Source organism: Nonomuraea sp. NPDC003707 (assembly GCF_053587055.1).
Genome location: NZ_JBSFNK010000026.1, coordinates 56128 through 110667, shown reverse-complemented (window position 1 = coordinate 110667; position 54540 = coordinate 56128). Strand labels below are relative to the sequence as shown.

Genomic DNA, 54540 nt, shown 5'->3' with positions numbered 1-54540 from the left:
CAGATCCGTACAGTTCCGTCGATGCCGCCGGTAACGGCCACCGGCCGCCCGTCCATCACCGTGGTCGCAATCGCCTTCACAAAGCCGGTGTCGCCACTGAACGGTTTGCCCATCTGCTGGCCTGAGCTCAGATCCCACAAGCGTAGAGTTCCGTCGTCCGCACCGCTGGAAATTGCCACCGGCTGCCCGTTCACCACTGTGGTCACAACCAGCTCGACGTAGTACGTGTGGCCCCTCAGCGGTTTGCCGATCCGCCGGCCCGACTTCAGATCCCATAAGCGTAAGGTGCGGTCGTGGCCGCCGGAGATGGCCACCGATCGTCCATCCATCACCGTGGTCGCAATCGCTGTGACCCAATTGGTGTGGCCTCTGAACGGCTCGCCGATCTGCTCGCCTGACCTCAGATCCCACATGCGTACAGTTTTGTCGTGGCCGCCGGAAACTCCCACCGACCGCCCGTCGATCATCGTGGTCGCAACCGCTTTGACCCAATCGGTGTGACCTCTGAACGGCTCGCCGACTTGCTGACCGGACATCAGATCACACACCCGTACGATTCCGGTGTTGCCACCGGCGAAGACCGCCACCGGCCGCCCATCCATCACCGTGGTCGCAAGCGACTCCACGTAGTCGTAGTCGCCGCGACCGGTGAACGGTTGAGCGATCTGCTGACCTGACGTCAGGTCCCACAGGCGTAGGGTCCGATCGCGACCCCCGGAGACCGCCACCGGCCGCCCGTCCACGACTGCGGTCGCAAGCGCCCACACCCGATCGGTGTGGGCGGTTCGTGGCACCCCGACCGGCTCGCCGAACGCCAGGTCACTCGCCGGCCGACTGGTCCACGCCAACGTCCACCGGGAATTCTTCGTGAGCGGAATGCGGGCCGCGCCCGATCGAGAAGAAGACATGGCGGGCATGCTAGCCGCCACCCCTGACAAAGATCAGCGGAGGAAGCGCACGCCTTTGATCGCCGTCGGTCAGGTGCGCGCCGAGTCACCGGGTCATAGGGACTGCTGCCTTTGGCCGAACGGCGCGGCATACCGGCTCTTCGAATTTAGGCGGGGTTGAGGTGTCCACGTCCGCGTCGGGGGGTGGCGCATCGGGTCCGTAGTCGCTGGCTTTCGGGGTTGCGGAAGCTGTGGGCGTCGCGGGCGGTGGTCTTGATGACGAGGTTGGTGCCCTCGGAGCCGGCGTTGGTGATGCCCGAGTGATCGCCGAGACGATTCGCCGACGCGACGGGGTGAACCTCATTGGCATCCCAGCCAGCACCTTGATCCTGATCGGCAGCCCGTAGAACTCGCTCACCGGGATCCGCTGGGCGTACGGCTGGAGGAGGTCGTGCCCGAGCCGGACCGGGTAGCCGACTGAATTCAGCACCTCATCGAGCCGACGCGGCCGTTCAGCCCGAAAGCCACACCGGCTTGTCCCGGTGCCGGCCGCGATGAGGTGATCGGGCGACAGCACGCCGCCGCCACCTGCTGCCACAGCGGACCCGCTGATCCGACGCTCATACGGGCGGACGAAGCTCCCGTTCCGGTAATGGCCACGCACATGTGTCCGTTGTCTACGCGGTGTTGGTCAGCGACCTCAGACGGTGCGAACGCAGGCGCACTGGCCTGCCGCGAGTGTGCCCTCCGCAGCCTCTGTGGCTTCCCGCGTGGCGACTTCGGTCCTGGCGAAAGCAACCGCCGCTCCGGACTCGGCCTTCCTGATGCGTGGCTGGACCGCCGCTGCCGTACGCCCTCCGGCCTCGACCTTCTCGTCGCGCGGCCAGACCGCCAGCGCCGTGACAGCTCCGATTGCCGCCAGGCCCGCCAGCACGGTCCAGGTGGTCGTGAAGCCCGCGTGTGTGGCGACCCATCCCGCGATGGGATAGGTGACCAACCAGGCCAGGTGGGACAGCGAGAACTGGGCGGCGAAGACCTCGGGAATTCCGGTGGGATCGACCGCCCGGCGAAGCACTCGCCCGGTCGGCGTGACGATCAGCGCCATCCCGCCGCCGACCACCGCCCAGATCGCCCCGGTCGGCAGTGATGCGGCGATGCTCACCGCGGACATCGTGACCGCCGCGCCCACCGCGAATAGCAGCACGGCGGCACCGATCAGCATCACGAACCGGTCCGCCACCCGATCCAGGACGCGCGGGAGGACGAGGGCCACGAGCAGCGTCCCCGTTCCGGACGCGGCGAGCACCCAGGCCACGTCGGATTGGGCTCCGCCGAGAACGTCGCGGACGTAGTTCACGGTGTTGACGACCACGATGGAGCCGACGGCGGCGACCACGAGGTTCAGTGCCATGACGCCGCGCAGACTCGGGGTGGCCGCGAAAGTGCGGATCCCCGCCACGGCCCGGTCCCAGGCCTTCGTGTGCGAACTGGGGCGCGCGTTGGGGATGCGTGTGGACAGGACCAGCAGCGCGGACACGGCGAACCCGATGGAGGTGCCGAGGAACAGCAGGTTGAACGACATGAAGGTGAGCGCCACAGCCGCGAGCACCGGGCTCAACAGGCTCTCCATGGTGTAGGCAACCTGCGATGCGGACAGGGCGCGGGTGTAGTCCGCCTCCTTGGTCACGATGTCGGGGATGACCGCCTGAAACGTCGGGGTGAATGCCGCTGACGCGGTCTGAAGAACCCCGATCAGGACGTAGATGTGCCACACCTCGGTGACGAACGGCAGCGCGATCACCACCAGAGCGCGCACCACATCGAGGATCGTGAGAAACCAACGTCTGGGCAGCCGATCGACGTACGCGGCCGCGAGCGGTGCGACAACCACGTACGCGACCATCTTGATCGTCAGCGCGGTGGCGAGAACCGCACCGGCACGCGGACCTGCGAGCTCGTACGCGAGCAGCCCCAGCGCGACGGTAGCCAAACCGGTACCGAACAACGCGATGACTTGAGCGCTGAACAGCCGCCGGTAGTCGCGAATCGCGAACAATCCCATGTCCGTCTCCTCCCGGGCAACCGCAGTCACCACCAAGCACCGAATCAGATACCCATTGGGGGTATTAGCCTCGGGAGCGTTCTATACCAGGTGGGGGTATATGTCAACGGAGGGCCAGGGGGCGGGACATCGCGCCACGGACGCGCTCGGCGAGTTCGTTGGCGCTGGCTCCGGTCTTTGCCTGCTCGGCCCGCAGCGCAACGTCGAGCAGGGCGCGAAACCCGGCCCGGAGCTCGATGGCCCTGATCGCGTTCGGAAATGCCTGTTCGGGGGGACGTCTGCCTACACGGATTCCGTCATCACCCATGGCCGTCCAGGATTGTTGTCAAGCATCCCCGTCAGCAAGATCCACCTGCTACAAGGCGGGAGAGAGCCTCGTCGATTCACCACGGCACGTATGCCACCGTGTCTCGACATCCGTCTGTTCCGGAGCGCAACTCCGAGATCGGGCGATTCATTGCCGGCTACGTCAATGTGGACTACCCCGGCGAACTGGTCTGGCAGGTCACGGTCATAGACGCTGACCCCTCCGCAGCCCTGGCCACGCTCACCGCTCAGGGGACAGTGACTTCAGCGGAAGTCGGAAATCCGCCTTCTTGAGCGCCGCTCGTGGGCACCCCGGGCGAGGTCGGCCACCGGCGATCGCGACCCCGTGCACCAGTTCGGGCGTCAACTGGAAGTGCGGCACGCCGCGCTTCGGACGTGGCTCGGTCCATCCACGCTGACCCGCGGTGATCCCGACGCGCAGGCAGGTCATCTCCACCTCCTGCCGCATGCAGGAAATCCTCACGTTGAGCACATCCCACGGCAGGGGAGACCGTGCCCATACGAGGGCGTCCGGGTCCACATCAGCGCCTGTACTGCGTTGCCAGCGCACCAGGTCGTAGGCCATCAGCCGCATCGCCTTGCCCGGGAATGACACATCCAGCAGATGAGGCGCCCCCATCGCCCCCAGGCATTCGAGCCATGACATCCGGGCGGTGTTGTACGCCTGCGCCAGGAGATTCCAGGTGGTGAAGTCGTCTTCACGCATGGTCGCCGACCACATCCCCAGCAATTGCCCCCGCTTGGTGTCGGTCAGCCCCGCCAGCACCTTGGCGGTCGTGTAGACCAACGAGATCACCTAGCGCGACTCGCGCTGGAACGGCTACAAGGTGCACCTCACCGAGACCTGCGACACCGACGCCCCGCATCTGATCACCTACGTGATCACCGCGCCGTCGCCCGGCAGCGACTACGTCGCGATCGTCAACCAGGGCGGTGCGGTGCAGGTCAACCGAAATCTTCCCAACGAGGCCGGGAAGGTGCTGCGGGCGATCGGCTATTCACGTCCATGCGGTCGACGTACCGTGTCAGGCCGGTGGTGCCAGGCGTTTTCACGCCCGCTCTGGGGCACGTCATACGCCCGCGGCGTCCTCGTCCTCCCAGCGCAGCAGGTCGCCCGGCTGGCACTGGAGCACCTCGCAGAGCGCGGCGAGCGTCGTGAAGCGCACCGCCTTTGCGCGGCCGTTCTTGAGTACCGCCAGGTTGGCGGGCGTGATCCCTACGCGGTCCGCGAGCTCGCCCACGGACATCTTCCGCCTGGCCAGCATCACGTCGATGTCGACGGTGATCGGCATCAGATCACCTCGTCCAACTCGGCCTGCATCTGCGTCGCTTCGACGTCGCGCGCGACGGCCTGGGCGAGCAGCATCCGCAGCACGAGCACGATGAGCGCGACCCCCAGGATGGCCACGCCAATCCCGCCCATGATGACGGTGACACCCGGGTCGTCCCGCTGGCCCGGCGCGTTGAGGGCCGTGACCGCGAACCACAGGAGGGCGGCCGCCACGATCGCGCCGATCACGGCATCAACGTACCGGAAGGCCGCGTGGGAGAACACGGTTCCGCGTCGCACCATAGTCACCAACCGCCACACGCTGACCAGGGCGACCTGGCCCGACACCATGCCCAGGATCGTGATGATGCGCATCGAGGTCAGCGGGAGCGACCCGTCCTCCGGGTCGCTCCCGCTGACCAACACCCACACCATCGATGCCTGCACGAGCACGGTGCCGGAAAGCACCACCACGAGCACGGCGCGCAGTGCACGCACTGCCAGCTTTCCCATATCCCATCCTTCCATCGAATTGCGATGAGAATCTATCGAATTTCGATAGCTTGGGCAAGAGCCGGAGTGGAGGGTGGGCGGCGGTTTCGCACCGTGACGGCCACGCGCTGTGGTCCTATTTCCGGCCCTTGTCCCCTGTCCGTGATCATCCCTTCCGATCACGGCAGTCGATCACCCAACCACCTGCGGCGAAGGCGTAGAGCTCGGGGGCGAGCCTCCGCGATGCTGAGGACGTAACAACTTTGGGCAAAGAATCTTCATCTAACGCGCCGTGGACGCACTGAGCGCGGGGGATCCGCAGCACATCGGGGATTACTGGCTGGCTGGACGCCTCGGCTCGGGCGGCCAGGGAGTCGTGTACGAGGCCTATGACCCCGAGGGACGCAGGGTCGCCATCAAGGTGCTGCACGCGTCGGACAACAACGGCAGCCGCGACCGCTTCGCCAAGGAGGCGACCGCGGCCGGCAGGGTGGCCTCGTTCTGCACGGCCCGGGTGCTCGCCGCCGACCTGGAGGGGAGCAAGCCGTACATCGTCTCGGAATACGTCGCGGGACCGAGCCTGCGCAAGGCCGTGATGGAGGGGCGCAAGTTCACCGAGGACGATCTCCACCGGCTGGCGACGGCGATCGCCACCGCGCTGACCGCGATCCACGACGCGGGCGTCATCCACCGCGACCTGAAGCCGGACAACGTGCTGCTCGGCCCGGACGGCCCGCGCGTGATCGACTTCGGCATCGCCCGCACCATGGACATGTCGCTGACGAAAACGGGCGAGGTCTCGGGCACGCCCAGCTACATGGCGCCCGAGGTGTTCATCGGGGAGCGCGCGGGGGCACCCGCCGACGTGTTCGCGTGGGGTGCCGTCATGGTGTTCGCCGCCACGGGGCAGGACCCGTTCAAGGCGGACACCCTGGGCGGCATGATGCACCAAGTGCTGTCCTCCGCACCGAATCTGCGGGGGTTGCCGCCGCGGCTGGCCCCGCTGGTGGCGGCCGCGATGGCGAAGGATCCCGCCGCCAGGCCCGCGGCACGCGACCTGCTGCTCGCGCTGGTCAGCGGCAACGCCGCCGACACCAGGGGCCTGCTGGCCGCGGGCAGCCGCTCGGCGCAGGGCGTGCACGGGCTCGACCAGGGTGATCCCGAGCTGGGGACGATCGCGGAGGACGCCTACACGGCGCTCACGCCGGAGGAGCGCGAGCTGGCCGCCGCGGTGTTCCTGCGGATGGTGACCGTGGGCGAGGACGGGTACGAGAGCGGGCGGTGGGCCTCGCGCGAGGAGCTGTACGGCGGGCGCCCAGAGCGCGAGGCGGCGGCGGTCGAGCGGATCCTGCGGGCGTTCTCGTACGTGGTGACCACGAAGGACACCTCGGTCGCGCTGTCCAGGCCCGCGCTGCTGAGGGCCTGGCCGCGGTTACGCATGTGGGTCGACGCCGACCGCGACGGCCTGGCCGTACTGGGCCAGATCTCCGCGGCGGCACGGCACTGGTCCGACAACGGCAGGCGGGACGGCGACCTGCTCCAGGGCAGCCGGCTGGAGCAGGTGCTCAGCTGGGCGGCGACCGGCCGCCGTCACGTGACGCTCACTCCCGCCGAGCGGGACTTCCTGCGGGCAGGCACCGAACTGACCAGGAAGCGGACCCGTCGCAGGACGCTGACCACGATCGCGCTGGCCGGGCTGCTGGTCGTGGCCATGGTCGCCGGAGGGCTGGCCGTCTATCAGCGGCAGCAGGCCACCGAACAGCGTGACATCCTCACCGCCAAGCAGGTGGCGACGGAGGCCGACCGGATGCGCACGACCGACCCGGTCAAGGCGATGCTGCTGAGTGTGGCCGCCTGGCAGGTCGCACCGCAGTTGGAGACCCGATCCAGTCTCATCGCCTCCCTGCAGCAGCAGGAGGCGGCGGTCTTCCGCGATCCCCTGGTCAAAGGCCTTGCCCATCGCGCCCTCAGTCATGACGGCCGCACACTCGTCAGCGTCAGCGAAGCCGGCGTGAACGTCTACGACGTCCGCACCGGCAAGCGCACCGGTGGCTGGGCCGGGCTGAGGCTGAAGGACGGGACTCCCCAGGAGCCGGCGCTCAACAAGAGCGGCCGCCTGCTCGCCCTGACCATCGGTTCAGAGCTCGGTGTCTGGGACCTCACCTCGGGCAAGCAACTGGTGCGGCGCTCCCTGTCGGAACGCGGCGGGTTCAGCGCGATCTGGGGTGAGCACGAGTCGATCCTCACCGTGATGAAGCAAGGCGAAATCGTCTACCTGTTGGACGTGGCGACCGGCCAGCAGTTCGGCAAGACTCCCTACACGGACGGCAGCATGGTCCCGTCGCAGCCCCCGCTCGTCGATCCGACAGGCAAACACCTGCTGATGACGGGTGGGCGCTTCGACGAGCTGGCGCTGCCGGGATGGACCCCGGAACGGCGCCTGGCGCCCTGCCGAACTCACTCGGACGTGGCGGCTTTCACCCCGGACGGCAAGACCATCGCCTGCGCGAACGCCACGATCGCGCTCGTCGACGCGACGACCGGTCGTGAGCACAAACTGGGCGATGAAGACTGGGCCTGCGACATCTGCACGAAGTCCGGGGCCAAGCTGCGCTTCAGCCGGGACGGCGACTACCTGGCTGCCTTCGCCGAACGCGAGCTGCGCGTGTGGAAGGTCGCCGATCGCAAGCAGATCCTCACCTACCGGGCCGAGGACGAGCTGACCGACCTTCGGTTCGACCCCGACGGCAGGACCCTGCGCTACCTCTACGACAACATGGTCATCAGCCTCGACCTGTCGCCGAGAGCCGGCGCCACCCATGTCCGGAAGGGAGTGGCGAAACTCAGTCCCGGAGGACGGTGGGTGGCGATGGAGGATCCCGATCAGAACCGCCTCGGGCTCTGGGACCTGCGCAGCCGCAAGGAGGTGGCGACGTTCCCGCTCGGCGAATTTGGGGCATGGGGATTCGACCGGACCGGCACACACGTGCTCATCGCCGACATCACGAGCGTGCGGCTGATCGACCTCGCGACACGCAAGAAGCTCTGGCAGATCTCCACACCGCACACGAACACGAACAACCCCGAGCGTGTCGACTTCAGCCAGGACGGCAAGACGATCGCGCTCACGCTCCAGCCATCCTCCCAGGAGGGCAGCTTCCGGCTACTCGTGCTGGACACCGCCAGTGGGCGCGTCCTGCGCACGTTCAGCTCGCAGATCGACGGCGGGCCGTACACGCCGGACGGACGCCTCGCCTCGACTTTCGGAAGGTTCATCGACCTCACCGCCGGCAGGCCGGTCGACGCGGCCTTCGATGTCGTACGCGGTGCCTCGGCAGTGGCCGTCAGCGACCAGGGGCGGCTGGCGTTCAGCGCCGGTCCGGCCGGCCGCATCGCGATGTGGACGGTCCAGGGGCCGGCCCAGATCACGCCGGTCCTACGCGGGACGACGGGTGAGATCGCGGAACTGGCGTTCTCCTCGAAGGGCGATCTGCTCGCCAGCGTGACCACGGACGGCATCCTCCAGGTCTGGGACGTCAACGCCATGCGGCGGCTCGGCGGCGCGTTCAACCTGCACGGCTCCCAGATCACCTCGCTCGCCTTCAGCCCGGACGACTCCACCCTCTACGCCGCCGACTGGGGTTCCGTCTACAAGATCCCGATCGGTGCCGAGCGGATCGTCCAGGACGTGTGCCGCCGTGCCGGGCAAACGCTCTCCCCGGCCGATTGGGCCTCCTTCCTCAAGGACGTGCCCTACCGCGACATCTGCCCGACCAGGCAGCCCTAGTGAGCTGGTGGCACTGGTGCACCTGCCTGGCGATGGAGCACGGTGAGTTCTGCTGCTCCTGCGACTCTCACGTGGGAGCCTTCCATGGCAGGGTCGGCGCGGAAGCCTCCTTCTCGACCGTCTCCCGTGCGGCGGACATGATGGCGGTGTTCCGCATCACCGACTTCCGCTGACCGGCCGGGCCCTGAGCGGCAAGCTGTCCCGAGTCCCGCGCCGCGCCTTGAGAGATCATGCCGCTGACCAGGCGCTGATGTGCGCCTACATGTCTCGTTCGGCCATCGTGAAGCCTCACCAGAGCCCTGGACGTCTCGCCGCAGCGCGCAAGACAGGGCTTGCGCGCCTGGGACGGCCCCCTCTGCCAGCCCTGACCCGAAAATAGTAGAGCGGAGGCACAGAATACCCCCGCCCGCCTTCAGCAAAGACTATTACCACTTGGGATCCGATCTGCACAGGATTGTTATAAGACATCCCTTATCTCGCCAACCCCACTCTCTTACTCTTTTCCCTGCTATATCCCCCAAGCAAGGACCCTGATGAAACTTTTCTTCGCAGGCCTCGTGGCAACGGCCGCGGCCGTGTGCGCGGTGGCCGTACCCGCTCAGGCGACATCCGTCGCATCCGTGCAGGCCGCTCCGGTGAACCCGGTGAAAGCCCTGAAGGCCCAACTGGTCCCGGGCAAAGGCGTAAAGATCACCGAATCAAGCGGCATCACTCTCGATTTCACCGCCGACGACCAGGCTATGCAGGTGCAGGTGAACACCAACACGGTCGGCACCCTGGCTTTCGGCAAAGGCAACGTAGCGGCTGCCGACCTCCGTGTCCGCATGTCCTCACGCCAGAAAAAGCCCAACCCTCCCTACCGGGTCATCGCTGAGGGCAGAAACGCCTACGTGACCAACGCCGGCATCGCCAAGGCGCTGCCTTCCGGTCTTTCCTGGATCCAGTCGAAGGCCAGTGGGCGCGACAACGCTCTCCTCAACGTGGGCGTCACTCCGGCAGAACTGCAGTTCATGCTGGACAACGCATCAGAAGTAGCAACCGGCCAATATCAAGGCACCGCCACGCTCGCTGAATTCCGGCACGACAAGTCCGCCGGGGAAGGCAACGTCGAGTTCCACCTGTACTTCGATGAACACAATCAGCTCACCCGCACGGTCGTCGATACGACCACCTACCCGGATGACGACACCACGGCCTATGACCAGATGGCCTTCCACACCGATACCAAGTATTCGGGCTGGGGCGCAGAGGTGAAGATCGCCGCACCGGTGGCCAGCAAGGTCATCAGCGAGAAGAAACTCACCGCCAAGACCCGCAAGGCCGTCATAAAGGCCGGCTATCCGGAGAGCGGCCCCTTCTAACCTGCACGTCGGCGGGCAACGCGTACATCTTTCCACCTGAGCGGCGTCCCCTTCAGAGGGGCAGGGGACCCAATCAGGAGGCCGTCCGTGGTTGAGCCGGCCAAGAGCACATTCCTGCAGATCTGGCGAAGGCCCGTGAAACGGCTCGGAGCCCCGAGGACCACGCCTCACGGCCCTCCTCTCCATGTGGCTCAACGCGGGCGTTCCGCCGAAGCAGACCCGAGAAGGCAGGGTTCCCACGAGAAACGCCTTATTGAGGCCAAGGCGAGATCGCCAAGCGGCGAATCAGCGAGGTCCTAGGCTCCGGAGTGTGGGGCCGCATTGGGGCCGATCAGCCGGCATCGCCCGACAACCGCCGGACACCGAAACATGATCTACAAGCGAAAAGCCCTGGTCATCGCTGAGATGGCCGGGGCAAGAATTGAAGCAGGGCGTTCGCCGGCACGTAGAAGCTGCGGCCGGCACGGCACTCGATCACATCGTTGAGCACATCACTGCGCGCAATCCGACCAAAATGGAGTGCGCCCTGCTCGACGTCAAGAGCTCGGCTGCACTGCTGACCGTCTACGCCGTCGCCCGCGACGCCACCGGCGAGCCCTCCACAGACACTTGCGACGTGGCAGGGGAACAAGGTCACCTGAGCCTTCGATCGCCCCCAACCACCTACGGCGACCAACCACCGCATGGCGATCGTAGGGAAACATCGGAAAATCTCAGCGACTCACCCGTTCAGGTCTTCCTGCGATGCCGGTGGCAGCCCCAACACCTCCTCAACCGCCTGAATGATGATCTCGGGTTGCTCGAGTGGAATCTGGTGACTGGCATGCTCGGCGACCATCACCTGCCCGTGCAGGGACTGGTCGGCGAGAGCGCGATGGTCGGCGTTCAGATGCTCCAGATGCGCTTTGGGCATCCGCGGCCGCCTGCCTGCCGTGATCACACGGATGGGCGCAGGTGGCAACCCGCTCTCCTGACGCGCCTGCGCGACCTCACGCATGGCGTCCTGCATCCCGGTCAGGGTGACGGCCAGTTCGCGCAGTGGCCGCGCGTGGGTGCCGCCGAACATCGCACGCAGGCGCAGCAGCCGTGGGGCTAGGAGGAACGACAGGTCGCGTACGAGCGCCGAGCCCGGCGGGGTTCCGCTGGCGGTCGGATCCACGAAGACCAGCCCCGCCACATCACCGGGATGGCGGGCGGCGTAAAGCTGGGTGACGAGCCCACCGTATGACCAGCCCACGAATACCGCTGGCAGTTCAAGGTGCAGGGCGCGAAGAAGCCGACGCAGGTCGTCGGCCATCTCGGTGACGGTACGGGCCTGCGATCCACCGGAACGGCCGACGCCGGCCCGATCGTAAGTCACCACAGTGACACGCTCGGCCAACGGGCGCTCCAATTCTTCCCCCCAGACGCCCACGCCCTGGCCTGAGCCGCCGCTGTCGAGAACCGCTGTGGGGCCTTTCCCGCGGACCTGTGCGCATAGCGCGTGATCACCTACGTCGACCATGATCGGCGTCGGTACATCGTCGTTTCCGGGTTTCTCATCCCATCCCATGGCGTCAACTTAGATTGACCAGCATATTGGCGTCAACTATTGTTGACGATTAAGTTCGGAGTGAGTGTCCTGGAGTCATGCGGTGGCGTGGCGGTGGTCGGCGCGCTTGTTGGGCTCCGGCGTGGCGGGCGTGCGGCAATGCCCCGCGCGGCGCCCGCGCCGTAACCGGCCCCTCGGCCGCAGCGCGGCGCGGGGACGCCGGCGCACGGGCTGATGTTCCCGACAGCCTTCGGCAACCCGTCTGACCCGGGCACCTTCTCGCACCTGTTCTCCCGCCTGGCCAAGAAGACGGGCCTCGGCCACTGGCACCCGCACGAACTCCGCCACTCCGGCGCATCGCTCATGCTCGCCCAGGGCACCCCGCTCCACGTCGTCTCCGAAGTCCTCGGCCACGCCAGCATCGCGATCACCAAGAACGTCTACGGACACCTGCTGGAGGGCAACCGCCGCGCCGCCACCGAAGCCACCTCCAGCGCTCTCCTGGGGGAACAGTCCCCGGTGGCTCCCAGGGCGGCTCCCAAAGACGCCGAAGACACCGGTTGAAGATCAGAAAACGAAAGGTCCCTGATGGCTTAATACCTGTTCAGGGACCTTTCAGTTGCAGAGCCGACGAGGGGAATCGAACCCCTGACCTTCTGTTTACAAGACAGATGCTCTGCCGATTGAGCTACGTCGGCGCGGCCTACCAGTGTAGACGCTAGAGGCGCCTGTGACGAGCGACTTCGTACAGCGCCACTCCGGCCGCCACTCCCGCGTTGAGCGACTCGGCGGCCGCCTGCATCGGGATCCGGGTCACCACGTCGCACTGTTCCCGGACCAGCCGCGAAAGGCCCTTGCCCTCCGAGCCCACGACCACCACCAGCGGCTCGGCGAGCAGGTCGACGTCGCCGATGTCGGTCTCGCCGGCGCCGTCGAGGCCGATGACGAACAGGCCCGCTTCGCGGTACTCCCGCAGCGCCGCCGTCAAGTTGGCCGCGCGGGCCACGCGCATGGTGGCGAGGGTGCCCGCGGAGGTCTTCCAGGCCCCGCCCGTGACCCCGGCCGAGCGGCGGGAGGGGATGAGGAGGCCGTGGGCGCCGAAGGCGGTGGCCGAGCGGGCGATGGCGCCGAGGTTGCGCGGGTCGGTGACCGAGTCGAGGGCCACGATCAACGGGACCTCGGCGGCGTCCTGCGCGAGCTCCACGAGGTCGGACGGGTGCGCGTAGTCGTACGCCGGGATCTGGAGCGCGATGCCCTGGTGGACGACGCCCTCCGACAGGCGGTCGAGCTTGTCGCGGGAGACTTCGAGCAGGGCGATCCCGCGCTCGGCCGCGATCCTGATGGAGTCGCGTACGCGATCGTCATTGTCCATGCGCTGAGCGACGTAGAGGGCGTTGGACGGGACGCCCGCCTGCAGGGCCTCGAGTACGGGGTTGCGGCCGCCGATGTACTCGGGCGCGTCCTCGGAGCGCCGCTGCCGCGCCGGAGCGGGACGTCGGGCGCCGCCGCGATCCTCGCGGGCGATGCGCTCTGTACGAGCCTTGTCCTTGTACCAATGCCGCATTTCGGCAGGCGGGGTCGCGCCCTTGCCCTCGAGCGACCGGCGGCCCTGCCCTCCTGCGCCTTTGGACGGGCCCTTCTTCTTCGCGGGCCTGCCCGAAGCCCTACCGCCTGCTGCCATGCCAATAAGGGTACTCGGGCCGCCGGGCGCCTTATCCCACACCGGGAACGGCGCGGTCCTCCGGGGCCGGGATGCGGAAGATTCCGTACAGAGCGCCCAGTGCCGCCGGGTCGCCGGACGCCTCGGCGCGACGCTCCTTGACCGCCTCCGCGAACGTCGTTCGCCCGGCCGCCATGTCCACCAGTACCTCGTCGTCGGTCTCGATGACGGCGTCCGGACGCTGCGCCGGACCGTGCTGGGTGTCGATCGTCCCGTCCTGGACCAGGGCATGGAAGACCTCGTCCCCCACCCGGAACTCGTACATCGCCCGCACGCCCCGCGCCGCCTCCGCGTCGAAGCAGGCCCTCAGCCCCAGAACCGCCCATCCGCCGTGGAACGCCTCGCCCTCCCGGCGTTCGCCCATGGCCCATTTCATGCCCCAGCGCGCCAGAGCGAGCACGGCGGGGGCGAGTTCGGCGCCGGCCTCCGTGAGCGTGTACGCGGGCGTGCGGGCGGGCGCCGGGAGCGTGACCTTCCGGACCAGTCCTTCACGTTCGAGATGCTTCAGGCGCGCGGCCAGCAGGCCCGTGCCGAGCCCGCGGAGGCTGTTCTGGAAGTCGGAGAAGCGCTTGGGGCCGGTCAGCAGGTCACGCACGATGAGCAGCGTCCAGCGCTCCCCTACGAGGTCGAGCGTCCGCGCTGTGGCGCAGAACTGGTTGTACGTCCGATCCACTTCATCAGCTTAATCTCGGGCTTCCCCTTTTCGAACCCTCGACTACGTCGACGAGTAGCTGGGTGAGTGGTTCCGGATGTTCGAGCATCACGTCGTGCGGGCCGTCGATCGCGAGCGTCCGGTAGCCGACCGACTTGGCGAACTGCTCGAATGGAAAGGTCTGGGGCTGGCAGAAGATGCCCGTCCCGGAGATCCGGTCGACGGCCCCGCTGAGGCGCGTCGTGTCCGTGAACGTACGCAGCGGGTGCGGGCGCAGCCTCTCTCGGAGCCAGGCCGCGTCGGCGGGGTCGGTGACGCCGAAGAGCTCCGGCGCGGGGGCGGGGATCAGCCCGCCGTCAGCGGAGGCGCGGATGGCCTGTACGAAGGTGTCGGGGGCGAGGGTGAACATGCCGGCGCCGTTCGGGCCTGCCCAGCCGTCCACGAGTACGACATGGTGTACGCGTTCCGGCCGGAGGTCGGCCGCCTGGCGTACCACCAGGCCCGCATAGCTGTGTCCGACGAGCACCGTACGGTCGTCGTCGGGTGCGGTGTCCAGGGCGGTGAGTACCTGTTCGACGTGGCCGTGCAGGCCGGTGTCAGGGGTGTGGGGCAGGTCCGGGGTGATCGTGCGGGCGCCGGATCGTTCCAGGAGAGGTACGACGCGGTCCCAGGCCCATGGCCCGTGCCAGGCGCCCGGTACCAGGACGAACGTGGTCATCTCTCCCCCATCCTGGGCATCACCTGCGCGGCGAACTCCTCCATGGCCGCCCGGTGATCGTCCACGGCCAGCCTGATCACCACATGCCGGGCACTTGCCTCGATGTAACCGTTCAGCCAGTTCGCGGCCTCTTCTGGGGTGCCGGCGAACATGGCCTGGATGCTCTCGACGAACTCGAGCGGCGCGTTGTAGTAGCGCTCGATGCTGGTGCGGAGGCGGTGACGGGCGCGTTCGGGGTTCTCGTCCAGGCAGATGGTGGCGTACAGGGCCGGGGTGAAGGGGTGGGCCGCCGAGGCTCTGGGGGATCCGGGCTCGCGTATGCCGTCCGTGGGCGGTACTTCGGGGAGGCCGGCTGTCGACGAGGCCCCGGAGGCTGCCCACGAGACTTCAGGGGTACTGGCTGCTGATGGGGCTGCGGGGGTGCCGGCTGTTGATGAGGCGTGGGGCGTGCCGACCGACGTCAGCGCGTTCAGGTCCTCCGTGTAAGCCTTCTGCGTCGGCGGGTACGGCAGCCAGCCGTCGGCCAGGCGGGCCGCCCGCCGCAGTGCCCGTTCACCGCTGCCCGGCAGCCATATCGGCGGCCCACCGGCCTGTACGGGTTTGGGGTCGAGCGTCACATCGTGGAACGTGAAATGCCCGCCCTGGTGAGAGATCGTTTCGCCGGTCCAAAGGCGTCGCATGATGTCGATCGACTCCTCCATGCGGCTGATCCGGCGCTTGAAGCCGATTCCAAGCGCCTCGAACTGGGCCTCGGTGTTCGGGTGGGCGAATCCTCCACCCATGCCGACGATCAGCCGTCCGTCCGCGATGCCGTCGAGTGTCGCCAGTTGGTGGGCGAGGAGGAGCGGGTGGCGGAGGGCGGGGAGCAGTACGGCGGTGCCGAGCGTGATCTGGTTCGTGGTGGCGGCGACTGCGGCAAGCATCATCAGCGCGTCGGCTCTGGGGCGCGTCACCGGGCTGTCCCCCGCCCACACCGAGTCGAACCCCAGTTCTTCGGCCAGTCTTGCCTGCTCGATGAGCGCGGACAGGTTGTGGTTGCCGAGCACCGTCCAGTCGCGTGTCGGGAGTAAGTAGCCGATTTTCGGTCTCATGGGATCGTCTCCGGGTCGTGGGTGGGGGTCGTGGATGGGGGTCGTGGATGGGGGTCGTGGTCGTCAGATGGTGGTCATTGGGATCTGGTGGGTGGTCGAGGTGCTTGGAATCGCAGGGGATCACGGGGGCAGGCGCCCGGACGAGGGCGGCGGAGGTCGCACTGACCCTGCTGCCATGGGGGATGGCCGCAGAGCCGGTTGTTGGGGACCGGATGCCGGAGATGTCGGCGGTTTGGCCGCACTGCCCCGAATCCGCGCACGCGACGGACGGGATGTGCTGGCTTGTGCGTCTGAGGGCGTGCGTGCGGATGTCACCTCGCTTTCCGCCATGTCATGGTCGCAATATTAACCATGAGCTTCCTGATTTTGAAGTGGCAAGTTCAATTTCGGGAAGCAACGAATGGGGAGGTTCTGACGAGCCGCTCCGCGCGGTGTAGGCACACGCGGCGAGAAGGCCATCGCACCGGCGCGGTGTACCAGCGACGGCGTTTCTGGACGCCGACGCGGGAGCCTCTCCTGAACGCCGGCGCGGGAGCGTCGCCTGGACACCGGCGCGGTAAAGGCGGGTCGCACGTAGAAGCTCTCTCAGAGGTGCTGAGCTTCGAGGGGAGCCGCGACCTTGATACCGACCAGACTGCGGGGGCGTCTCTAGCCTGGCCTGGGGTGCGGATGGAGGACAACGGATGGCATCGCCGGTCGGCGGACAGGTAGGCCTTGCAGCTCAGCTCAGCTCGCGAGTGGCCCAGAGTGGCCTCCTTCAGCCGCACTCTGCTCCGCAGTGGGAACTGCCGGCGCCCGCCCCGGTCCCCGCCTTCATCCGCCTTGTCGAGCCCGTCGACCTGAGAGATTTGCCCCTTTGATGCAGCGCCTTCCCTGGTCAACGGCCTCCCGCGACAGTGGCAGCCCGGCGCATACCGCACGAGACCACCGCTTATCGCGGCAGTCGCGGCCCCGGCGCATACCGCACGGAACCACCGCCTATCGCGACAGTGGCGGCCCTGTGCACACCGCACAAAGCCGCCACTGCCACCAGAGCGTCTGCCTAGCGGGTGAGCTCCCAGCGGGCCCCATGGAGGGTGTCCTCCACCGTGATCCCCGCCGCCGCCAACTGGTTCCTGATCGCGTCCGCCGCCGCGTAGTCCTTGCGCTCCCTGGCCGCCTTGCGCTGTTCGAGCGCGACCGCCACCAGCGCGTCCACCACCGGTGAGAGGTCCGAGCCCGCACCCCGCCACTGCGGCGAGCGGGGGTCGAGGCCGAGGACGTCCAGCATGTTCTGGGTCTCGGCGAGCAGCCGGGCCACGGCCTCCTTGTCGCCGCGCGACAGCGCCACGTTGCCCTCGCGCACCACCTCGTGCACGACCGCCAGCGCCTGCGGCGTGCCGAGGTCGTCGTCGAGGGCGTCCACGAACGCCTGCGGCAGCGGCGCGTCCGCGTCGACGTCGTGGATGACCTCGGCGGCGCGCGTGACGAAGCCCTCGATGCGCTGGTACGCGGCGGCCGCCTCCAGCAGGGCCTCCTCGGAGTAGTCGATCGAGGAGCGGTAGTGCGGCGCCGCCAGGTAGTAGCGCAGCTCCACCGGCCGGACCTTCTGCACCATCTCGGGGATCAGCAGCGAGTTTCCGAGCGACTTGCTCATCTTCTCCGCGCCGATCTTGAGCATGCCGTTGTGCATCCAGTAGCGCGCGAAGCCGTCGCCCGCCGCCTGGGACTGGGCGATCTCGTTCTCGTGGTGCGGGAAGATCAGGTCGATCCCGCCGCCGTGGATGTCGAAGGCCGGGCCGAGGTACTTCGTCGCCATGGCCGAGCACTCCAGGTGCCAGCCGGGGCGGCCGGGGCCCCAAGGGGTCGGCCAGGTCGGCTCGCCCGGCTTCTCCCCCTTCCACAGGGCGAAGTCGCGGGAGTCGCGCTTGCAGGACTCGTCGTCGGTGTCGGCCGCGGCCCGCATGTTGTCCAGCTTCTGGTTGGACAGCGCGCCGTAGCGATCGGCGTAGGACCGGACGTCGAAGTAGACGTCACCGCCGGAGGCGTACGCGTGGCCGCGGGCGATCAGCCGCTCCATCAGCGTGATCATCTCGGGCACGTGGCCCGTGGCGCGCGGCTCGACGGTCGGCGGGAGGCAGCCGAGCGTGTCGTACGCCCAGGTGAAGGCCCGCTGGTTGCGCTCGGCCACGACGAACCAGGGCACGCCCTCCTCGGCCGCCACCCTGATGATCTTGTCGTCGATGTCGGTGACGTTGCGGCAGAAAGCCACGTCATAGCCGGATCGTGTCAGCCAGCGCCGGAGCACGTCGAAGTTCACGCCCGAGCGGATATGCCCGATGTGCGGAGGAGCCTGCACGGTCGCCCCACACAGGTAAATCGACGCCCGGCCGGCTTCGACCGGAACGAATTCACGGATGGCGCGCGTGCTGGTGTCGTAGATGTGCAGGCTCACGAAGGCAAGGCTAACGCCTCAGAGGGCTGGTCACGCCGATAAATCCCGCCGTCACGCCGATAAATCAGCCTCGCAACGTCACCCTGTCCGGCGAGATCCGTACGATTACTCGCTCGACGCCCGGTTTGTCCTCCCATGGGAGCCCTCGGTACTTGTGCGAGAGCTCCTGAATGAGCGCCCCTTCCGGGTCGGACGTGATGGTCACGCGCCCGCGTACCTCCACATACCTGTACGGATTGTCCGGATCGATGACCAGCAGGCTCGCCCGCGGATCACGTTCGAAATTCCGCGGCTTCCTGCGCCCCAGCACAGTCGAGAACAGCACGTCGTCACCGTCCGTGCGTACCCACACGACCGTCGACTGCGGCCCGCCGTCAGGATTGAGGCTGGTCACCGTCGCATAATTCGGGGCATCCAAGAGTTTGCGCGCATCTTCCGACAGCTCGGCCATGTATCTCCCTTGATCGGTCCTGGTCCTCATTCTTCTGTAGGCTCGAACCGCCATGGACGTGACTCCCCCCTCTATGCTGCGCCGCCTGGGCATTGCCCTGGCCGGGCTCGCGGTCGCCGCCCTCGCCGGGGCCGCGTGCGCTCTCTCCTTCGACGACCTGCGCGCGCTGGCCATCACCGGCGAGGCGGGCCAGGATCTCGCCTTCCTCTATCCGGCGGCCTTCGACGCGCTCCTGGTGATCGCGCTGATCGACGTGCTGTTGCTGCGCTCCGCCCGGCTGCTGGTACGCGCGCAGGCAGCGTTCGTGCTGGTCGTGCTCATCGTGGCGGCAGCGGCGGCCAACGTGGCGACGGCGGTGCGGTTCGCGTTCGACGTGCGGGCGACGGCCGTGGGCGTGGCCCTGGCGCCCTGGGTCATGCTGGCCGTGGCCCTGTGGCTCTGGCTGCTGCTGATCAAGCACGTACAGGCACATCGAGCGGAGAGCGAGGAGACCGAGGCCGAGCAGGACATCGTCCCCTTCCATCCGGAGCCCGAGCGGCCGCCCGTCGAGATCTACTCGGAACGGCTCTCCGAGACGCCGCAGCCGGCGCCTGTCCAGGAAATCCCCAAGCCGGTCCAGGAAGTCCCCGATCCGGTCCAGGAGGCCCCCGAGCCGGTCCAGGAGGCCCCCGAGGCCCCTGCCCCGGTGGCGGCGCAGGTGGCGGAGTGGCCCGTGCAGCACGAAGAAGCACCGGAGGCCCCCACGCGCCCCGTCCGCTGGGGCGACCGGGTCAGGCCGACGGACGTCCTGGTCCACCCGCGTGTCGACGAGAAGGACGTGGACACCCAGCCGCACCCCGTGATCGAGGACGACGTACCGGATCCCGGACACGGCCCCGAGCTGGCCGACGACCTCGAGCGCCCGCGGGAGGACGAGTTAGAGGACACCGCCCCCCACCCGGTGATCCACGACGACGACGCCCCGGCCCCCGCCGAACGCCTCCGCAGCACCCCACGTCCCCCTGAAGACTGAGCCGTAAGACGTGAGAGGGCCCGTCCGGCACGATCCCGGGCGGGCCCAGCTATTTCCGTCTAGACGCTGGAGCCGCGCCGGAGCCCGGCGACCAGGCCCACGCCGACGATGGCCAGCACCACCTGCATCACCAGCTCGATCCAGTCGATGCCGTCGGTCGTCGCGACGCCGAGCACCTGAGCGATCAGCGTGCCTAGCAGGGCGGCCACGATGCCGACGACGATGGTGAGGATCCAGCCGATGGCCTGCCTGCCGGGGAGCAGGAGGCGACCGATTGCGCCAATCACGGCGCCGATCACGATGGCGCCAAGGATGGACTGGATAGTCATGGTACGAAACCTCCCCGTGAGAGTGAGCGGTTCGCTCCCACGGAGATGCTCGCTACCCGATCTACCGCTTTTATGCGCGGTCTTTACGAATGAGCAGGTCAGGATGGTGTTCCACGCGTACGCCCGGTGCGTCCCGCGGTGAAGCGCGTCACGAGGAGCACACCGATGACCGCCAGCACGAGCTGGAGTATGTGCTCGATCCAGTCGATCCCCCGCGTGTCGGCCACGCCGGCGGCCTGCGCGATCAGCGTTCCGATCAGGGCTGCCACGATGCCGACGATGAGGGTCAGGCCGATGGACATGTTCTGCCTGCCAGGAACGATCAGCCTGGCCAGGGCGCCGACGATGGCGCCGATGACGATCGCGGAAACTATCGCGCCGATCATGTGCTGCTCCCCCCGAAACGTTCACATGTCGTGGGGACACATACCCTCAGAGCAGGCAAAACAACCAAAAAGGGGAGACGGCGGTCCGTACCGCGCCAGTGACGAACCGCCGCCTCCTGATACAGCGGGCTTCGCGACGACCCGCCGGGACACCCTCACGCATCCACACGTAAGACGCCCGGCGTTCAGGAAAGGTTGACGACCAGGGCTGTCGCGACGGCCGCGACGCCCTCTCCCCGCCCGGTCAGCCCGAGCCCATCGGTGGTGGTGGCCGACACGCTCACAGGCGCGCCCACGGCGGCGCTGAGCGCCTTTTCGGCCTCGGTACGGCGCGGCGCCAGCTTGGGCCGGTTGCCGATCACCTGAATGGCCACGTTGCCGATCTCATAGCCCGCGGCACGCACCTGCCGCGCGGTCTCCTCCAGCAGCGCGACGCCCGAGGCACCCGCCCATCGCGGGTCCGCGGTCCCGAACAGCTGCCCGAGATCACCCATGCCGGCCGCGGACAGCAGCGCGTCACACGCGGCATGCGCGGCCGCGTCGCCGTCCGAATGGCCCTCGAGCCCGGTCTCGCCCGGCCAGTGCAGGCCGGCGAGGTTGAGCTCACGTCCCGAGGCTCCTGAAGCGAACGGGTGGACGTCGACTCCGACGCCCACCCGTGGAAGATTGGTGTTCAGGAGTTGAGAACCTCGTCGAGCAGGGCCTCAGCCTTGTCCTCGTTGGTCTTCTCCGCCAGGGCAAGCTCACTGACCAGAATCTGACGCGCCTTGGCGAGCATGCGCTTCTCGCCCGCGGACAGGCCGCGCTCGCGGTCTCTCCGCCACAGGTCCCGAACGACTTCGGCGACCTTGTTCACATCGCCGGAGGCGAGCTTCTCCAGATTGGCCTTGTAGCGACGAGACCAGTTGGTCGGCTCTTCCGTGTGCGGCATCCGCAGGACATCGAAAACCCGCTCAAGGCCTTCCTGGCCGACAACATCGCGCACACCGACGAGTTCTGCGTTTTCGGCTGGCACCTGGACGGTAAGGTCGCCCTTGTCGACCTTGAGCACCAGGTAGGTCTTTTCCTCACCCTTGATGGATCGCTTCGTGATTGCTTCGATCCGAGCAGCCCCATGGTGGGGGTAGACGACTGTGTCGCCGACCTGGAAAGTCATGTGACAAGTACCCCTTCCGCTGTACTCCAGGGTACCACGCATCCACAGCCTCCCGGAACAGTGAAATCCTCATAACTGCAGGTCAAGGCCGCATATTAGGGCTTGACAAGTGCTCAACTCTATGTCTGGCATTTCCGGACATAGCTAATGACCTGCAGGGGCGTGGATATGACCATGGATTCGGATGGATATGGTGGGCGCTGCACATCACGCATGCGCGCCACCTGCGCTTAGCGCATGCGCGAGCCCTCCGCAAGACCAAGGAGAACCCGCCCGTGACCAGCCGTCGCTGGATTGTCGTCGCCGCGTTCTTGGCAGCCCCCATGCTGGCGGGCTGCGGGGCTGGATTCGACGCCACCACCAACAAGCCGTACGCGCCCAACGAGGCGCTGGCATTGATCGAGAACGGTGCTTACGGCACGCGCGGCATTCAGATCCCGCAGGCGTTCATTCTCGGGCCCGACGCCGGTGCGCAGCTCGCCTGGCGCGGCTCCGCCCCGATCTACCTGAACATTCTCAACACCGCCGACACCCCCGACACCCTCGAGGCGGTCTCCGCGGGGAGCATGGGGACGGTCAAGGTCACGGCCCCGATCCAGCTCCCGAGCCGCCAGCTCGTGAACACCGGCAAGCCCACCCCTCAGCTCATGCTCGAGGCGATCCCCAAGAGCCTCAGGGGCGGCGAGAGCATCAAGCTGGACCTCCAGTTCGCCAACGCCGGGATCGTGTCCTTGAACGTCCCTGTGGTGACGCGCAGCCGTGAGTTCAAGGACTACCCGCCGGCGCCGAACGCCCCCGCGGCCCCCACGCCCACCCCGACGCCGTCCGCGTCGGCCTCCGAAGAAGCCCACTGACCCTTCCCCGGAAACGCCGAAACCCTTGTTCCGGTACGCGACTCGTACCGGAACAAGGGTTTTCTACTCTTCGGTGGCGTCGAACTTGTAACCCAGGCCGCGCACGGTGAGGATGCAGCGCGGGTTGGACGGGTCCGACTCGATCTTGGCGCGCAGGCGCTTGACATGGACGTCGAGGGTCTTGGTGTCACCGACGTAATCGGCGCCCCACACGCGGTCGATGAGCTGGCCACGGGTCAGTACACGCCCCGCGTTGCGCAGCAGCACCTCCAGCAGCTCGAACTCCTTCAGCGGCAGCTGCACCTGCTCACCGCGCACGGCGACGACGTGGCGGTCGACGTCCATGCGCACGGGACCGACGGCCAGCACCGCGGTTTCCAGCTCCTCCGTCACGTCGCCCTGGCGGCGCAGGACCGCGCGGATGCGGGCCACCAGCTCGCGCGACGAGAACGGCTTGGTGACGTAGTCGTCGGCGCCCAGTTCGAGGCCCACGACCTTGTCGATCTCGCTGTCCTTGGCCGTCAGCATGATCACCGGCACCTTGGAGCGCTGCCTGAGGGAGCGGCACACCTCCGTACCGGGCAGACCCGGAAGCATCAGGTCGAGCAGCACCAGATCTGCTCCGTTGCGGTCGAACGTGTCGAGAGCCTCGGGCCCGGTCGCCGCGACCGACACCTCGAAACCCTCTTTACGGAGCATGTAGGACAGGGCGTCGGAGAAGGACTCCTCATCTTCGACGACAAGTACGCGAGTCATTGGGCTGTCTCCAGGGGAATCGAGGGTGGTACTGCCACCGCCGTGCCGCCGAAGGCGGGCAGGCGGAGCGTGAAGGTGGAGCCGGACCCTTCCTTGCTCCAAACGGACACTTCGCCGGCGTGTGCGGCGGCGACGTGTTTGACGATGGCCAGGCCGAGCCCGGTGCCACCGGTCGCCCGCGACCTGGCCGCGTCGACGCGGAAGAACCGCTCGAAGATGCGTTCGAGCGCCTCCTCCGGGATGCCGATGCCCTGGTCGCTGACGCTGATCTCCACCGAGTCACCGGCGGGCCGCACGCTGACCACGACCCGGGTGTGCTCCGGACTGTACGCGACGGCGTTGTCGATCAGATTGCGCAACGCCGTCACGAGCAGTTCGTCGTCACCCCAGATGCGCAGGCCCTCGGTGCCGCCGGACACCAGCGTGATGTCCTTGGCGACGGCCTTGGTGTTGCAGTGGTCGATGGCGTCGTGGATGGACTCGTCGATCGAGACCTGTCCGGGGGTGGGGATGGGCTCGGCGCCCTGGATCCTGCTGAGTGTGATCAGGTCTTGGATGAGGTAGTTGAGCCGGGCGGCCTCGTGCTGCATGCGCCCGGCGAAGCGGCTGACCGCCTCGGGGTCGTCGGCGGCGTCCTGAATGGTCTCCGCCAGCAGGCTCATGGCGCCCACCGGGGTCTTCAGCTCGTGGCTGACGTTCGCGACGAAGTCACGGCGTACGGCCTCGACCCTGCGGCGCTCGGTCTGGTCCTCCGCGAGCACCAGGACCTGGCCGTGCGAGCCGAGCGGAGCCACGCGTACCGCGAAGTTCGTGGTCTCCTGGCCGAACTTGTGCCCCGCCACGTCGATCTCGCTCTCGCGGATCTCGCCGTCACGGCGTACCTGCCGGGCCAGCGCCAGCAACTCGGCGGCCATCAGCCGGTCACCCTTGACCAGCCCGAACGCCCGCGCGGCCGAGCTGGCGCGCAGCACCTTGTCATGCGCGTCGAGCACCACGGCGGAGGAAGGAAGCACGGCCAGCACGGACGCGACGCCCTGCGGCAGCGCGCTCCCGGTCTGTGTGCCATCCTCCACGGCAGCGCGTTTCGGAGCCTCGATCTGGTTTCGGTAGAACAGGACCGCCAGGGCGCCCACGACGAACCCGGCCAGGGCCGCGAAGCTCATGGCCATCTCACTCATGTCTTCGATGGTAGGTGGCCTTCTCCCAGGCGCAGACCCTCTCATCAGGGATGGAAGGCCCCTTTCCTGGAAAGTTCATCTGACGGTAGGGGTTCGTTCATCGAGGGGCACGTACGGTGACCACATGCGCGACGCGTACCACGAAGAACTTGATTCGCTGACCGACAAGCTGGTCGAGATGACCAGGCTTGTCCGCTCGGCCATTTCCCGTGCCACCACGGCCCTCCTCGACGCCGACCTTCAGCTCGCCGAGAGTGTCATTTCCCGGGACGAGGAAGTGAACGCGACGTTCGCCGAGGTCGAGGCCTCGATCTTCGACCTGATGGCCCGGCAGCAGCCGGTGGCCGTGGACCTGCGAATGGTCATCACGGCGCTGCGCATGGGCACCGACCTGGAGCGCATGGGCGACCTCGCCGTCCACGTCGCCAAGGTCGCCCGCCTGCGCCACCCCGAGTCGGCGATCCCGGCCGAGGTGCGCTCGACCATCGTGGAGATGGGCCAGATCGCGGAGAACCTCGTCACCAAGACCGGCAGCTGCATCGCCTCGCGGGACGTGGACTCGGCGCTGGAGCTGGAGCAGGACGACGACGCGATGGACCGGCTGCACCGGCGACTGTTCCGCAACATCCTGTCCAAGGACTGGGAGCACGGGGTGGAGCCGGCGATCGACATCACGTTGATCGGGCGCTACTACGAGCGGTACGCGGACCACGCGGTGCGGGTGGCGGCGGATGTCGTCTACCTGGTCACGGGGGCTCGGCCCAGCTGACAGCGAGGCCTTCCCAAAGGCGTGGTCTTCGCAGGAGAGTCGCGCTTCGCGCGAAAGGGCTCAGGCTGTGTTGTGTGGGGGCACGCCCCCACACCCCCGGCGAGGGGACTCCCGTCCCCTCGCGCTCCCCTTGCCTGGGCCCCCTCGGTATCGATGTTGGCTTGGAGCATTCCGCCTGGTCTCGGTTCACAGAGTCGACAGGGCCGAGTCCGTCCTTGCGTGACCCTTCACTGCAACAGGTAGCGTGCTGGCAGGAAGGGGTTGGCAGGCATGAGCGAACATCGCGAGACGACCGGTCGGTGCTATGCGTGCAAGCGCACATTCAGCTTCGACCCGAAAGAAGTCGTAACTTTCCTGATCGATCCCGAGACCCACATGCCGCCAGGGATCACGGTCCTCGGCTCTCTTCGGCCGGCCAAACCGGAAGCCGTGGCCAGGTCCGTCGACGAGCCCATCTGCCCTGATTGTGTGACCAAGGCGAAGCAGTACAGCGAGGAGAGCGGATCGGGTCGCTCCTGGGGAAGCTGGCCGTCGAGCAGCAATTGAGCTCTCGTGCCCCGAGATCAAGGTCAAAAGCGGCGAGGCGAGTCCCGAGCGCAGCCTCGGGCGAGGGATGCAGCGATCTTGTGGCACAGCAAAGCCCCGCCCCCCGGCCTTGAGCCCGCAAAGCGGAAGACGCAGTGAGGGCTTCGACAAGGCAGACAATGCCCGTCAATAGGGAGATCTGAGCCGTCCGGTCAGGTTTCACTGCGTTGTCCGGACACCTGGTGGAGCCATTTCCTGAGGACCGCCGGATTCTGCGCCACGTTCCAGCGCTCCAGGAATGAGCGGCCCGGCACCTCGATGTCCGCTATGACCAGGCCTGGCTCCTCCGCTCGCGCTGCGGCGGCTACCCGGCCGTCCGGGGCGATGATCCGGGTCGCCCCTCCTCCCGCACGCCCACCCGCCGTGCCGGCGACATCGGCCGCGATCACCCAGCAGTCGTTCTCCACCGCCCGGGCGACGAGCGTGGACCGAGTCCTGACCGCCCACCCGCGCGTGACGTCCACGGGCAGGTCGTTGTTGAGCGGGCACGCCAGGACGCGCGCCCCGGCCAGGGCCAGGAGGCGGGACGGCTCGACGAAGTTGGCGTCGTTGCAGATCACGACGCCGAAGGCGTAGTCGTCCTGGCGATACAGGGGCAGGTCCTCGCCCGGGCTGAAGGCGGGTTCGCGGGGGAAGAGCTTGCGGGTGACCTCTCCGGCCAGCCGCCCGGCGCGGACGACCGCCGCTGAGCTGTGCAACCGCCCGTCGGCTGAACGCTCGGTGAAGCCTGCGACGACGGTCATCGTGGGCGGGCAATCCCGCAGGGCCGAGATCAGGTTCGCGTATGGGGGTGACATCGCGACGGCCTCGGCGGCCGGTTTGTCCGGCGGCATGCCGCCGAAATAGCACTCTGGCAGGACGAGCAGCTCCACCCCGGCTCGTTCGCACTGTTCGATCACCCGTGGGAGGTCACCGGCCGCCGATCCCGCGAGCTCCGCCTGGAGCGCTGCCACTCTCATCCAGCGGCGCCGACGAAGCGCTCGCGAAGTTGCACGCGTGGTCCTGCCGGCCGGGACGCCAGAGCACCCTTCTCAGCCGAGGTTTCGATCGGCACACGCCATCCCGACGTCAGCACTCATACTTCATTTGAGGCGCACAGTACCGGGCTTCACGGCATGCGCTCAAAGCTCACCAGACGATGGGCGGCATTCTTAGCTGGAGGCGTTGATCTCCGGCCGTCAGGTCACGCGTGGCTGGCTCTGAGATTCCGACCCTCGACTGTGACACGGCTTGCCACGACTGGTCGCACGATGGCCGAGGCCCGGGGAGCGCGAGGGGACGGGAGTCCCCTCGCCGGGGGTGTGGGGGCGTGCCCCCACGCAACACAGCCTGAGCCCTTTCGCGCGAAGCGCGCCTCTCCTGCGAAGACCACGCCTTTGGGGGTCGAAGGGAGCGAAAGCCCCCTGGGAAGCACTGGAAGACGTCGCCTTCAGCGGCCCTGGTTGGCGACGGCCTCGATGGCGGCCTTGGCGGCGTCCGGGTCCAGGTATTCGCCGCCCGGCCGCTGAGGCTGGAAGTCGGAGTCGAGCTCGTACAGCAGCGGAATCCCCGTCGGGATGTTGAGGCCCGCGATCTCCTCGTCGCCGACCCCGTCCAGGTGCTTGACCAGGGCTCGCAGGGAGTTGCCGTGGGCGGCCACCAGGACCGTGCGGTCGGCCGACAGGTCGGGGACGATCGAGTCGTACCAGTACGGGAGCATGCGGTCGACCACGTCCTTCAGGCACTCCGTACGGGGCATCAGCTCCGGGGGAAGCAGGGCGTAGCGGGGGTCGCCGGCCTGGGAGAACTCGTCGTCGTCCGCGATCGGGGGCGGCGGCACGTCGTACGAGCGGCGCCACAGCATGAACTGCTCGTCGCCGAACTCCTCGCGCGTCTGGGCCTTGTTCTTGCCCTGGAGGGCGCCGTAGTGGCGCTCGTTGAGGCGCCAGCTCCGCTTCACCGGCAGCCAGAGCAGGTCGGCCTCCGCCAGCGCCAGCTGGGCCGTCTGGATGGCCCGGGTCAGCAGGCTGGTGTGGACGATGTCCGGGCGCAGTCCGGCGTCCTGGAGGAGCTTGCCGCCGCGGCGGGCCTCGTCCTCACCCTTGGCCGAGAGGCTCACGTCCACCCAGCCGGTGAACAGGCCCTTCGCGTTCCAGTCACTCTCGCCGTGCCTAAGCAGCACCAAAGTCGCCATATCGCCAATCCTATGGTCAGCGATTACCGGTCCGGGTCGGCGAATCGGGCGAACGCCTGCAGGTTGGCCAGCGACTCCCCGCGCTTGGCCCGCCATTCCCACTCGCGCCTGATCGACGAGGCGAACCCCAGCTCCAGCGCCCGGTCGAACCAGTCGTCAGAGTACGTCAGCACGCACCCCAGCAGCCGGTCCACCTCCGCCTCCGTGACGGCGGCCAGCGGCACCCGGCCCACCAGGTAGACGTCCCCCACGGGGTCGAGCGAGAAGTGCACGCCGTACATCGCGCCGTTCTTGCCGAGCAGCCAGCGGTAGAACTCGGTGTGGTTCTCGTCGGGCTGGCGACAGAAGAACGCCTCGACGTGCAGCGCCTGCTCCCCCACGATCAACCACGTCATGGTGGCGAGCTTGTGCTGCCCGGGCAGTTTGACCAGGAACGCCCCCGGCCGCGGCTCGTCGTAGGTGACGTCCGCGGCCTTGAGCGCGGCTTCGACGACATCGCGCATGCCGACAAGGATAGAAGGCCGCCAGAACAAAAGTCGGGCTAGAAGTTCAGGGCGATGGGCGTTTTGTGGAGGTTTGCGATGGCGGCCGCGTACACCTCCACCAGGCGGGACGCGGTCGCCTGCCAGCCGAACGCCGCCGCGTGCGCGCGGGCTCCCGCCGACATCGAGTCGCGCCAGCGCGGCGAGACGACGAAGCGGCGCAGCGCCTGCGCCCACTGCGCCGGGTCGTGGCCGTCCACGAGCAGGCCGGACACCCCGTCCCGCACGGCGGTGCGCAGCCCGCCCACGGCGGCGGCCGCCACGGGGGTGCCGCAGGCCTGGGACTCCAGGGCGACGAGGCCGAACGACTCGCTGTACGAGGGCACGACCGTCACCGAGGCCGCCCGGTACCAGTCGGCCAGTTCCTCCTGGGGAGCCGGAGGAACGAGGCGGACGACGTCCGAGATGCCGAGTTCGGCGGCCAGTTCGGTGAGCAGGGACGGCCTGGCCAGGCCGTTGCCCGAGGGCCCGCCGACGCAGACCACGACCAGGCGCTCGCGCAGCGACGGGTCGTCGATGAGCATCCTGGAGGCGGCGCGGAGCAGCACGTCCGGGGCCTTGAGCGGCTGGATGCGGCCCACGAAGAGCAGGACGTGCGCGTCCTGCGGCAGGCCGAGCCGCCGGCGGGCGGCGCCCTGCGAGGCGGGCTGGAAGACGGTGAGGTTGACGCCCGGGTTCACGACGGCGACGCGCTCCTCGACGGCGCCGTACAGGTCGATCAGCTCCCGCGCCTCGTCCACGGTGTTGGCCACGAGGCGGTCGGCGACCTGCACGACCTGCTCCTCGCCGACCACACGGGCCTTGGGCTCCGGGTTGTCGCCCTGGGCGAGCAGGAGGTTCTTGACCTTGGCCATGGTGTGCATGGTGTGCACGAGCGGCACGCCCCAGCGCTCCTTGGCCAGCCAGCCGACCTGGCCGGAGAGCCAGTAGTGGGAGTGGATGACGTCGTAGCGGCCCGGGTCGTACATGGCCTCGGTCCGCAGCACCCCGGACAGGAACGCGCAGAGCTGGCTCGGCAGCTCGCTGCGTTCCATCTCCTCGTACGGTCCCGCGGTGAGGTGGCGGACGAGGACGCCTGGGGCGAGTTCGGCCACGGGCGGGAGGTCGCGGGCGGTGGCCCGGGTGAAGATCTCCACTTCCACGCCGAGGTGAGCCAGCCGCTTGGCGGACTCCACGATGTACACGTTCATGCCTCCGGCGTCGCCCGTTCCGGGCTGGTCCAGGGGCGATGTGTGCATGCTGATGGTCGCGACCCGGCTGACCCGTCGTCGCCTCACTCGACACCACCTCCAGACGGCTTATAACCATCCAGATTTTTGCGACATTCCCGACACATGGTCATAACAGGGTATTTAGGGCGGTCGTCAACATGCCCGGGAGGGCTGGCAGGATGAGGAGCATGCGGAGAACGGCTGTGGTGACCGGGGCGAGCAGTGGGATCGGCGAGGCGACCGCGCGGCGGCTCGCCGCCGAGGGTTTCGAGGTGGTGGCGGGCGCGCGGCGGCGCGAGCGGCTCGACAAGCTCGCCGCGGAGGTGCCCTCGATCAGGCCGGTGACGTTGGATGTGACCTCCCAGGAGTCGGTCGGCGCGCTGGCGGACTCGCTCGAGCGGTGCGACGTGCTGATCAACAACGCCGGTGGCGCCCTCGGCCTTGAATCGGTCGCGGAGGGGCACCTGGATGACTGGCAGCAGATGTACGACGTGAACGTGCTCGGCTCCCTGCGCATGACCCAGGCGTTCGTGCCCAAGCTCGTCGAGTCCGGCGACGGCGTGCTGGTGATGGTGACCTCGACGGCGGGCCTGGTGTCGTACGAGGGCGGCGGCGGCTACGTCGCGGCCAAGCACGCGCAGACCTCGATGGTCGAGACGCTCCGCCTGGAGCTGGTCGGGCAGCCGGTGCGGATCGTGGAGATCGCGCCGGGCATGGTGCAGAGCGAGGGGTTCGCGGTCACCCGGTTCCGCGGGGACGAGGCGGCCGCGGCGCGCGTCTACGAGGGCGTGCCCGGCCCGCTGACCTCCGACGACGTGGCCGACGCGATCGCCTGGTGCGTGACCCGCCCCGCCCACGTGAACATCGACCGCATGATCATCCGCCCGCGGGCCCAGGCCGCCCAGCACAAGGTGCACCGCGTCAGTGGCTAGACCGGCCGGGGCCGCCAAGGCGGGGGGCAGACCGGTCGGCGCCATCACCAGGGGCACGACCGGGCACAACCGGCTGCGGCGCTCCGACCGGTGGATCGCCGCCGTGCACGGCCGGCTGCTGCGGGCCGCCGAACGCCCCCTCGTGGTGGATCTCGGGTACGGGGCGTCGCACACCACGACGCTGGAGCTGTTCACCCGCCTGCGCCGGGTGGCCCCCGGCGTCGAGGTGGTCGGGATCGAGATCGACCCGGCGAGGGTGGCGGTGGCCAAGCCGTACGAGCGGGAGGGCCTGAGCTTCCGGCTGGGCGGCTTCGAGCTGCCCGTCGGGCGCCCGCCGACGCTGGTGCGGGCCTTCAACGTCCTCAGGCAGTACGGCGAGGCCGAGGCGTGGCACTACTGGGACGTGCTCAGAGGCCGGCTCGCCCCCGGCGGCGTCCTGGTCGAGGGGACCTCGTCCGAGAACGGGCGGCGCGCGATCTGGGTGGGGCTCTCTCCGGAAGGGCCCCAGACGATCACGTTCTCGGCCCGTTTCGATGCTTTCGAGCGGCCTTCTGACCTGGCCGACCGGCTGCCGAAGACCCTCATCCACCGGAATGTGCCGGGCGAGCGGATTCATGCGTTCCTGAGCGACTTCGACCACGCGTGGGCGGTGAGCGCGCCGTACGGGGCCCATGGGCTGCGGCAGCGGTGGATGGCCTCCGTGCGCGCGCTGTCGGGCTCCTGGCCCATCGCCGGGCGGCCGCCGCTCGGCGGCCCGGCCCGGTGGCGGCTCGGCGAGCTGACCCTCCCGTTCTCGGCGGTGGATCCCCGCGATCAGAGGCGCGCCTCGAACACGGCGTAGGCCGCGCTGTCGAACAGCACGAAGCGGACGTCCTCCACGGACGTGTCCGCCTGCCGGACCGTGTCCAGGGCGATCCGTGCGGCGTCGTCCATGGGCCAGCCGTAGATCCCGGTCGAGATCGCGGGGAAGGCCACCGACCTGGCCTCCAGCGTGTCGGCGACCCGCAGCGACTCCCGGTAGCAGGAGGCCAGCAGCTCCGAACGGTCCACAGACATGGAGTAAACCGGCCCGACCGTGTGGATCACCCACTTCGCGGGCAGGCGCCCGGCCGTCGTCGCGACCGCCTTTCCGGTGGGCAACCCCTTGCCGTAGTGGCCAGACCGCAGCTTCCGGCACTCCTCGAGGATCTCCGGACCGCCGCGGCGGTGAATGGCCCCGTCCACGCCTCCGCCGCCCATGAGGGAGGAGTTGGCGGCGTTCACGACGGCGTCCGTCGGCTGCTCGGTGATGTCGCCTTTCACCAACGTGATGCGCATCTCACCGAGATTGGCATCAACGGCCGCCCCGCACCAGCACCGCGGTCCCCCTGCCGGCCATGCGCACGGCCAGCAGGACGAGCCCCGGCAGCGGCAGGAGCATGGCCACGGCTCCGGCCAGGCGCTGGTCGGCGAGGACGCCGGGCGCGCCGGACGGGGCCACGAGCGAGATCCAGTCGGCCGCGACCGGGGGCGCGAGCAGCAGGTACGTCCCGACGGCGAGGTGGGTCAGGGTCACGGCGGCCAGCAGGCGGGCACGGTCGCCCCACGTCTCCGGGTCCGCCCCCGCCAGGACGCCGAACACCAGCATCCCGAGGCCGAAGAACAGAAGCTCGGTGAGCAGGTGAGGAGCGTAGCCGGACAGCGACCACGACAACCAGGGCGTGCCGTAGAGGAGGACGAACGCCCCGAAGTAGACGGCGGGATGCGCGAGGAACCGGTAGCGGCCGGCGACGGTGAACGGGGCGCCCAGGCAGAGCAGGAGCGGGGCGACGACGGTGAGCACCGTGTGCTGGACCGAGTGGACCGACAACATCGCCCGCGCGTAGCTCCCGACCCCGCCGAGCAGCACCAGCGCCGTCAGCGCCAGGCCCGCGTACCAGGCGATCGCGCGGCCGGCAGGCCAGGAGGCCGCCCTGCGCACGGCGACCGCGTAGGCGACCGCGGGCAGCATCAAGAGGATCAGGACGGTCGGGTCCAGGCGGAGCTCGGTGATCAGCGCTCCTGGGGTGAAGGGGGCGAGCGCGTACTCCAGGGCGGCCTGGTCGTGACCGCCGCCGCCACCGGGCGGGGGCGGCGTGCGGGACAGGCCGATGGCCAGCCCGACGGCCGCCGCCATCACGATCACCTCGCCGGTGGCCAGGCGGACGAAGGTCCGGCGTACGGACCGGTCGGCGATGCCCTCGACCGTGCGGCGGCGATGGGTCCAGCCGAACAGGCCCAGGAGCACGAGGGCCGCGGTCTTGGCCAGCAGGAGCTGCCCGTACGAGCTCTGCCAGAGGTCGGACGGGGCGCTGAGCCGTACCCAGGCGCTGGCCACGCCCGAGACGGCCACGGCGGCGAAGCAGCACAGCGCGAGCGCGCTGAACCTGGGCAGCACCGCCGGCAGATCCGGGGACCGGCGGAAGTGGAGGAGCACCGCAGCCAGGCCGCCGACCCAGACCGAGACCGACACCAGGTGCGACATGAGGGCGGAGACGGCGACGTCGTGGTCGCCCGCGGAGGCCGCATGCCCGACGTAGGCGGGCGGCAGCAGCCCGAACACGGCGACCGCCAGCCGGACCGCCGAGGGCAGCCGCCAGGTGAGCCCCACGACGACGGTGGCGGCCAGCACCACGAGCAGGGCCTGGGTCTGCGGGATCGAGGTGCCGAACTCCAGCAGATCAGGCGAGGCGAGCAGGGCTCCGGCGGGCAGCGGGATGAGGTTGGACAGGGTGAGCACGTAGCTCAGCCCGGTCGCCAGGGCCCAGCCGAGCGCCCACCAGCCGGCCGCGCGACGGCAGGACCGGGACTCGGGCGAGGAGGCGGGGGCCAGGAGGGCGGCGACGAGCGTCCCGACGCAGCCGACCGCGCACACGTCGAAGCAGAACCGGGCCAGGGGCAGCCCCCACTCGGTGAACGGCCCGGCGGTGGGCAGCCCGGGAAGCTCCGGCTTGATGGCCCCGCCGAACCGCAGGACGACGACCAGCACCACGACGCCGGCGGCCACCGCCGCACCGGCGTAGGTCCTGGCCGACTTCCCTGCCGCGACCGATGGGACCGATGGGAACGCCCTGGCCATGGGTCAGCCCGCTTGCTTGGCGATCTCGGCCAGCTCCGCCTTCTGAGCCTTGATGATCTTGTCGGCCAGCTCGAGCGTGGGCCCGTGCTTGCCCGACTTCTTGACGGTCTCGGCCATCATCACGCCGTGCTCCAGATGGCCCGACAACGCCGACAGCCACTCCTTGTCGAAGCCGGAGCCGGCCTTCATGTCCGCGCCCATCCGGTCGGTCGGCTCCGGCGGCACCGTCTCCTTCCAGGACTGCAGCCACGACGACATCATGTCGATGTCCGCCTTCTCCTCCGCGATGAGCTTCGTGCTCAGGTCACGGACGTACGGGGACTTTCCGCTCTTGGCCGCCACCTCGGCCAGCTGGATCGTCTGCTGGTGGTGCGTGATCATCTCCTGGCTGAAGACCACGTCAGCCTGATCGTGTGTCGTCGACGTGCTGTCCGCCGAGGCCGCGCACCCGGCCGCCAGCACCAGACCGAGCAGGGCCACAACCGCTGTACTCCAACGCATGCACGGAGATACGCACGACACGGAGACGCGGTTCACACGCCCCAAATGCCTGCTCGACAGGTTGTAGAGCTAGCCTGTAGGGCGTGAAGGGTCTTGGCGAGCTTGAGCGCAGCATCATGGACATCCTCTGGGCGGAGAGCGGCGCGCTGACCGCCCGTGAGGTCGGCAGGCTCATCGCCGACCGCGACCTTGCCCCCACCACGGTGATGACCGTGCTCGACCGCCTCACCCGGAAGGGCTTCCTCCAGCGCACCCGGGACGGCCGCGCATGGAGATATCAACCGGCCGAAAGCCGCGACGCGTACATCGCCGAGCTTATGCTGGAAGCCTTGGACATGACGGGCGACCGATCGGCCGCCCTGACTCGCTTCGCCCAGGCCGTGTCGGGCTCGGAGGCGGAGATCCTGCGCAGAGCCCTTACGGAGCTGGAGGAAGAGTGATCACGGCAGCGGCGCTGGCAGCGCTCGCCACGGCGTGCGCGGTTGGCTCCTGGCGTTTCACGACTGCCCGGTGGACCTCACGCGCTCCTCGGCTGGCCATCATCGTCTGGCAGTCCCTGGGGGTGTCCTGGGGCCTGGCCACCACCGGCGCCATGCTCGCCTATGCGGTCCAGCCGTACGGCGAGGGGGTGCTGCCCGGGCTGTTCGCGTTCGCGCGGGGGGAGGCGCCCCTGGAGGCGTGGGACCCGCTGCACGTGCTGGCCCTGATCGCGGGGCTCACCGCCCTGACCGTGCTGATCGCGGTGCTGCTCACCGCGGGTGTGCAGGCGCTGCGCGCCCGCCGCAGGCACCGTATGCTGCTCGCGCTGATCTCCCACGACGACCCCGGCGTGCCCGGGGTGCGGGTGCTCGCCCACCCCGGCGCCGCCGCCTACTGCGTGCCCGGCCTGCGTTCGCAGGTCGTGGTGAGCGAGGGCGCGCTCAAGCTGCTCTCGGAGGACGAGATGGCCGCCGTGCTCGCGCACGAGGCCGCGCACGTGCGCGAGCGGCACGACCTGGTGCTGCTGCCGTTCGCCGCGCTGCGCAGGGCGCTGCCCTGGTCGAAGGTGGTGGCCGACGCGCAGGCGCAGGTGGAGCTGCTCATCGAGATGGCCGCCGACGACCGCGCCCGGCGCTACTGCTCGCCGCGCAGGCTGGCGACGGCGCTGCTCAGGTTCGGTACGGCGGGCGCCATGCCGACCCCCCAGGGCATGCTCGGCGTGCACGCCAAGCACGTCATGGCCAGGGTCGACCGCCTGATCAAGCCGGCTCCCGAGCTGGCCGCTCCGGTGCGCTACGGCTACATCGCACTCTCTGTGACGTTGGTCACCTCGGCGCCTCTCCTGTGGGTCTTCCAGCTCTGACGTGCTTGCTGGCGTTAACCGTCCCGTTTGCAATTGCAAGCACTACGGGGCAGACTATGAGGCATGGCACTACCCAAGGTCGACTCGATCGGTGAATACATCCGCGAGCAGCGGCAGCAGGCGAAGATCTCGCTGCGCCAGCTCGCGGCGGCGGCAGGGGTCTCCAACCCCTACCTGAGCCAGATCGAGCGTGGGCTGCGCAAGCCGAGCGCGGAGATCCTCAACCAGATCGCCAAGGGTCTGCGCATCTCCTCGCAGGCGCTCTACGTGCAGGCGGGCCTCATCGAGGACCGCGAGCCGCCGAGCGACGTCATCACGGCGATCAGGGCCGACACGCACCTCAGCGAACGGCAACGCCAGGTGCTGATTGATATCTATGAGTCGTTCCGTAAGGAGAAGCGCGCCGAAGACGAGCAGACCTCCCAGAATGCTCGCCCCCGGCACGACTCCGGATCGGACGACGAACCGCTGTCAGAGGAGTTTCTCGCCGCTCTTGAGCCCTATACGGCGACCTCCGGCAACGGCAACGTCACCCAGGAAACCAAGGAAGGTTAACCCATGACGCTCGCAACCGAGGTCAAGAAGCTTACGGAGTCCAAGCCGTTCTACGCCGTCGCGGGTGTCGGCGACTTCGCGGTCGAGAAGCTCCGCGAGCTGCCCGAGCAGCTGCAGAAGCTGCAGTCGCGCCGCACCGAGCTGACCAAGGACCTGCCGGAGATGGCCCGCGTGTACGCCGGCAAGGCCGAGAGCTTCGCCAAGGAGTTCCCGGAGAAGGCCCGCGGGTACGCCGACCAGCTCGCCGGCAGGGCCACCGAGGCCTACGAGGACTTCGCCACGCGCGGCCGCCGGGTCGTCAGCAAGACGAGCAGCGACGCCGCGCTGGAGCTCGAAGAGGTGGCGCAGGCCGCCAAGCCCGCCACCCCGGCCAGGAAGCCCCGCACCACCAAGGCGAGGGGCTGAGCTGACGCGAAAGCCCGTCTCCCGAGGGAGGCGGGCTTTCCGCTTTGGGGTGCCCGTCTGTCAGGGTCGCCTATTAGGCTGAAGCCGATTTCATTGCGGCGTTGTGCGGAGCCAACAACATGAATTTGATCAACAGTGTCCTCAATCTCCTCTTCCTGGTGCTCGCCGCCGTCATCTTCGGCATGTCGGCGTACGCGCTCGTGCACGCGCTACGGGTGCCGACCGGCGCTTTCGTCTCGGCGGGCAAGCTGCAGAAGAACATCTGGCTGCTGATCCTGGCGCTGGCGACGCTGTTCTCGGTGGGCGGCGCCTGGAGCTACTTCATCGACTTCCTCATCGTCGGCGGCGCCGGTTTCATCGGCCTGGGCGCGCTGGGCTTCTTCTCGATCGTGGCGGCCATCGCCGCCACGATCTACATCGTGGACGTCAAGCCGGCCGTCAAGGGCATGGGCGGGCGGGGCAACAACGGTCCCTACGGCCCCTGGTGATCGACCCGGGCGTTAGGCTGCCGACATGACCTTCGACCTCCACGGGCGCACGCAGCGGCTGGAACTGTCCGACCAGGTTCTCCGCGACTTCGAGGCCGTCGTGCTGGACGCGACGCCCGAGGGGATCGTGCTGGACAGGTCGGCGTTCTATCCGGGCGGCGGCGGCCAGCCGGCGGATCACGGGGTGCTGATCTGGCAGGGCGTCGAGACGCGCGTCGTGGGGGTGCGCAAGGGTGACGACCTCCAGCTGGTCCCGGCCGAGGGCGATCCGATCCCGCCGGTGGGCACCGTGGTCGAGGCGGCGGTGGGCGACGAGCGGCGCTCGGCCCTCATGCGTACGCACTCGGGACTCCACGTGCTGTGCGGGGTGGTGTTCAGGGACTACGGCTGCCTCGTCACCGGCGGCAACATGGACGAGCTCAGCGCGCGGATGGACTTCAACCTGCCCGAGGTGCCCCCCGGGTTCAAGGAGGCCGTCGAGGACGCCTGCAACACCGAGATCGCCGCCGACCGGCGCATCGACGTACGCGTCCTGCCGCGCAAGGAGGCGTTCGACATCCCCGACATCATCCGCACGGCCACCAACCTGGTCCCGGAGACCGTCCAGGACGTGCGGATCGTCGACATCGTGGGCCTCGACACCCAGGCCGACGGCGGCACCCACGTGGCCTCAACCAAGCAGATCGGCCACATCAAGGTGGCCAAGATCGAGAGCAAGGGCCGCGGCTTCCGCCGGCTGCGCATCCAGATCTCCGACTAGTCGATCACCTTGGCGAGGCCGTCGAGCAGCGGGCCGAGCCCGAACTCGAAGAGCCGGTCCAGGTCGAGGTCGAAGTCGCCGGCCAGCTCGGCCACGACCCCGGCGAAGGCCGGATAGTCGTTCGACTCGGCGATCCAGAGCAGGTGCTCCTCCTGCCCGGCCATGAACTCTTCGGCGCTGAGCCCCGTGGCGGCCTGGGCCTGCCGCTCCAGCTCGAGGTTGGCGGCGATGCCCTGCACGTAGCTGTAGACCAGGGTGTGCACGTGCATCTTGGCCGTGACATCGAGCCTCGTGCCCGCCAGCGCGGCCATGACCCACTCCGTGTGCCTCAGCAGGCTGGCCGAGGGCAGCGGCCTGGTCAGCGAGGTGACGCCGGCCATCCACGGGTGCGCCCGGTAACCGGCCCACTGGAGGCGAGCCGACACCTCCAGCCTGGCCCGCCAGCCCTCCGGGCGCTCCACGGGCAACGGGAACTTGTCGATGACGGCTTCGACCATCAGCAGGACCAGGTCGTCCTTGCCGGCCACGTGGCGGTAGAGGGACATGGTGGCCATCCCGAGCCGGTCGGCGAGACCGCGCATGGTCAACTCGGAGAGGCCCTCGGCGTCGGCGATCTCGACGGCGGCCCGTACGATGCGCTCCCGCGTCATCTCGTTGCCTGAGACATCCGGCCGCCGGGCCGCCGTCCTGCCCCCGCGCGGCTCCGCCACGATCGTCCCCACGCGCGGCTCGGCGACCACGACGCCCTCCTGGGCCAGGAGCGCGAGCGCCTTGGCGGCGGTGGCCAGGGCGACCCCCCGGTCCCTGGCGAGCTGCCTGGTGGACGGGACGCGGTCTCCTGGGCGGAGCCGGCCGTCGGCTATGCGGCGCTTGATGTCGGCGACGATCTCGGCGTAAGGGGCTGCCATCTCATCCTCCTGTACTAGTACAGATCTTGCCATCCTACCCTTGCGAGCTGCTGTCCGTACTCCGTACATTCAGCGTACAACGTCAACACCTGCGAACAAGGAGCAGATCATGAAGGTCCTCATCTCGGGCGCGAGCGTCGGCGGCCCCGTCCTGGCGTACTGGCTGCGGCGGCACGGGTACGAGACCACGCTCGTCGAGCGGGCCCCGGCCCCGCGCAAGGGCGGTCAGGCCATCGACATCAGGGGCGCCGCGCTGGACGTGGTCGCGAAGATGGGCGTCATCGAGCCGATCAAGGCTCTGCGGACGACCATGCGCGGCATGTCCATGGTGGACGGCGACGGCAACGAGCTCATGCGCAGCTACGAGGAGACGGTCAGCGGCGGCCGGTTCGACAGCCCGGACATCGAGATCATGCGCGACGACCTGACCGCCATCCTCACCTCGGCCTCGGGCGCCGAGTACGTGTACGGCGACTCGATCGCCACCCTCGACCAGGACGCCGACGGCGTGGACGTGACGTTCGAGAGCGGCGGCCGGGGGCGTTACGACTATGTGTTCGGCGCCGACGGCCTGCACTCCAACGTGCGCAGGCTCACCTTCGGCCCGGAGGGGCAGTTCCTCAGCCACCTCGGCATGTACGTCTCCATCTTCACCGCCGACAACTTCCTCGGCCTGGACCACTGGCAGACCTGGTTCCGCGAGGGCGACACGGGAGGCGCCCTCTTCAGCGACCGGGACGCCACCGTGATGCGGGTCAACCTGGGCTTCGGCGCGGGTCCGATCGACTACGACCACCGCGACGTCGAGCAGCAGAAGCGCCTGATCCAGGAGCGCTGCTCGGGGCTGCGCTGGGAGGTGCCCAAGCTGCTGGAGGCCATGTGGAAGGCCGACGACTTCTACTTCGACGCCATGGCCCAGGTCAGGATGGAGCGCTGGTCGAAGGGTCGGGTCGCGCTGGTCGGCGACGCGGGCTACTGCGCCTCGCCGCTGTCGGGGCAGGGCACCAGCCTGGCGCTCGTGGGGGCGTACGTGCTGGCGCAGGAGCTCGGCAGGGACCCGATCGGAGCCTTCGACCGGTACGAGGAGCGCATGCGCCCGTACGTCGCGCAGAACCAGGCGCTCGCCCACGAGAACCCCGGCCAGGGCGCCTCGCCGGAGAGCGTTCAGCGGGCGGCAACCAGCATCACGCTGGACTGACAGTCACGAACCGATACGATTTGCCGCCATGGGTATCAGACTCACGATGGCCGCCCTCGGAGCCACCGCTCTGACGTTGACCGCCGTACCCGCGTACGCGGCGAGCGCCGGGATCACGGACGAGGTGACGATGACCCTCGGCAAGAACGGCACCCTGCACGTGGTCGAGAAGATCAGCGGGGCGTCGGGTGAGCTCAAGCGGACGTTCATCACCAGGACGCGGTACGACGACGGCAACGACCGCGTCTACCAGATCTCGAACGTCAAGGGCGGCACCCTCGCCGGCGACGTGCTCACCGTGAAGGGCGACGGAACGGTCGAGTACGACGTCAAGGGGGCGGTGACCACCTCGGGCGGTGTCGAGGAGCTGCGCTGGTTCGCGGTGAACGGCTGGAGCCAGCAGGTCGCCAAGGCGACGGTCAAGGTGAACGGCCCCGGGCAGGTCCAGAACCTGTCCTGCTTCGCCGGCGAGCTGACCTCGGCCATCGGCTGCACCTCGGCCTCCATGGACCACTCGGCCACCGAGGCCGACTTCGAGCAGGAGAACATCGCCCCCAGCCAGGCCCTGACCGTGGTCGTCGGCTACCCCAAGGGGTCCAGCTCCGGCGTCCCCATCCTGGAGAGGCGCTTCTCGCTGGCCTCGGCGTTCACCCTGAACATCGTCACCGGCGGCGCCCTGGCCGGCCTGCTGGTGCTGCTGCTCGGCGGCGTCGCCCTGCTCTACTGGACGCGCGGCCGTGACGCCAGGGCCGCCGGCCACGCGCAGGGCCCGGTCGATCCGGTGCAGAACGGCCACTTCTCCCCGCCCGACGGGGTACGGCCCGGCCAGATCGGCACCTTGGTGGACGAACAGGCCGACGTGGTCGACGTGACCGCGACGATCGTCGACCTCGCGGTCCGCGGCTACCTGCGGATCGACGAGCAGCCGCGCCAGACGTACGACGCGCCCGACTGGATGCTGGTCAGGCTGCCGAACGCGCCGGTCAACGCGCTGCTGCCGTACGAGCGCGCCCTGTACGACGCCATCTTCGACGGGCGGGACGCGGTGCTGCTGTCGCAGCTGTCCGGCTCGTTCGCGGCCCACCTGGGCAAGGTGCGCGACGCCCTGTACGCCGACGTGGTCAAGCAGGGCTGGTTCGCCCGCCGGCCCGACACCGAGCGCACCAGGTGGACGACGATCGGCGTGGTGCTCATCGCGGTCGGCGTGCTGGCCACGGCGGGGCTGGCCTGGTTCACCACGTACGGGCTGCTGGGTCTGGCCGTCGTCATCGCGGGCGGCGCGCTGGCCGTCGGCGGCCAGTACATGCCGGCCAAGACGGCCAAGGGCTCGGCGGCCTTGGCGCACACGATGGGCTTCCGGCAGTACCTGTTCTCCGGAGAGCTGGGGGAGGTGCCGGAGCAGCACCGGGTGGAGCTGTTCTCCCGCTACCTGCCCTATGCGGTGATCTTCGACGGGGTGGAGCACTGGTCGCGGGTGGTGGCCTCGGTCACGGGGAGCGGCCACCAGTCCGACAACCTGTACTGGTACCACGGGCCCGCGGAGTGGGACCTGTCCAAGTTCGCCGGGTCGATGCGGACGTTCACCACGACGACCTCGGGCGCCATCTCCGCCACCCGCCAGTTCCGCACCCTCTGACGTCCTTCTAACGGAACCGGAGCTCACCCACCGGCCGGCCGCCGCCGAACACCGGTGGGGCGGCCAGTTCGGCCAGCTCCGGCGCGTCCAGGCCCAGCGAGCGCAGGGCCGCCACCGTGGCCGGGACGCGGGCGCGCTGGGACCCGTCCTCGATCTTGACGGTGCCCGCGCGCCCGTCCTCGAACGCGAACGCGTCGAACGCCTCCGCCCCCGCCTTCAGCATGAGCCCGGGCAGCGCGCGCATCAGCTTGGCCTCGGGGCGGTCGGTGCCCGAGGTCCACTCGGGGTAGGTGCTCATCGCGTCGAAGATCTTGCGCTCGTACGAGTCGGGAGACGACATCGGGAACGCCCTGAACGCCTTCGTCACGCCGAGCATCGACACGAAGAACAGCGGCGCCCCGCACCCGTCCACTCCGGAAGCCGCCACCCGCTCCCCCGTCAGGTCCTCCACGGTCTCGCGGATCGCCCGCTGGAGCGGGTGCTTGGGCTCGAGGTAGGACTCGGTGGGCCAGTCGTTCAGCACGCAGGTGGCCAGCATGGCGGCGTGCTTGCCCGAGCAGTTCATGTAGACGCGGCCGCATTCCGTGGCACTCCGGTCGTACGGGTAGTCCTCGGGGCACAGCAGCGCCGACTCCTCCAGCCCGGCGCCCGCGAGGATCTTCCTGACGCCGTCCGCGTGGAACGGCTCGCCCGAGTGCGAGGCGCAGGCCAGCGCCAGCAGCTCATCCTCCAGCCCGAGCCCGGAACGGAGCATGCCGAGCGCCTGGAGCGGCTTCATCGACGACCGTGGCGACGCGGGAACATGCACCGCGCCCTTCGCCTCGACCGGGCGTCCTTCCGCGTCCACCGTCAGCATGCGAGCCTGATGCGTGGACTCCACGAACCCGGACCGGACAACTTCCACAATCATCGACATTTCGCTTCCCCTTTCGGCATGAGTCTACGAACCCTTCTTCCTGGTCCAGAATGGGTTGCCATGCGAGCAGTGGTGCAGAGAGTGAGTTCGGCGTCGGTGGTGGTCGACGGTCAGACCGTCGGGGCCATCGACGAGCCCGGCCTGCTGGTGCTGGTGGGCGTCACCCACACGGACACGCGGGCCGAGGCCGCCAAACTCGCCGCCAAGCTCTGGGGCCTGCGCATCCTGCACGGCGAGAAGTCCTGCTCGGACGTGTCGGCGCCGCTCCTGGTGATCAGCCAGTTCACCCTGTACGGGGACGCCCGCAAGGGACGGCGGCCGACGTGGCAGGCAGCCGCCCCCGGGCCGGTCGCGGAGCCGCTGGTGGAGGCCGTGGTGGAGGAGCTGCGCCGGCTGGGGGCGCACGTGGAGACGGGCGTCTTCGGCGCCGACATGAAGGTGTCGCTCGTCAACGACGGCCCGATCACCCTCACCCTCGACTTCTGACCGCCCACGCCCGGGCGCCTGCCCCCGGGAGAGCCCTCACCTCGGCGCCTGCCGCCGGGAGAGCCCTCACCTGGGTGTCTGCCACCGGGAGGGCCCTCAGCGGATGCGGCGGCGGAGGGCCGGGTCGATGGAGACGTTGCGTCCCGCGTCCGGCGGCACGATGACCTCCTGCGCGGCCGCCACCCCACCGGCCAGCAGCGGCGCGTCCACCGGCACCGTCCGCTTGACCACCGCCAGCGCGATCGGCCCGAGCTCGTGGTGCCGGGCGGCCGACCCGACCACACCGACCTCCTGGCTCTCGAAGATCACCGGATCGCCGTGCGCCGGCAGCGTGTCCACACTGCCGTCGAGGTGCAGGAACACCAGGCGGCGCGGCGGGTGCCCGAGATTGTGCACCCGGGCGACCGTCTCCTGGCCGCGATAGCACCCCTTGCTCAGGTGTACGGCCGCACCGATCCAGTCCACCTCATGGGGAATCGTCTTGTGATCGGTGTCGAACCCCAGCCGCGGCCGGTGCGCCTCGATCCGCAGCGCCTCGTACGCCCACAGCCCCGCCAACGGCTTGCCCAGGTGATCGGGCAGTTCGTCGCGCGGCACCAGGAAGTCCTCCGCGGCCGTGGACAGCACGGCCAGGTCGTCGGCCCGCGACACCTCGACCCGCAGCATGAACCGCATCCGGTCGAGATAGTCGATCAGGCTCTGCGCGGTGCCCGGCTCGACATGGGCCAGCATGCTCTCACCGTCGTCGACGAGCGTCAGGTGGTGGAGCACGTGACCCTGCAGGTCGAGATCGAGCGTCTGCGTCCACTCGCCTGGCTTCAGGGTGTCGAGTTTCTGCGAGGTGAGGTCGTTGAGCCATTTCAGCCGGTCTACGCCGGAGATGCGGACCACCTCACGGTTGCTGCGGTCGACGACCGCCTCACCCTTGGCCAGCGCACGCTGCTCGGCGAACAGATCGCCGTAGTGCGCGGCAACGTCGGAATCCGGCCCATCGGCCGCGACGGCACCGGGGAGATCGAGCAGAGGGCTACGCATGCCCTCCAGGTTATCGGCACTCACGCCACCGCTCGAAAACCCCCACCCACTGACCCAGCCCTCGGCCACGACCACTCGCCCACGTACAGCAGCCGTCCAACAACCGGAAGCGACCACTCACGTACTAACGGCAGCCGCCCAACACCTGGGCACACGACCACTCACTCACCCACCTGTGGCAGCCGCTCAACCCCCCGTGAACGACCACCGCCCCAACTCCCAGCAGTCACGACAGTCACGGGAACGCCCGGAGGCGGCCGTCCTCCCGTCCGCTACCGGCAGTTGCGGCACCGTCCGAAGACGGTCAGATGGTGCACGTCCGCGACGAACCCCAGCTCCTCGTCCAGCCCCTTGACCAGCCCGTCCGCCAGCTCGGGCCGTACCTCGAACACCTCGTCGCACCCCCGGCACACCAGGTGCACGTGATCGGCCTCAGCGGCCAGGTGGTAGGTCGGCGCACCGTGGCCCAGATGCGTGTGGGTCACCATGCCGAGCTCTTCGAGCAGCTCCAGCGTCCGGTAGACCGTGGAGATGTTCACGCCACGCGCGGTCTCGCGGACCTTGACGCAGATCTCCTCGGGCGTGGCGTGCTCCAACGTCTTGACCGCCTCAAGGACGAGCTGGCGCTGCGGGGTGACCCGGTAGCCCTTGGCGCGGAGTTCCTCATGCCACTGCGTCTCCGTCATGCCCTGAGTCTACGGCCCGGCGATATTCGCTTGCCCCTTTCGCGCACAAGCGCATAGCGTCTTTGGTACGCGGAAAGGAGGTGGTCCAAACAATGGTGAATCATAGTTGGGCTAGCGAGGTGGTTGTCCGCTAGCGCTGCGGACTGTTGTCTCGTGACGTATGCGAATACGAGGCAACCACCGGGGCCCCTGGCAGCCGGAGGGCGGGACCATGATCCCGTCTTTGGTCCATCCGGCCCACCTGCCGAGCAGGTGGAGTTCGCCTGGGGCCCTTCTTCATGTCCACGTCGGGAAACCGAGCCGCTGCACGCACCTTGCCGGACGGACGCCCCCCCGCTCGTGAAAACCCCGCCCGCGTGGCCGACACCAGCTCCAAGAGCACGACCGGGACCACTCACCCGGCCACCGAGGCGACCTCGACACGACCGGAGTCACTCACCCGGCCGCCGAGACCTCCGCCACCGCAGAACACCATCGGGATTGCTCACCCGGCCACCGGGACCTCGGCACGACCGGGTTACACACCCGACCACCGAGACCTCGACCACCGCAGAGCACCATCGGGGTTACTCACCTGGCCACCGATATCCCAGCCGCCGATGTTCCGGCCAGCGATATCCGGACCACCGATATGCCGGCCGACGATGTCCCGGCCACCGATATGCCGCCACCATGATCGCAACGGCATGAAGCGCGACTCGGGGGCGGGGGAGACAGTCTCGAGGGACGAGGGGACAGGCTCGAGGGACGAAGGGGCCAGGCGCGAGACCAAGAGCCCCCGTTAGTGCTCACCCCGCGCCGCGATGCCAAGCTTGTCGCACGCGTCCCGATAGAGCTGCACCACGGCCTTACGCACCTGGGCCCGCTCGGTGAGCGTCTCCCCCCAGGGCACCCGCACCCGCTCCCCACCATCGACCATGAACTCGATCGCCTCGGCATCCACGTCACTCGTCACCGCCGAGGTGGCGTCGGGCCGGCCGCCGAGCGCCCGCACGATGATCAGCGAGTCCCCGGCGTGGTCGTCATTCATGTGGCGCTTGATCGCCTCGACGGCGTCAGCGGTGAAAGGCGTGCTCATATCGGCTCAAGCTACCTTCTTCAGCTCCGCCGACATATGGTCCGTGAGCGGGTGGCCCACGGCCGCCATCTCGTACGCCCACATCAGGTTGCCGTTGACCAACCCGTACAGCCGGTGCCCCGCCGTGTACTCCTTGGCGGTGCCGGTGCGGGCCACGACGTCCGTCCGCAGCTCGATCTTGTGGAAGACGACCTCGCCGATGTAGATCTCGACGATCCCGGTCGGGTGGGCGAGCACCACCTCGATCTGCCTGTCGGGCTGCGGGCGCCAATATCCCGACTCGGTGGCCAGCGGCTTGACCCGATTGCCGTCCTGGTCGAGCAGCCAGGTGCGGCTCACGTAGCTCAGGAACGGCTTCCCGTTGTGCCCGAACTCGATCTCCTGCCCGAAGTTGAAGCTCTCGATCGTCGGGTAGCCGCCCACGCCGGCGCCTTCCCACCGGCCGAGCAGGAACGCGATGGGCTCCAGGGCGGGGTGCACCTCAGGTTCTTCCATGCTCCCCAAGCGTAGTGCTCCTGACTCGCCGTACAGCCTCGGTGTACAGCTCGGTGGTGAGATCATCGCGGCCGATGCCGACGTCCGCCATCACCTGCCTGATCACCCGCAATGCGCCGGGCACCGCGTCGGGCTCGACCACTGCCTCGATTTCGAGAAACGTACCGTCGAGTTCGGGAATGGTCACGAGAGTGGCCAGCAAAGAAAGCCCCGACTTCGAAATCCGGTAGTTCCTACACCGCTTTTCGTACCGGATCACTTCCCGCAACCCGAGTTTGCGCAGCACAGCTTCCATCGCCACCGGGTCCTCGACGCCGGTCTCGTACTCAGGCTTGGACCCGCTGACCGGATCGACGCTGGGATCCTTGAACGTGAGCAGGCTCACCGCGCCGTCGTCCACCACCCTCACCCGGATCTCCCTCCCGTCGCGGGAGTACCGGAGATCGGGGGTGTCGTAGTAGACATCGCGGTAAACATTGGCCGTCTCCGGCGCACGCTCCCGCAACGCGGCCCGTACGCCGACAGGATCCCGCACGACGGCCTTCAACTCGGCCTCGATCCGCATGCTCCTCCTTCAGCCTCCCTCATAGCAGCCCATGGGCGGTGTCCTCCGGCGCCCCCTGCGCGAGCCTGTCGGGCGGTGTCCTCCGGCCTCCCTTGCGAGAGCCTGTCGGGCGGTGTCCTCCGGCATCCCTCGTAGCAGTCCGTGGGACGGCGCCTTTCGGCGTCCCCTGCGGGAGCCCGTCGGGCGGCGTCCTTCGGCGTCCCTTGGGGGAGCCTGTTGGGCGGTGTTCTTCGCGGCGTTTCTTCGGTCAAGGTGGGTCTTTCCCGCGCGGGCTTGTGTATTCGGTTGGAGTCCTTCGCCGGAAGTCGGGGGGCGTTAGGGTGACGGGTATGGGACGATCACTGGTGATCAAGGTGACCGCCGGGGCGGATGCCCCTGAGCGGTGCAACCAGGCGTTCAATGTCGCGGCCGCCGCGCTCGCGAGTGGTGTGCCCGTTTCCCTGTGGCTGACCGGCGAGGCCTCGTGGTTCGCGCTGCCGGGCAGGGCCAAGGAGTTCAGCCTGCCGCACGCCGCGCCACTCGCCGACCTCCTCGACGCTGTGCTGGCGGCAGGGCGCGTGACACTCTGCACCCAATGCGCGGCCCGTAGGAACATCACGGTGGACGATCTCATCGACGGGGTCCGCATCGCGGGCGCGCCGGCGTTCGTCGAGGAAGTGGTCAGGGAAGGCGCCCAGGCGCTGGTCTACTGAGCTTTCGGGGTCGTAGGCCGCACGTCACGCCTGAGAGCCCATCCGTTGGCGTCCGAAAGACGAGGCGTGCGAAGACCAGGTGCCTGCCCTGAGCGCAGAGATATGCACCGACCTCGGCACGCGCGACCGCGTGTGGCGGCGCGCGACCGTGCGCGCCCGCGTGGCCGTGTGTGGTCGTCGTATGTCACCCCGCGCGACCGTGCGCGGTCGCGTGTGGCGCGCAACCGTGCGTAGCCGTATGCCGGTGTGTGGCCGTGTGGCGGGGCGTGACCGTGCGGGGCGCACGGCCCCGGGTATGGCCGTGTGGCGGTACGCGACCGGGTGTGGCACGGCGGTGCGTAGCCCTGTGGTGGCGCGTGGCGATGCGTAGCCCTGCGGCGGTACGCGACGGTGCGTAGCCGTGTGCCGGTGTGTGGCCGCGCGTGACCGTGTAGCGGTGTGTGGGCGTGTGTGGCGGTGGTGGGGAGGGGCTGGGTTATAGGCCGTTGGGGTGGCGGTCGCGTACGGCGTTGAGTTCGATGTTCTGCTCCAGCAGTGCCTTCGCCGCGCACAGGACGATCGTGAAGCCGCCCGTCGAATCCGCCACGTGGGCGACGATCTCGTCGCCGGACCCGGTGAGCCAGCTCTCCGTCACCTCGACGAAGGTGGCGTCCTGCCCGTACGGCGTGAAGCGGAACTCGACGGTCAGCGGATGGTCGTCGTTCCATTGGAAGAGGATCCTGCTCCCCTCCTCTACCTCCTTGACCAGCACATTCGTGGAGACCCCGTACATCTCCCACGTCCCCTGGAGTTGCGCGCCCGGCGTCATCCTGCCGGTGCTCTTGGTGAACCAGAACCTGGTCGTGACCTCCGGGTCCGCGAACGCCTCGAAGACCTCGGCGGGCGGCCTGCGGATGAGCATCGCGGTCTGTACGTCGGGGATCTTGGTGAGGGTGAGCGTGTCAACGGCCATGGTCAGGCTCCTTTCTCATCCTGCGGCTCCTACCGGGCGGTCACGGTGATGGGCGACATCGTTTCGCCGGTTTCCAGCAGGGTCTTGAGGTTGGAGAGCAGTTCGGGCCAGCCCTGGCTGATCGACTCGCGTACGCCGCTGCCGGGCTCGAAGCCGCTGTGCACGATGGTCAGCTTGACCGTCTCCCCAGCCTGTTCGATGTCAAAGGTCACCTTGGACCTGGGCTCCGCGGTCACCCGGGCCAGTGCCTCGTCGCTCAGGCCGACGGCTTTGGCGAACTCCGGTGTGAAGGTGTGCCAGGAGTAGGCCAGGCGGCGGTGGGGGTCGGACTCGAGGACGACCTGCTCGGGGTCCTCGATCGTGACGCCGCACAGCTTCCAGGCCATCGTCGAGCCCACCTTCCAGTCGGACTCGATCTCGACGCCCCAATAGCTGAGGGTGAAGGCGGGCTCGGTCAGGGCCTGCCAGAGCCGCTCCGGGGTGGTCTTGATGTATGTCGTGTAAACGAAGTCGTTGCTGGTCATGGGGCTCTCCAAAGCCGTCTTGAGGTCGGCGAGCGCGTCGGCTCGCCGCCGGTCGTACTGGTTGATCCAGCGATCGGCGATGGCGTTGATCGGCACGGCGTTGAGGTAGTGCAGCTTCTCCCGGCCGCGCCACACCGTGGTCACCAGGTTGGCCTCCTCCAGCACGGCCAGGTGCTTGCTGACCGACTGCCTGGCCATGTCCAGGCCCGCGCACAGCTCGCGCAGGGTTTGCCCGTTGCGGGCATTGAGGCTGTCGAGCAACCTACGGCGACTGGGGTCGGCCAGCGCCTTGAACACCTCGTCCATTTAGCCCATCTACCGCCATCCAGGCCAGACATGCAGTCGATTGGCTGCATGTCTCGACCATAAGCAGCCGGATGGCTGCATGTCAACCGGAGCTGATCGCGGCGTTGCTGGAGACGGTGGAGTTCTGCGTGAAAAGCACGAAAAGCACGGAAAGTGTGAAAAGCGCGAAAAGACCGCCGCGCGGCCCGGGTGAGGCCCGGGTGAGGCCCGGGTGAGGCCTCCGGCCCGCCGACATCGGCCGCCGACCCCGGTGGCCGGTATCGGTGGCCGGTATCGGTGGCCGGTGGCGGTGGCCGGTGGCGGTGGCCGGTGGCGGTGGCCGGTGGCGGTGGCCGGTGGCGGTGGCCGGTGGCGGTGGCCGGTGGCGGTGGCCGGTGGCGAGGGTGGCAAGGTGCGGGAGTCGTGGTGGGCGACAGCTCTAACGCCCGTTGCGCGCCGGTCGGCCCCTGGCTTTCGGCCCGGCCGTCATGAGCTCACCAACCAATGCTCGGACCCCGGCCCCAGAGGCCTGTCCTGACCCCGCCGTTCGGGCGGGCAGAGCGGGTTTGCCTAGGATCTGGGAGTCGATCGAGGAGGCGGGGGTGGAGATGACCGGCGCGTTGGCGGAGGCCGAGTGGGAATCGCATCGCTCCGCGGTCTTCGGGGCGGCCTACCGGATCCTCGGCACCGTGACGGAGGCCGAGGACGTGACGCAGGAGGTCTGGTTGCGCGCCGTCGCCGCCGACCTGTCCGAGGTGCGGGATCTGCGGGCCTGGCTGGTGACCGTGGCCGCCCGGACGTCCTACAACGTGCTGCAGTCGGCCCGCGTCCGCCGCGAGTCCTACGTCGGCCCCTGGCTGCCCGAACCGCTGCTGACCGGGCCCGACGCCGCCGCCCAGGTGCTCATGGACGAGTCGGTGAGCACCGCGATGCTGGTGGTCATGGAGACGCTCACCCCCGCCGAACGCGTCGCGCTGGTGCTGCACGACGTCTTCGACTTCCCGTTCGCGCGGATCGCCGAGGTGTTGGACAGCACGCCCGCCGCCGGCCGCAAGCTCGCCTCACGCGCGCGGGCGCGGGTCGCCGCGGTCCGGGAGCGGCCCCGGGCGTCCAGGGCCGAGACCGAACGGCTGCTCAGGGCGTTCAAGGCGGCCGCCGATGCGGGTGACCTGGCCGGGCTCGTCGAGCTGCTGCACCCCGAGGCCGTGTACGTCGCCGACGGCGGCGGCGAGGTGACCGCGGCGCGCAGGCCGGTCCGGGGCGCGGCGCGGATCGCCCTGCTGGCGGTCAGGGTGATCGAGCTCAGGCGGCCCGAAGCGTTCCAGGTCATCGAGGTGAACGGGCGCCCGGCCCTGGCGACCTACCACAGCGGCAAGCTCGTCTGGCTCGACACCGTGGAGATCGCCGACGGGCGGATCACGACGTTCAGGCGGCTGGTCAATCCGGAGAAGCTCGCCCGCCTCGGTCACATCTGACCCCGCCGTCTTGTCTCCCTGCCGGCCGGCCCCCGATCCCCGGGGGCCAGGCGGAGAGAGGACGGGACAGTGGCGCACGTTGTGATCATCGGAGGCGGTTTCGCGGGCGTGTGGAGCGCGGCGGGAGCGGCGCTGGCGCGCGGAGCGGCGGACCTGCGCATCACGCTCATCTCGCCGAACGAGCACCTGGTGCTACGACCACGCCTGTACGAGCCGGAGCCGGACCTGGCCAAGGTGGAGCTCGGCAGAGTTCTCGGGCCGATCGGCGTCGAGCACCTGCGGGCGTCGGTGAGCACGATCGACACCGGCCGCCGCGTGGTGGTGGCCGACGGCCGGGAGATCGGCTACGACCGCCTGGTGCTGGCGGCGGGCAGCAAGCTCGTCCGGCCCGAGGGCCTGCCCGGCGCCGAACGGCTCTTCGACATCGACACCCTGGACGGGGCCCGGCGGCTCGCCGACCACCTGCGCGACCGCGAGAACTACCGCGCCGTGGTCGTCGGCGCGGGGTTCGTGGGCCTGGAGGCGGCGACCGAGCTGGCCGCCCGGGGCCGGGTGCTGCTGGTGGACCGGTCGCGGGTGGTCGGGCACCAGCTCGGCCCGGGCCCGCGCGAGGAGATCGAGGCGGCGCTGGACAAGCTGGGCGTCGAACGCCGCCTCGGGACGACGGTGACGGAGGTCGGCAACGGGTACGCCGTCCTGTCCGACGGCACCAGGGTCGAGGCGGACGCGGTGGTCTGGGCGGTCGGGATGAGGGCCAGCGAGCTCACCCGGCAGATCTCCGCCGAGCTCGACCACCTCGGCCGCGTGCCGGTGGACCGGCACCTGCGCGCCCTTCCCGAGGTGTTCGCCGCCGGCGACACGGCCGCCGCGGCGTTCGACGCCGAGCACACGGTCATGCAGGCCTGCCAGCACGCCACCCCCCTCGGCAAGGTCGCCGGGTACAACGCGGCGGCCGACCTGCTCGGCGTGCCGCTGCGCGACTTCACCCCCGGCCCGTACGTCACCTGCCTCGACCTGGGCGGAGCCGGCGGGATCTTCACCCGGGGCTGGGACCGCCGGGTGCTGGCCTCGGGCGCCGACGGCAAGGAGATCAAGACGCGGATCAACCAGGCAATCCACCCGCCGGTCGACGACGCCGCGAAGATCCTCGCCGCCGCCGACCACGTCTACCTGGAGTTGCCCTTCTTCCCTCTCGACGAGGAGACCGGTCAGCCGGACAGGACGGCGGCCAGGCGTTCCTGGCGCAGGGCCTCGTAGCGGGAGTTGTCGAGGGGTGCCAGGTCGCCCACCCGCCACGACAGCAGCAGGTCGGCCAGGGCCGGGTTGCGGGCCAGGGCGGGCCCGTGGAGGTAGGTGCCCACCACGTGGCCCGCGTAGCAGCCCTCGAAGCCGTCTCCGTTGCCCACCCCGACGAGGGTCCGGGACAGGGGCTTGACGCCGGGGCCCAGGTGGGTGATGCCCATGTGGTTCTCGAAGCCGGTCAGGGTGGGGAGGTTGAGCGCGGCGTCCACCTCGGCGGCCAGCTCGCCGACCGCTCGGGCGGGACCGCGGGAGCTGGCGATGTCCAGCAGCCCGATCCCGTCCACCGGCTGGCCCTCCTCGCCCCCGAACGTGCTGCCCATGATCTGGTATCCGGCGCACACCGCCAGCAGGGCGGCGCCGCGGGCGATGGCGCGGTGGAGGCCGCCGTCGCGGCGCAGGCGTTCGGCGGCCAGGATCTGGGGGCGGTCCTCGCCGCCGCCGATGAGGTAGATGTCGCCCGAATCCGGCACCGGGTCCGCCGAACGTACGTGGATCGTCTCGGTCGCGATCCCCCGGCGGTTCGCGCGCTGCTCCAGGACGAGCGCGTTGCCCTGGTCACCGTACGTGCTCAGCAGGTCAGGATAGATCCAGACGATGCGAAGGGCGCTGTCAGTCGGCACGGCCGAACTCCGTTCGGATCTGCTGGAAGGCGGTGTAGTTGGCGATGACGTCGACCCGGCCGGGAGGCTGCATGGCCAGCGCCTCCGTGAACGAGCCGCACAGCGTGAAGGGCACGTCCGCCACGTCGAGCCGGAGCGCCAGGTCGAGGCGGCGCTCGCCCGTCACGAAGACGGGGCGCCCGCGCAGGATGCGGTAGTCGACGTCCCACAGCCAGGAGGTGTCGCGCCCGTCGGGACCGTTGGCGTTGACCGAGAGGATGATCGGCAGCTGCGGGTCGGACACGTCGAACGCCTCCAACCACCCCGCCGGGTTCTTCGCCAGCAGCAGCCGCGCGTGGCGGCCGTCGCGCTCGACCGTGGTGTAGCGGCCGGCCACCGAGGTGACCTGGCGCAGCCGCGGCAGCGCCCGCTCCACCGGCACCCCGAACGCCTCGGCCACCGCCAGCGCCATCACCGCGTTGGACCGGTTGGCCAGGCCGGGCAGCTGGATGTCGAGCTGCCATCGCTGCCCGCGCGGATCGACGGCCACCTCATCGTCGATCGCCCACTGCGGCTCCGGCCGGTGGAACGTGCACTCCTTGCACGCCCAGTCGGCGTCCTTACGGTCCAGCGGGCCGCCGCACTCAGGGCAGCACCAGGAGTCTTCCTTCCACCGCTGGCCGCCGGAGACCCAGGTGACCTTCGCCGCCGTGGAGGCGCCCCAGGTCACGAGCGGGTCGTCGCAGTTGGCGATGACGTGGGTGGGCTTGCCGGACAGCGCCCTGCGCCACTTCTGCGCGAGCAGCCAGATCTCGGCGGCGCGGTCCATCTGGTCGCGGCTGAGGTTCATCAGGCACACGACGCCCGCGCCGGTGGTGTCGAGGACCTCCGGCAGGTATTTCTCGTCCACCTCGAGCACGCCGTACGGGGCGGCCTTGTTCTGGGAGAGCGCCGAGACGTGGCCGGCGGGCATGTTGGCGCCCAGCGCGTTGGTGGCGACGTCGCCGAGCTCGAGGAGCGCCGAGGCGATCAGCCGCGTGGTGGTGGTCTTGCCGTTGGTGGCGCTGACCAGGGCCAGCTTGCGGTCGCGGGCCAGCTTGCGCAGGAGGTCGGGCTCAAGCAGCAGGCCCACTCGCCCGCCGATCACCGACCCGTCGCCGCGCCCGGTCATCTTGGACAGCGTCGCGGCACTGCGGCCCAGGGCGCTGGCGAGCTGGGCCCGCAGAGGAAGCTGGGTCATGCCCAAGGATCCTAGTCGGCATTGGCCGATAGTCTGGAGATGCACACGAAAACGCGGCCCGGTCGGTAGCCCGGGCGAAGCTTCACCGTATCCGCCCTTCCATGGGATGTCCGGTGTGCCGGAAGCGGCCTCGACAGGCCGTCATTTCGGCATACGCGCATGGAGGGCGACGTGGTGACGATGTCGGTCTATCTGGACGGGCCGTTCTGGGTCGGCGTACTCGAGATCGTCGAGGACGGCACGGTCCGGGCGACCCGTTTCACGCTCGGGTCCGAGCCCACCGATCCGGAGCTGTACGAGTTCCTGCGGCGCCACGGCGTCGCGCTGCTCGAACGGGCGGCCGCCGCGCCTCCCGTCCCCTCGGAGGGGCGGGAGACCAAGCGGGTCAACCCCAAGCGGGCCGCGAAACTGGCGGCCCGGGCGGCGGCTGGGGTGTCCCGCCGGAGCACGGCCTCCCAGGAGGCGTTGCGGCTGGAGCTGGAGAGCCGGAAGGCGGAGGCGGCGGACGACCGGCGGGCCCGGCGGCGGGAGGCGGCGGAGCACAGGCGGGAGGTGGCCCGCCGCAAACGCCTCGAACGCCGCCGCGACCGCTGAGACCCTCCACCGTCATCGCTGAGACCCGCCGCCGCGACCGCTGAGCCCCTGAGGTCAGGA

At 69.0% G+C, this 54540-nt stretch carries 60 protein-coding genes, 1 tRNA gene and 2 pseudogenes (2 of these 63 cut by a window edge); 24 read left to right on the top strand and 39 right to left on the bottom strand.

Features of this window, described 5'->3' with window-relative positions; all coding sequences use genetic code 11:
• From ACWDRB_RS45740 to ACWDRB_RS45715, 6 genes are all read right to left on the bottom strand, one after another.
• On the bottom strand, positions 1-908 hold the start of the coding sequence (locus ACWDRB_RS45740; protein WP_449905028.1) for a WD40 repeat domain-containing protein. Its footprint begins 1093 nt before the window's first position; only the first 908 of its 2001 coding nucleotides appear in the window; its start codon is at positions 906-908; its stop codon lies beyond the left edge, outside the window.
• Between the two features lie 679 nt (positions 909-1587).
• Complete coding sequence (locus ACWDRB_RS45735; RefSeq protein WP_449905026.1) at positions 1588-2949, bottom strand: MFS transporter; 1362 nt, start codon at positions 2947-2949, stop codon at positions 1588-1590.
• A gap of 103 nt (positions 2950-3052) precedes the next feature.
• The gene (locus ACWDRB_RS45730) at positions 3053-3256 is read right to left on the bottom strand and encodes a hypothetical protein (protein WP_449905024.1); all 204 of its coding nucleotides are present in this window, start codon (positions 3254-3256) and stop codon (positions 3053-3055) included.
• A gap of 240 nt (positions 3257-3496) precedes the next feature.
• Entirely contained in the window at positions 3497-4063 is a 567-nt protein-coding gene (locus ACWDRB_RS45725; protein WP_449905022.1) for a hypothetical protein, read from the bottom strand.
• Positions 4064-4346: 283 nt separating this feature from the next.
• Positions 4347-4568 (bottom strand): helix-turn-helix domain-containing protein, encoded by a 222-nt coding sequence (locus ACWDRB_RS45720; RefSeq protein ID WP_355204379.1) that lies wholly within the window; start codon positions 4566-4568, stop codon positions 4347-4349.
• The gene (locus ACWDRB_RS45715; protein ID WP_449905020.1) at positions 4568-5059 is read right to left on the bottom strand and encodes a DUF2975 domain-containing protein; all 492 of its coding nucleotides are present in this window, start codon (positions 5057-5059) and stop codon (positions 4568-4570) included. The genes ACWDRB_RS45720 and ACWDRB_RS45715 overlap by 1 nt, the downstream gene beginning before the upstream one ends.
• 271 nt (positions 5060-5330) lie before the next feature.
• Here ACWDRB_RS45715 and ACWDRB_RS45710 point away from each other — a divergent pair, with 271 nt between their 5' ends.
• From ACWDRB_RS45710 to ACWDRB_RS45695, 4 genes and pseudogenes are all read left to right on the top strand, one after another.
• Positions 5331-8825, top strand: a complete 3495-nt coding sequence (locus tag ACWDRB_RS45710; RefSeq protein ID WP_449905018.1) for a protein kinase domain-containing protein — start codon at positions 5331-5333, stop codon at positions 8823-8825.
• The gene (locus ACWDRB_RS45705) at positions 8825-8998 is read left to right on the top strand and encodes a hypothetical protein (RefSeq protein WP_449905016.1); all 174 of its coding nucleotides are present in this window, start codon (positions 8825-8827) and stop codon (positions 8996-8998) included. Before ACWDRB_RS45710 ends, ACWDRB_RS45705 begins: the two co-directional genes overlap by 1 nt.
• Before the next feature lie 360 nt (positions 8999-9358).
• Positions 9359-10186 carry a hypothetical protein gene (locus ACWDRB_RS45700; RefSeq protein WP_449905014.1) on the top strand — a complete coding sequence of 276 codons (828 nt, stop codon included), beginning with the start codon at positions 9359-9361 and terminating at the stop codon, positions 10184-10186.
• 421 nt (positions 10187-10607) lie between these two features.
• Positions 10608-10772 (top strand): annotated as a pseudogene (locus ACWDRB_RS45695) (UTRA domain-containing protein); the annotation flags it as partial.
• A gap of 135 nt (positions 10773-10907) precedes the next feature.
• Here ACWDRB_RS45695 and ACWDRB_RS45690 read toward each other — a convergent pair.
• Entirely contained in the window at positions 10908-11738 is an 831-nt protein-coding gene (locus tag ACWDRB_RS45690) for an alpha/beta fold hydrolase (RefSeq protein WP_449905012.1), read from the bottom strand.
• A 207-nt stretch (positions 11739-11945) separates the two neighbouring features.
• Between ACWDRB_RS45690 and ACWDRB_RS45685 the strand changes: the two are divergent.
• Positions 11946-12281: pseudogene (locus ACWDRB_RS45685) on the top strand (tyrosine-type recombinase/integrase); the annotation flags it as partial.
• A 61-nt stretch (positions 12282-12342) separates the two neighbouring features.
• Here ACWDRB_RS45685 and ACWDRB_RS45680 read toward each other — a convergent pair.
• The 7 genes from ACWDRB_RS45680 to ACWDRB_RS45650 form a co-directional block, all read right to left on the bottom strand.
• Positions 12343-12415: transfer RNA gene (locus tag ACWDRB_RS45680), tRNA-Thr, on the bottom strand.
• 20 nt (positions 12416-12435) lie between these two features.
• Positions 12436-13398 (bottom strand): 23S rRNA (guanosine(2251)-2'-O)-methyltransferase RlmB, encoded by a 963-nt coding sequence (rlmB, locus tag ACWDRB_RS45675; RefSeq protein ID WP_449905010.1) that lies wholly within the window; start codon positions 13396-13398, stop codon positions 12436-12438.
• Between the two features lie 31 nt (positions 13399-13429).
• A complete protein-coding gene (locus ACWDRB_RS45670; RefSeq protein WP_449905008.1) occupies positions 13430-14110 on the bottom strand; it encodes a winged helix-turn-helix transcriptional regulator in 681 nt (226 codons plus the stop codon).
• 4 nt (positions 14111-14114) lie between these two features.
• Positions 14115-14807: an alpha/beta fold hydrolase gene (locus ACWDRB_RS45665; RefSeq protein ID WP_449905006.1), complete on the bottom strand. Its 693-nt coding sequence runs from the start codon at positions 14805-14807 to the stop codon at positions 14115-14117.
• The gene (locus ACWDRB_RS45660; RefSeq protein ID WP_449905004.1) at positions 14804-15898 is read right to left on the bottom strand and encodes an LLM class flavin-dependent oxidoreductase; all 1095 of its coding nucleotides are present in this window, start codon (positions 15896-15898) and stop codon (positions 14804-14806) included. The genes ACWDRB_RS45665 and ACWDRB_RS45660 overlap by 4 nt, the downstream gene beginning before the upstream one ends.
• Positions 15899-16940: 1042 nt before the next feature.
• A complete protein-coding gene (gene cysS / locus ACWDRB_RS45655) occupies positions 16941-18332 on the bottom strand; it encodes a cysteine--tRNA ligase (protein WP_449905002.1) in 1392 nt (463 codons plus the stop codon).
• A 64-nt stretch (positions 18333-18396) separates the two neighbouring features.
• The gene (locus ACWDRB_RS45650) at positions 18397-18783 is read right to left on the bottom strand and encodes a PPOX class F420-dependent oxidoreductase (RefSeq protein ID WP_449905000.1); all 387 of its coding nucleotides are present in this window, start codon (positions 18781-18783) and stop codon (positions 18397-18399) included.
• Positions 18784-18841: 58 nt separating this feature from the next.
• Here ACWDRB_RS45650 and ACWDRB_RS45645 point away from each other — a divergent pair, with 58 nt between their 5' ends.
• Positions 18842-19795: a DUF2637 domain-containing protein gene (locus ACWDRB_RS45645; RefSeq protein WP_449904998.1), complete on the top strand. Its 954-nt coding sequence runs from the start codon at positions 18842-18844 to the stop codon at positions 19793-19795.
• 59 nt (positions 19796-19854) lie between these two features.
• Here ACWDRB_RS45645 and ACWDRB_RS45640 read toward each other — a convergent pair whose 3' ends face one another.
• The 4 genes from ACWDRB_RS45640 to ACWDRB_RS45625 all read right to left on the bottom strand — a co-directional run bounded on the left by ACWDRB_RS45640 (position 19855) and on the right by ACWDRB_RS45625 (position 21666).
• Positions 19855-20124 carry a GlsB/YeaQ/YmgE family stress response membrane protein gene (locus tag ACWDRB_RS45640; RefSeq protein ID WP_397369188.1) on the bottom strand — a complete coding sequence of 90 codons (270 nt, stop codon included), beginning with the start codon at positions 20122-20124 and terminating at the stop codon, positions 19855-19857.
• A 98-nt stretch (positions 20125-20222) separates the two neighbouring features.
• Positions 20223-20510 (bottom strand): GlsB/YeaQ/YmgE family stress response membrane protein, encoded by a 288-nt coding sequence (locus ACWDRB_RS45635; RefSeq protein WP_449904995.1) that lies wholly within the window; start codon positions 20508-20510, stop codon positions 20223-20225.
• 185 nt (positions 20511-20695) lie between these two features.
• The gene (ispF, locus tag ACWDRB_RS45630) at positions 20696-21166 is read right to left on the bottom strand and encodes a 2-C-methyl-D-erythritol 2,4-cyclodiphosphate synthase (RefSeq protein WP_355204346.1); all 471 of its coding nucleotides are present in this window, start codon (positions 21164-21166) and stop codon (positions 20696-20698) included.
• A gap of 17 nt (positions 21167-21183) precedes the next feature.
• A complete protein-coding gene (locus ACWDRB_RS45625; protein WP_043624891.1) occupies positions 21184-21666 on the bottom strand; it encodes a CarD family transcriptional regulator in 483 nt (160 codons plus the stop codon).
• Positions 21667-21941: 275 nt separating this feature from the next.
• Here ACWDRB_RS45625 and ACWDRB_RS45620 point away from each other — a divergent pair, with 275 nt between their 5' ends.
• A complete protein-coding gene (locus tag ACWDRB_RS45620; protein WP_449904992.1) occupies positions 21942-22520 on the top strand; it encodes a copper chaperone PCu(A)C in 579 nt (192 codons plus the stop codon).
• A 63-nt stretch (positions 22521-22583) separates the two neighbouring features.
• Here the strand turns inward: ACWDRB_RS45620 and ACWDRB_RS45615 are convergent, their stop codons facing one another.
• The gene (locus ACWDRB_RS45615) at positions 22584-23276 is read right to left on the bottom strand and encodes a response regulator transcription factor (protein WP_185070431.1); all 693 of its coding nucleotides are present in this window, start codon (positions 23274-23276) and stop codon (positions 22584-22586) included.
• Positions 23273-24445 carry a sensor histidine kinase gene (locus ACWDRB_RS45610; protein WP_449905147.1) on the bottom strand — a complete coding sequence of 391 codons (1173 nt, stop codon included), beginning with the start codon at positions 24443-24445 and terminating at the stop codon, positions 23273-23275. The genes ACWDRB_RS45615 and ACWDRB_RS45610 overlap by 4 nt, the downstream gene beginning before the upstream one ends.
• 133 nt (positions 24446-24578) lie before the next feature.
• Here ACWDRB_RS45610 and phoU point away from each other — a divergent pair, with 133 nt between their 5' ends.
• On the top strand, positions 24579-25223 hold the full coding sequence (phoU, locus tag ACWDRB_RS45605; RefSeq protein ID WP_350733256.1) for a phosphate signaling complex protein PhoU: 645 nt from the start codon (positions 24579-24581) through the stop codon (positions 25221-25223).
• Positions 25224-25493: 270 nt separating this feature from the next.
• Entirely contained in the window at positions 25494-25769 is a 276-nt protein-coding gene (locus tag ACWDRB_RS45600; protein WP_350733254.1) for a hypothetical protein, read from the top strand.
• 191 nt (positions 25770-25960) lie between these two features.
• On the opposite strand, the gene ACWDRB_RS45595 is transcribed toward ACWDRB_RS45600, so the two are convergent.
• From ACWDRB_RS45595 to mshA, 4 genes are all read right to left on the bottom strand, one after another.
• On the bottom strand, positions 25961-26767 hold the full coding sequence (locus ACWDRB_RS45595; RefSeq protein WP_449904989.1) for a carbon-nitrogen hydrolase family protein: 807 nt from the start codon (positions 26765-26767) through the stop codon (positions 25961-25963).
• A 470-nt stretch (positions 26768-27237) separates the two neighbouring features.
• Positions 27238-27981 carry a phosphoglyceromutase gene (locus tag ACWDRB_RS45590; protein WP_363962087.1) on the bottom strand — a complete coding sequence of 248 codons (744 nt, stop codon included), beginning with the start codon at positions 27979-27981 and terminating at the stop codon, positions 27238-27240.
• Between the two features lie 23 nt (positions 27982-28004).
• A complete protein-coding gene (locus tag ACWDRB_RS45585) occupies positions 28005-28484 on the bottom strand; it encodes a type III secretion system chaperone family protein (protein WP_355204330.1) in 480 nt (159 codons plus the stop codon).
• A 38-nt stretch (positions 28485-28522) separates the two neighbouring features.
• Positions 28523-29800 (bottom strand): D-inositol-3-phosphate glycosyltransferase, encoded by a 1278-nt coding sequence (gene mshA / locus ACWDRB_RS45580; protein ID WP_435054304.1) that lies wholly within the window; start codon positions 29798-29800, stop codon positions 28523-28525.
• Between the two features lie 122 nt (positions 29801-29922).
• On the opposite strand from mshA, the gene ACWDRB_RS45575 reads away from it, so the two are divergent.
• Both ACWDRB_RS45575 and ACWDRB_RS45570 read left to right on the top strand, forming a co-directional pair.
• Complete coding sequence (locus ACWDRB_RS45575; RefSeq protein ID WP_449904986.1) at positions 29923-30666, top strand: SDR family NAD(P)-dependent oxidoreductase; 744 nt, start codon at positions 29923-29925, stop codon at positions 30664-30666.
• Positions 30659-31507: a class I SAM-dependent methyltransferase gene (locus tag ACWDRB_RS45570; RefSeq protein ID WP_449904984.1), complete on the top strand. Its 849-nt coding sequence runs from the start codon at positions 30659-30661 to the stop codon at positions 31505-31507. The genes ACWDRB_RS45575 and ACWDRB_RS45570 overlap by 8 nt, the downstream gene beginning before the upstream one ends.
• On the opposite strand, the gene ACWDRB_RS45565 is transcribed toward ACWDRB_RS45570, so the two are convergent.
• From ACWDRB_RS45565 to ACWDRB_RS45555, 3 genes are read right to left on the bottom strand one after another with little or no spacing between them, the layout of a single operon-like run.
• Positions 31480-31983 (bottom strand): O-acetyl-ADP-ribose deacetylase, encoded by a 504-nt coding sequence (locus ACWDRB_RS45565; RefSeq protein ID WP_449904982.1) that lies wholly within the window; start codon positions 31981-31983, stop codon positions 31480-31482. The genes ACWDRB_RS45570 and ACWDRB_RS45565 overlap by 28 nt on opposite strands.
• A gap of 16 nt (positions 31984-31999) precedes the next feature.
• Positions 32000-33763, bottom strand: coding sequence for a cytochrome c oxidase assembly protein (locus ACWDRB_RS45560; protein WP_449904980.1), 1764 nt, complete (start codon positions 33761-33763; stop codon positions 32000-32002).
• A 3-nt stretch (positions 33764-33766) separates the two neighbouring features.
• Positions 33767-34243 carry a DUF305 domain-containing protein gene (locus ACWDRB_RS45555; RefSeq protein ID WP_449904978.1) on the bottom strand — a complete coding sequence of 159 codons (477 nt, stop codon included), beginning with the start codon at positions 34241-34243 and terminating at the stop codon, positions 33767-33769.
• A gap of 104 nt (positions 34244-34347) precedes the next feature.
• On the opposite strand from ACWDRB_RS45555, the gene ACWDRB_RS45550 reads away from it, so the two are divergent.
• From ACWDRB_RS45550 to ACWDRB_RS45525, 6 genes are all read left to right on the top strand, one after another.
• The gene (locus ACWDRB_RS45550; protein ID WP_357725389.1) at positions 34348-34704 is read left to right on the top strand and encodes a BlaI/MecI/CopY family transcriptional regulator; all 357 of its coding nucleotides are present in this window, start codon (positions 34348-34350) and stop codon (positions 34702-34704) included.
• On the top strand, positions 34701-35606 hold the full coding sequence (locus tag ACWDRB_RS45545; protein ID WP_355204319.1) for a M56 family metallopeptidase: 906 nt from the start codon (positions 34701-34703) through the stop codon (positions 35604-35606). The genes ACWDRB_RS45550 and ACWDRB_RS45545 overlap by 4 nt, the downstream gene beginning before the upstream one ends.
• Positions 35607-35669: 63 nt before the next feature.
• A complete protein-coding gene (locus ACWDRB_RS45540; RefSeq protein ID WP_350733238.1) occupies positions 35670-36161 on the top strand; it encodes a helix-turn-helix domain-containing protein in 492 nt (163 codons plus the stop codon).
• A 3-nt stretch (positions 36162-36164) separates the two neighbouring features.
• Positions 36165-36566 (top strand): hypothetical protein, encoded by a 402-nt coding sequence (locus tag ACWDRB_RS45535; protein ID WP_449904974.1) that lies wholly within the window; start codon positions 36165-36167, stop codon positions 36564-36566.
• A 119-nt stretch (positions 36567-36685) separates the two neighbouring features.
• Positions 36686-37054, top strand: a complete 369-nt coding sequence (locus ACWDRB_RS45530) for a DUF2516 family protein (RefSeq protein ID WP_192789781.1) — start codon at positions 36686-36688, stop codon at positions 37052-37054.
• Positions 37055-37079: 25 nt separating this feature from the next.
• Complete coding sequence (locus ACWDRB_RS45525; RefSeq protein WP_449904972.1) at positions 37080-37814, top strand: alanyl-tRNA editing protein; 735 nt, start codon at positions 37080-37082, stop codon at positions 37812-37814.
• On the opposite strand, the gene ACWDRB_RS45520 is transcribed toward ACWDRB_RS45525, so the two are convergent.
• Complete coding sequence (locus ACWDRB_RS45520) at positions 37811-38722, bottom strand: TetR/AcrR family transcriptional regulator C-terminal domain-containing protein (protein ID WP_449904970.1); 912 nt, start codon at positions 38720-38722, stop codon at positions 37811-37813. The two genes, ACWDRB_RS45525 and ACWDRB_RS45520, sit on opposite strands and share 4 nt — an antisense overlap.
• A 109-nt stretch (positions 38723-38831) precedes the next feature.
• Between ACWDRB_RS45520 and ACWDRB_RS45515 the strand changes: the two genes are divergently transcribed.
• Positions 38832-39920, top strand: coding sequence for an FAD-dependent monooxygenase (locus ACWDRB_RS45515; RefSeq protein WP_449904968.1), 1089 nt, complete (start codon positions 38832-38834; stop codon positions 39918-39920).
• Between the two features lie 28 nt (positions 39921-39948).
• Entirely contained in the window at positions 39949-41556 is a 1608-nt protein-coding gene (locus ACWDRB_RS45510; RefSeq protein ID WP_449904966.1) for a DUF2207 domain-containing protein, read from the top strand.
• A gap of 7 nt (positions 41557-41563) precedes the next feature.
• On the opposite strand, the gene ACWDRB_RS45505 is transcribed toward ACWDRB_RS45510, so the two are convergent.
• A complete protein-coding gene (locus tag ACWDRB_RS45505; protein ID WP_449904964.1) occupies positions 41564-42472 on the bottom strand; it encodes an asparaginase in 909 nt (302 codons plus the stop codon).
• A 60-nt stretch (positions 42473-42532) separates the two neighbouring features.
• Between ACWDRB_RS45505 and dtd the strand changes: the two genes are divergently transcribed.
• Positions 42533-42958, top strand: coding sequence for a D-aminoacyl-tRNA deacylase (gene dtd / locus ACWDRB_RS45500; RefSeq protein WP_449904962.1), 426 nt, complete (start codon positions 42533-42535; stop codon positions 42956-42958).
• Positions 42959-43054: 96 nt separating this feature from the next.
• Here the strand turns inward: dtd and ygfZ are convergent, their stop codons facing one another.
• The 5 genes from ygfZ to cyaB all read right to left on the bottom strand — a co-directional run bounded on the left by ygfZ (position 43055) and on the right by cyaB (position 46817).
• Entirely contained in the window at positions 43055-43993 is a 939-nt protein-coding gene (gene ygfZ / locus ACWDRB_RS45495; protein WP_449904960.1) for a CAF17-like 4Fe-4S cluster assembly/insertion protein YgfZ, read from the bottom strand.
• Between the two features lie 272 nt (positions 43994-44265).
• Positions 44266-44679 carry a Fur family transcriptional regulator gene (locus ACWDRB_RS45490; RefSeq protein WP_185070409.1) on the bottom strand — a complete coding sequence of 138 codons (414 nt, stop codon included), beginning with the start codon at positions 44677-44679 and terminating at the stop codon, positions 44266-44268.
• Positions 44680-45460: 781 nt separating this feature from the next.
• Complete coding sequence (locus ACWDRB_RS45485; RefSeq protein WP_350733221.1) at positions 45461-45757, bottom strand: DUF2470 domain-containing protein; 297 nt, start codon at positions 45755-45757, stop codon at positions 45461-45463.
• A gap of 6 nt (positions 45758-45763) precedes the next feature.
• On the bottom strand, positions 45764-46252 hold the full coding sequence (locus tag ACWDRB_RS45480; RefSeq protein ID WP_350733220.1) for an FABP family protein: 489 nt from the start codon (positions 46250-46252) through the stop codon (positions 45764-45766).
• Complete coding sequence (gene cyaB, locus ACWDRB_RS45475; RefSeq protein WP_449904957.1) at positions 46239-46817, bottom strand: class IV adenylate cyclase; 579 nt, start codon at positions 46815-46817, stop codon at positions 46239-46241. Before cyaB ends, ACWDRB_RS45480 begins: the two co-directional genes overlap by 14 nt.
• A 329-nt stretch (positions 46818-47146) precedes the next feature.
• On the opposite strand from cyaB, the gene ACWDRB_RS45470 reads away from it, so the two are divergent.
• The gene (locus tag ACWDRB_RS45470; protein ID WP_449904955.1) at positions 47147-47509 is read left to right on the top strand and encodes a DsrE family protein; all 363 of its coding nucleotides are present in this window, start codon (positions 47147-47149) and stop codon (positions 47507-47509) included.
• A gap of 475 nt (positions 47510-47984) precedes the next feature.
• Here the strand turns inward: ACWDRB_RS45470 and ACWDRB_RS45465 are convergent, their stop codons facing one another.
• On the bottom strand, positions 47985-48461 hold the full coding sequence (locus ACWDRB_RS45465) for an SRPBCC family protein (RefSeq protein ID WP_449904953.1): 477 nt from the start codon (positions 48459-48461) through the stop codon (positions 47985-47987).
• A 29-nt stretch (positions 48462-48490) separates the two neighbouring features.
• On the bottom strand, positions 48491-49291 hold the full coding sequence (locus ACWDRB_RS45460) for an ArsR/SmtB family transcription factor (RefSeq protein ID WP_449904951.1): 801 nt from the start codon (positions 49289-49291) through the stop codon (positions 48491-48493).
• Between the two features lie 545 nt (positions 49292-49836).
• Between ACWDRB_RS45460 and sigJ the strand changes: the two genes are divergently transcribed.
• Positions 49837-50745, top strand: coding sequence for an RNA polymerase sigma factor SigJ (sigJ, locus tag ACWDRB_RS45455; RefSeq protein ID WP_449904949.1), 909 nt, complete (start codon positions 49837-49839; stop codon positions 50743-50745).
• Positions 50746-50814: 69 nt separating this feature from the next.
• Positions 50815-52002, top strand: a complete 1188-nt coding sequence (locus ACWDRB_RS45450; protein WP_449904947.1) for an NAD(P)/FAD-dependent oxidoreductase — start codon at positions 50815-50817, stop codon at positions 52000-52002.
• On the opposite strand, the gene ACWDRB_RS45445 is transcribed toward ACWDRB_RS45450, so the two are convergent.
• Positions 51954-52667: a type 1 glutamine amidotransferase gene (locus ACWDRB_RS45445; RefSeq protein WP_449904945.1), complete on the bottom strand. Its 714-nt coding sequence runs from the start codon at positions 52665-52667 to the stop codon at positions 51954-51956. The two genes, ACWDRB_RS45450 and ACWDRB_RS45445, sit on opposite strands and share 49 nt — an antisense overlap.
• Positions 52657-53886: a Mur ligase family protein gene (locus ACWDRB_RS45440; RefSeq protein WP_350733210.1), complete on the bottom strand. Its 1230-nt coding sequence runs from the start codon at positions 53884-53886 to the stop codon at positions 52657-52659. Before ACWDRB_RS45440 ends, ACWDRB_RS45445 begins: the two co-directional genes overlap by 11 nt.
• A gap of 159 nt (positions 53887-54045) precedes the next feature.
• Between ACWDRB_RS45440 and ACWDRB_RS45435 the strand changes: the two genes are divergently transcribed.
• Entirely contained in the window at positions 54046-54480 is a 435-nt protein-coding gene (locus ACWDRB_RS45435; protein ID WP_449904943.1) for a YjdF family protein, read from the top strand.
• 54 nt (positions 54481-54534) lie between these two features.
• On the opposite strand, the gene ACWDRB_RS45430 is transcribed toward ACWDRB_RS45435, so the two are convergent.
• A protein-coding gene (locus ACWDRB_RS45430; protein ID WP_449904941.1) for an ATP-binding protein crosses the window boundary here: on the bottom strand, positions 54535-54540 show its 3' end. It continues 2871 nt past the right edge of the window; 6 of the gene's 2877 nt are visible here — the last part of the coding sequence; the start codon falls outside the window, past its right edge; its stop codon occupies positions 54535-54537.

Coding starts and splice junctions, on each gene's coding strand:
- ACWDRB_RS45735 (WP_449905026.1), bottom strand. CDS start 2,949: ATGGGATTGTTCGCGATTCGCGACTACCGGCGGCTGTTCAGCGCTCAA.
- ACWDRB_RS45730 (WP_449905024.1), bottom strand. CDS start 3,256: ATGGGTGATGACGGAATCCGTGTAGGCAGACGTCCCCCCGAACAGGCA.
- ACWDRB_RS45720 (WP_355204379.1), bottom strand. CDS start 4,568: ATGCCGATCACCGTCGACATCGACGTGATGCTGGCCAGGCGGAAGATG.
- ACWDRB_RS45715 (WP_449905020.1), bottom strand. CDS start 5,059: ATGGGAAAGCTGGCAGTGCGTGCACTGCGCGCCGTGCTCGTGGTGGTG.
- ACWDRB_RS45700 (WP_449905014.1), top strand. CDS start 9,359: ATGAAACTTTTCTTCGCAGGCCTCGTGGCAACGGCCGCGGCCGTGTGC.
- ACWDRB_RS45690 (WP_449905012.1), bottom strand. CDS start 11,738: ATGGGATGGGATGAGAAACCCGGAAACGACGATGTACCGACGCCGATC.
- rlmB (WP_449905010.1), bottom strand. CDS start 13,398: ATGGCAGCAGGCGGTAGGGCTTCGGGCAGGCCCGCGAAGAAGAAGGGC.
- ACWDRB_RS45665 (WP_449905006.1), bottom strand. CDS start 14,807: ATGACCACGTTCGTCCTGGTACCGGGCGCCTGGCACGGGCCATGGGCC.
- ACWDRB_RS45660 (WP_449905004.1), bottom strand. CDS start 15,898: ATGAGACCGAAAATCGGCTACTTACTCCCGACACGCGACTGGACGGTG.
- ACWDRB_RS45650 (WP_449905000.1), bottom strand. CDS start 18,783: ATGGCCGAGCTGTCGGAAGATGCGCGCAAACTCTTGGATGCCCCGAAT.
- ACWDRB_RS45640 (WP_397369188.1), bottom strand. CDS start 20,124: ATGACTATCCAGTCCATCCTTGGCGCCATCGTGATCGGCGCCGTGATT.
- ACWDRB_RS45635 (WP_449904995.1), bottom strand. CDS start 20,510: ATGATCGGCGCGATAGTTTCCGCGATCGTCATCGGCGCCATCGTCGGC.
- ACWDRB_RS45625 (WP_043624891.1), bottom strand. CDS start 21,666: ATGACTTTCCAGGTCGGCGACACAGTCGTCTACCCCCACCATGGGGCT.
- ACWDRB_RS45615 (WP_185070431.1), bottom strand. CDS start 23,276: ATGACTCGCGTACTTGTCGTCGAAGATGAGGAGTCCTTCTCCGACGCC.
- ACWDRB_RS45610 (WP_449905147.1), bottom strand. CDS start 24,445: ATGGCCATGAGCTTCGCGGCCCTGGCCGGGTTCGTCGTGGGCGCCCTG.
- phoU (WP_350733256.1), top strand. CDS start 24,579: ATGCGCGACGCGTACCACGAAGAACTTGATTCGCTGACCGACAAGCTG.
- ACWDRB_RS45600 (WP_350733254.1), top strand. CDS start 25,494: ATGAGCGAACATCGCGAGACGACCGGTCGGTGCTATGCGTGCAAGCGC.
- ACWDRB_RS45595 (WP_449904989.1), bottom strand. CDS start 26,767: ATGAGAGTGGCAGCGCTCCAGGCGGAGCTCGCGGGATCGGCGGCCGGT.
- ACWDRB_RS45590 (WP_363962087.1), bottom strand. CDS start 27,981: ATGGCGACTTTGGTGCTGCTTAGGCACGGCGAGAGTGACTGGAACGCG.
- ACWDRB_RS45585 (WP_355204330.1), bottom strand. CDS start 28,484: ATGCGCGATGTCGTCGAAGCCGCGCTCAAGGCCGCGGACGTCACCTAC.
- ACWDRB_RS45575 (WP_449904986.1), top strand. CDS start 29,923: ATGCGGAGAACGGCTGTGGTGACCGGGGCGAGCAGTGGGATCGGCGAG.
- ACWDRB_RS45565 (WP_449904982.1), bottom strand. CDS start 31,983: ATGCGCATCACGTTGGTGAAAGGCGACATCACCGAGCAGCCGACGGAC.
- ACWDRB_RS45560 (WP_449904980.1), bottom strand. CDS start 33,763: ATGGCCAGGGCGTTCCCATCGGTCCCATCGGTCGCGGCAGGGAAGTCG.
- ACWDRB_RS45540 (WP_350733238.1), top strand. CDS start 35,670: ATGGCACTACCCAAGGTCGACTCGATCGGTGAATACATCCGCGAGCAG.
- ACWDRB_RS45535 (WP_449904974.1), top strand. CDS start 36,165: ATGACGCTCGCAACCGAGGTCAAGAAGCTTACGGAGTCCAAGCCGTTC.
- ACWDRB_RS45530 (WP_192789781.1), top strand. CDS start 36,686: ATGAATTTGATCAACAGTGTCCTCAATCTCCTCTTCCTGGTGCTCGCC.
- ACWDRB_RS45525 (WP_449904972.1), top strand. CDS start 37,080: ATGACCTTCGACCTCCACGGGCGCACGCAGCGGCTGGAACTGTCCGAC.
- ACWDRB_RS45520 (WP_449904970.1), bottom strand. CDS start 38,722: ATGGCAGCCCCTTACGCCGAGATCGTCGCCGACATCAAGCGCCGCATA.
- ACWDRB_RS45515 (WP_449904968.1), top strand. CDS start 38,832: ATGAAGGTCCTCATCTCGGGCGCGAGCGTCGGCGGCCCCGTCCTGGCG.
- ACWDRB_RS45510 (WP_449904966.1), top strand. CDS start 39,949: ATGGGTATCAGACTCACGATGGCCGCCCTCGGAGCCACCGCTCTGACG.
- ACWDRB_RS45505 (WP_449904964.1), bottom strand. CDS start 42,472: ATGTCGATGATTGTGGAAGTTGTCCGGTCCGGGTTCGTGGAGTCCACG.
- dtd (WP_449904962.1), top strand. CDS start 42,533: ATGCGAGCAGTGGTGCAGAGAGTGAGTTCGGCGTCGGTGGTGGTCGAC.
- ygfZ (WP_449904960.1), bottom strand. CDS start 43,993: ATGCGTAGCCCTCTGCTCGATCTCCCCGGTGCCGTCGCGGCCGATGGG.
- ACWDRB_RS45490 (WP_185070409.1), bottom strand. CDS start 44,679: ATGACGGAGACGCAGTGGCATGAGGAACTCCGCGCCAAGGGCTACCGG.
- ACWDRB_RS45485 (WP_350733221.1), bottom strand. CDS start 45,757: ATGAGCACGCCTTTCACCGCTGACGCCGTCGAGGCGATCAAGCGCCAC.
- ACWDRB_RS45480 (WP_350733220.1), bottom strand. CDS start 46,252: ATGGAAGAACCTGAGGTGCACCCCGCCCTGGAGCCCATCGCGTTCCTG.
- cyaB (WP_449904957.1), bottom strand. CDS start 46,817: ATGCGGATCGAGGCCGAGTTGAAGGCCGTCGTGCGGGATCCTGTCGGC.
- ACWDRB_RS45470 (WP_449904955.1), top strand. CDS start 47,147: ATGGGACGATCACTGGTGATCAAGGTGACCGCCGGGGCGGATGCCCCT.
- ACWDRB_RS45465 (WP_449904953.1), bottom strand. CDS start 48,461: ATGGCCGTTGACACGCTCACCCTCACCAAGATCCCCGACGTACAGACC.
- ACWDRB_RS45460 (WP_449904951.1), bottom strand. CDS start 49,291: ATGGACGAGGTGTTCAAGGCGCTGGCCGACCCCAGTCGCCGTAGGTTG.
- ACWDRB_RS45440 (WP_350733210.1), bottom strand. CDS start 53,886: ATGACCCAGCTTCCTCTGCGGGCCCAGCTCGCCAGCGCCCTGGGCCGC.
- ACWDRB_RS45435 (WP_449904943.1), top strand. CDS start 54,046: ATGGAGGGCGACGTGGTGACGATGTCGGTCTATCTGGACGGGCCGTTC.